Raw genomic sequence first — 57671 nt, forward strand, 5'->3', positions numbered from 1 at the left:
CGGCTGGCGCCAGCGGCGAGCCGCCAGGCGCCCGCCGGCAGCCGCCAGCCGCCCGCCGCCAGCCGCCAGCCGCCAGCCGCCAGCCGCCAGCCGCCAGCCGCCAGCCGCCAGCCGCCAGCCGTCAGTCGCCAGCCGCCCGTCGCCGTCAGCCGCCGCCCGTCGCCGCCCGCCGTCGCCCCCGTCGCCGCCAGCCGCCCCCCCCCGTCGCCGTCAGTCCCCCTCCGCCGCCAGCCGCCCCCCGCCGCCCGTCGCCGTCAGCCGCCCGCCGTCCGTCGCGTCTCATACCTCGGGTGGCGCGGCGGCTGCCCTGAACTCCCGTTCCACATGCCCCGTGTCCATCCGCAGCCGCCAGGCGTTGCGTCTGCGCGCGGTCGCCAGCGCGGCCTCCAGCGGGGACGGCGGCACCACGAGGACGGGGCAGACGGCGCGGGCGAGGCAGCGCCGGCCGACCGACGGCCACAGGACGCGGTTGAAGAAGCCGCGCCCGCCGGAGCCGACGACCAGGACGTCGTCCTCGCGGTCGGCCGTCCGCACCAGCACCCGCGCGGGAGTGCCCTCGGCGACGAGGGCCCGCAGCGGAACCCCCGCGCCGGTACCGCCGAACACCTCGCACAACGCGCTCAGCAGCCGCTTCCGCGCCAGCCGCGCCCAGTCCTCGACCAGGACGCCACCGGCCAGCGACCGCTGCGCGCCGGGACCGCCGCCGGGCGCCTCCCAGGCCAGCACCGGCCACAGCTCGGCCCCTCTGAGCCGGGCCTCACCGGCCGCCCGGCGCAGCGCCGCGAGGCTGCCCGGCGAGCCGCTGACCCCGACCACGACCCGAGCGGCCCGAGGCGCGTCGGAATCGGACATGACTCCCCACCGTCCCTCACCCGTCGGCGGGCACGCGCCCGCCGGACCTCTTCGGCTCTTCCGCAATCGGTTACCCCCGCCGCCGCACTTCACCGGCGGAAGGTGACGTCCTGGCGGGGCAGTCCGTGAAGGGGTCAGTCCGTACGGGGTTCCGGCGCGCGGGGCAGCAGGGCCACCGCCAGGGCCGGTACGGCGGCGAGGACGAGCCAGGGCACGGCCGGCGGCAGCCCCAGGTCGAGCAGGGAACCGGTGGCGGAACTGCCGGCGAGGACGATCAGCCCGGAGACCGAGGACAGCGCGCCGGTGTAGAGGCCGAGCCGCCCGTCCTCGGCGAGGTCGGGGACCCAGGCGCGGGCGGCCGGGGCGACGAGCATCTGCCCGAGGGTGAGCAGCACCACGTACCCCGCAGCGGGCAGCAGCCCCGTGACCCCCGTCAGGGCCGCGGGCCGGGCGGCGGCCACCACCGCGAACCCGGCGGCGATGAGCAGCAGTCCGGCGGCCATGGAGCGGCGCAGGTCGAACCGGTCGCCCGCCCGGCGGGTGACCGGCAGTTGGGCGAAGACCACGAGCAGCGAGGACAGGGCGAACAGCCAGGACAGCGGCGCCTGGGAGCCCGCCGCCCGCTCCACCTCGGCGGGCAGCGCGAGATAGAGCTGGTTGTAGGCGAGCAGGTAGCTGCCGTACGCGCAGCACAGGGCGAGGAAGGGGCGGTTGCGCAGCAGGGTGCGCAGACCGCCACGGCCGCGGGCGCGGACCCGCCCGGGGATGTGCTGCGGCATCAGCCACGCGTGCCCGGCCAGCACGAGCACGAAGACCCCGGCCCCGGCGAGGCAGGCGGTGCGGAAGTCCACCGCGAGCAGCAGCCCGCCGAGCAGCGGGCCGACGAAGGCACCGGCCTGGCCCGCCACGGTGAACAGGGCGAGCACCCGCGTACGGGGCCCGTGGCCCGCCTCCTCCCAGGTGACCGCCTGCCGGGCCACCTCGGATTCGACCGCAGGGGAGAACAGGGCGGCGGCGAACCCGATGACGAGCACCGCGCCGATCACCGACCAGGTGGCCGCCGCGTACCCCAGCCAGGCGAAACCGGCGACGCGCAGCGCGCACCCGGCCAGCACGACCGGGCGGACGCCGTACCGGTCGACCAGCCAGCCGCCCACCACGAACAGGCCCTGCTGGCTGAAGGTCCGCAGCCCGAGCACGAGCCCCACCAGCCAGCCCGCCAGACCGATCGCGGTGCCCAGGTGCTCGGCGAGGAACGGCAGCACCGCGTAGAAGCCGACGTTGAAGGCGAGCTGGGTGAGGACGAGGAGCCGCAGCAGTGGGGAGAGGTGCCGCCAGGTGCGCTCGCGCGACGGCCCGGCCGCCTCGCGCGCGGTGGCCCGGCCCGGCTGCCGCGTGCCGAGGTCCGTCCCGGAGGACGCGGGGTCGGTCACAGCCAGTCCCGCCGCTTGAACATCAGATACAGGCTCACGCAGACGACGCCCATCAGACCGATCGCGAACGGATACCCCATCACCCAGTGCAACTCCGGCATGTGCGAGAAGTTCATCCCGTAGATCGTGCCGACGAGGGTCGGGGCGAAGAGGATGGCTGCCCACGAGGAGATCTTCTTGAAGCCGTCCACCTGGGGCCGCCGATCTGCGACGATCGCGCGTTCGCCAGCGCTGAACTGCGGCGACGCCTCTTTCACGGTCTTTCGGACTCCTGTCGCATAGTGCAGCCGGTTCTCCCCACGGGCTCCCCAGCGGAACTCGAACTCCCCAGATTCCCCCACGGGGTGGGTTCTTCCAGAGCAAGGCAGGTGGGCGATGCTACCTGAGGAGGGGAGGAGCGTTGTGCACGCTCTGTCATGGTCAGGGGTGCGGTAGGGAGGAATCACTCCGGTAGATACGAGGCACGTGTCTGGTCGCTCCTTTGTACGCCACGAGTGACTTTCATCCGCCGCCTCATCCGCGTCGCTCAACGCACCTGGAGCGCCGCCGACCCTGGCTGGACCAGATCCTCCCAACTTCGCTGCTTGAAGGGAGTGAGTGACCTCTACGATGTCCTATAGATGCCAAATGGCGGAATCTGTACAAGTGCTGCAAAACCCGTCTGCCCGAACGTGAACCAACAGGTCACGCAGTGTGCTCCCCGCGCCCGCGGGGATGGTCCCGGTGATCCTGGTGCCCCGAGTGCAGGCGCCCTCGGTATGCGGCGCATGCGCCGTCACGGAGAGTGCTGTCCACATGTTCTACGACCCTCGGACCAGCCCCCGCCACCCTGGAATGCAGGTGGGACGCAAGTCTCCGTACCCGGAGGAGTTTCGGAAAGACGCCGTCGCGCTCTACCGCCCCGCGGCAGGCAAGCGGACGTATGCGGCGGTGGCCGCGGATCTCGGGAGCACCGCGGAGTCGCTGCGAACGTGGGTCCGCAAGGCCGAGGCCGAAACCGTGCCCGGACGCCGTGACGCAGGCGGAAGCGAGGCGGAGGAGCTGGCCCGGCTGCGGGCGGAGAACGCCCGGCTGCTCAAGGCCAGAAAGAGTGGCACCTGGAGCGCGGGATCCTGCGCCGGGCAGCCGCCTATCTCGCTCGGGAGGTGAAGTGAGCCCCCGCCGCTGGGACCTCATCTCCGACAGCCGGGCCGACTTCGGCGTCAAGCGGATCTGCCGTGTGCTCGGGACATCTCGCGCCGGCTACTACCGGCACCTGGCCACCGAGCCGGCCCGCACCGAGCGCCAGGCCGAGGAGAAGCGGACCCTGGCCGGGATCCGTGCCATCCACGCCGAGCAGCATGGCGCCTACGGCGCTCCGCGCGTCCATGCCGAGCTCCGTGCCCGCGGACACCGGATCAACCGCTGGGGGTACCCCCGCTCGCGGGGGAGTGTCACACGGCTGATGCGGATCAACCACATCGTCGGCCGGCACCTGCGGAAGAAGAAGCGCACGACGATCGTGGACAGGACCGCGCCGCCCGCGCCGGACCTGGTGATGCGCGACTTCACCGCGGACACGCTGAACACCAGGTGGTGCGGCGACATCACGTACATACCCGTCGGCACGGCGTGGCTCTACCCCGCCACGGTGATCGACGTCTGTTCGCGGCGGGTGGTGGGCCGGTCGATCGCCGATCACATGCGCACCTCGCTCGTCACCGACGCGATCGAGATGGCCGTGGCTGCCCGTGGCGGCCAGGTTCGCGGCGTCGTTTTCCACACCGACAGGGGCGCTCAATACCGTGCGGCCGCCTTCGCCGAGGTGTGCCGCCGGCACGGCATCCGCCTCAGCATGGGCCGAGTCGGCTCGAGCTACGACAACGCCCTGGCCGAGTCATTCTCCAGGGCCTCAAGCGCGAGTTGCTCCACGGGAGGCGCTGGACCTCGAAGGCGCAGACGCGGCTCGAGCTGTTCCGCTGGCTGTCGTACTACAACCGGCGTCGCCGGCACTCCGCCCTCGGCTACCTCACACCAATCGAGTTCGAACACCCACTGGTCACGACACGTACTCTGTCACTCGTCGCATGAAACCCGGTGTCCACTCCCGAGGTTGGATCTCAGAGCTGGCTTCCTCCACCGGGCTCGACGCCGCTGCCTGACCGCAGGGCTCGCTTCCTGGGCGCGACGAAGCCGCCGATGAGGAAGTCGGGTACCTCACCGGCGGTTCTCTCCCCGCTTCGTCAGCCGGGCAGTACGACGAACTCCACGAACGCAGGCTGGGCCACGCGGGCCTCGGTCAGCGGAGTCAGTGAACCGACCTCGGAATCAACCGTGTAGGCACGCACCAGGTCGGCGGGCCGGTCGGCCACGAGCAGGAACGTGCCTGACGGATCGAAGGCGAAGCTGCGTGCCGCGAGCCCGGGGTGGACGGAGGGTGCCAGGGAGACGTGTCCTACCCGAGTCAGCTCGCCGTCCCGCTCTGCGCGGAAGGCGACGACGGTGTCTTCGCCCCGGTTGTTCACGTACACAAACCTTCCGTTGGGGTGTACGCGGACCTCCGCCGGTTCGTTGGGGGCGGAGTACCCCTCCGGCAGAGTCGAGAGCCGGGAGAGCTCCTCCAACGCGCCCGTCTCCGGGTCGAAGGCGTACGACGCGACCTCCGAGGCCAGCTCGTAGGTCACGTAGCAGCGGTCGCCCTCGGGCCCGAAAGCGATGTGCCGCGGCGCGATCTCCGGCGGCGTCTGATGGGTGTGGACCAGCTCGAGGGTGTCCCCGAGCCGGTACACGAGGATCCGGTCGGTGCCCTTGTCTCCCACCAGCACGAAGTCACCGGACGGGTCGATGACCGCGCAGTGGGCGTGCCCGCTGGACTGCGCGTGCCCGCCCGCCTGGGGGCTGGAATTGGGGTCCTTGCCGTGGCCCTCCATGACCTTGACGTCACGGAGGGGGCCCACGGCGCCGTCCGCCTCCAGCCCGAAGAGCAGCACGGTCGAGTCGTCGTAGACGTACTCCACCTGCCAGGTCCCGTCCTCGGCCTGGCGCACCTTCTCCACGTGCTCGAAGTCGCCATGGTTGGCCGTCACCAGCAGGCCGCGGCGCTGGTCCACCGACACATAGGTGGGTCGGGGACCGGGTGCGACGCGGAAGTTGACCGGAGTGAGGTTCCCGTCGCTTCGAGAGACGGAGAGCGCGTGAACCGCGGCCGGGGGCTGTACCGGGCCGCGTCCGTCGGTCTTGCGCTCATCGACTGCGTAGAGGGTCCCGGTGGACTCGGCGTAAGCCAGGTGTCCGGCCTCCCGGGGCTCGGCGATCCGGTGTGCCGGGGTGATCTTGCGACCGTCCCAGGAGACGTCGAGCGCGGTGATACCGCCTGCAGTGGGGTCGGTGTCGCTGGGATAGCTCCCGACGTACGCCAGAAGCCGGCCCTCGGGCGCCGCGGGCGCGGCGGGTCCTTCGCTCATGCGGCCAGCAACCTTCCGAGCATCTCCTGGTGGCGGCGGACCTGGTCCACCTCGTCCATGAGATCCTCGAGGCCACGGTCCTGGAAGTACCGCTGGCCCTCGTACTCGGAGTTGATGTATCCGTCGAAGCCGCCGGCCTTGAGGGCGCCGATCGCGGTCTCGTAGTCGATGGCGATGTCCTGGTACTGGCCGGGCTTGCCAGGCACCTCGGACATGTTGTTGAACTTGCCGTGCACGTGGATGACGTGCGGCGCGATCTCCCGGAGCGTGTCACCGGAGGTGCGCGAGAGCAGGAGCGCCTCGGCGACCGTGCGGTAGTCGATGTCCTGAGGGTCGGTGACCCGGTCCTGCGTGTACTTCTTCAGGCCCTCGAACGCCTCGCGCAGCTCCGGCGCGCTCTCCCCGCTGGTCAGATAGCGGCTGAAACCGGAACGCACGTTGCCCGCCGTGTGGCGGTAGACGGCGGCCAGGTCGAAGGGGGCGCTGCCGGCACGGACGGCGAGCGCCAGTTCCACGGACGCATCGGAAGCGGTTGACTGCGCGCCGCGGCGCTCCAGCCAGGACAGCAGCACTTCCGAGGGGCGGAAGCCGAAGATGCCGAGGTCGGGCACGATGCCGAGGTGGCGGGTGCCGGTGCGCTGGACGACGTCGAGGATCTCGCCGACCTCGGGCCCTTCCAGGTTCATCGGCTGGTGGATCTCCTTGCCGAGCTTGATGTCGAGCTCCTCGGCCAGCGGCAGCGCCGAGACCAGGATCTCGACCGGAACCACGGACAGCACCCGGACGTTGCTGAAGCCCAGGGACTTCGCCAGACGGATGTCCTGGCGGAGCCGGTCGGCACACTCCTCGTACGTCATGACGTGGTCGCGGAACTGGAGCACGTCCATGCCGACGTCCATCGCCACGGGCTTGGTGCCGTAGGTCTCCATCCACCGGAACCACTGACGGCGGAAGTCTTCGCCCGGATCCGGGTATCGGAGGGACATCTCGTCGATGAGCTCGATGCCGTCGGCACCGCCGAGGTTCTGGCCGACCTCGCGGATCTGGTCCTCAAGGGTGAGTTCCTTGAAGAACTGGGACTGCTGGTAGCTGTAGAGCGACACGCCGCGCTGGATGGTCATCGGGTCTTCTCCGGCTCGGTCAGGGTGAGGGGGTAGGCGATGATCTCGGGGGTCTTGTCCGACCCCGCGCCGGATCCCGGCTGCGGCGGGTTCTTGACCCATTCCTCGTCGGTGGGGAGGTACCCGTAGGCGGCGAGGACGGACTGCTGGAAGCGCACGATGTGCTCGCCCGCAGCGAGGCCGCCGGGGGCCGCGATGTGCAGGATCGCCTCGTCGTCGTAGTTCCAGTGCTCGTGCACGGCGAGCTTGATTTCGGCGAAGGTCCGCGGCGGCTTGCCGTTGATCTCGAAGGTCTGGACGTCGGTGGGGTACTCGGTCCCGTCCACCTCGACGTAGTAGCCGTTGTGGAGGGAGAGGTAGCAGCCGCGGTAGTTGGCGTGGCGGACAGCCAGGGTGAAGCCCACGGTCTTGCCGTCGCGGACCTCGTTGCGCAGGCTGTCCGGGCGGATCAGGAAGTTCTCAAACATGTCTGGCACCAGGTGTGTTCGTCGGGGGGACGGAGCCGCGGGGCCGGTCCGCCGGTGGGGGACCGGCCCCTTCGGGCCCTAGCTGTTGCGGGCGGTTTCCTTGTGGAGCGAGCCGTCCGCGTGCTGCTGGGCGATGTACTCACACGCGCGCGCGGTCAGGGCCATGATCGTCAGGGTCGGGCCCACGCCGCCGTTCGACACGTAGGCGCTGGCGTCCGTGACGAACAGGTTGGGTACGTCCCACGCCTGGTTGTGCTCGTTGAGGATCGACTTCGCCGGGTCGTTGCCCATCCGGGCGCCGCCGCACTCGTGGATCGCCGCGCCCATGGCGAGGCTCCGCTTGATGCCGATGCGGAAGATCGCGCGGCTGATCGGGTCGGCGTCCGGCCAGATCTTCTTGGAGTCCAGGCCGAGCGCGGACGCCGCGAAGTTGACGCGGTAGCCGCTCGCCTCGGCCATCTCCCGCAGACCACGGACCTGGGCGCGCATCATGGCCCGCTCGTTGTCGGTGAGGGAGAGATGGATACGCGGGATCGGGATTCCCCACGCGTCGGTGCGGCGGGAGTGCACGGTGATGCGGTTGTTGTAGTACGGCAGCATCTCGCCGAAGCCCATGAGGCCGACGACACCCCCCGAGCCCGCGGGGACGGGCATCCGGCCGATGGTGCCCTGCACCGACCAGCCTCGCGCGAAGTCCTTCGTGGTGGTCCTGTCGACGTTCTCGAAGTGCGGGATGTACACACCGCCGATGGGCGGGTAATACGGGTCCGCGGGGGCAGGGTCTTCCGGCGACTCCGCGCCGGGGTGGTTCGGGTCGTCGCCGAACAGCAGGCTCGGGGTCTGGTCCATGAAGTAGTGGCCGAGCAGACCGGAGGAGTTGGCCAGGCCGTCGGGGTGCGCGTCGCTCGCGGAGTTGAACATCAGGCGCACCGACTCGATGGCGGAGGCGCACGAGACCACGACGTCCGCGTAGACGCGGTGCCGGGCCTTGGTGTTCTGGTCGATGAATATCGCGCCGTCGGCCAGACCGGTCTTGGAATTGACGGTGATCTTCTCCACGATCGCGTCGGTGCGGGTCGTCAGGCGGCCCGTCTCGCGCGCGGCCACGATCCCGAGCGGGACACGGTGCAGGTTGGGGGCGGCGTAACGCCACGGGGTGACGTGACGGTCGGGCCAGCGGCTCTCGACCGTGGACTTGAACTCCTTCTCCGCCTTGGTCATCACGGAGGGGCCGCGGTACTTGCCGTCGGGGAGGTTGTCGATGCCCTCGTCCGTACCGTACAGCCCGAGGAACTCCTCGACCTGGTCGTAGTACGGAGCGATGTCGGCGTAGGAGATCGGCCAGTCCTCGCCGTGTCCGTCCCGGGACGCGGCCTTGAACTCGTGGTCGGAAGACCGCAGCAGCACCCGGCCGTAGGCGTGCAGGCGTCCGCCGAGCTGGCGTCCGCGGATCCAGAGGAACTCGCTGTCGGACGCGTAGGGGTGCTTGAAGTCATTGACCAGGAACGGGCTGGTCTGGTCCTTGAACATAGCCCGTCGGGCCTGCACGTACTGGCCCTTGAGGCCGGAGCGCAGACGGCCGCCGAGACTGATGCTCATCGCCTTGGGAGCCGTCGCCGGCTGCGGCACGAAGTCCGCCTCGCTGATGTCACGGCCGGCCTCCAGGAGGAGGACCTCCAGGCCGCGCTCAGTGAGCTCCTTGACGGCGATGCTGCCGGCAGCGCCGGAGCCGATGACCAGGGCGTCGTAGCGCTTGTCGAGGGAGGCCATGGTCAGCACCCACCCTGGATCCGTGCGGACCCGCAGATGCGGTCCATGTTCTGCGTCTTCTTCACTTCTCTGACTCTTCTCTGCGCTGAGGTGGGGGAGGGCGCCTCAGTCAGCTGACCGTGGCGTCCGACGGATGAGGGGCATTCGGACCGTCGGACCGCGTACCTCGCGCAGGCCGAGTCGGCTGCTGCGTTCCCAGGCGCTGAAGACCAGGCCCTGGAGGGTGTGCGGTGTTCTGACTCCCGAGTGGGGAGTCAGAACGCTCGCTGTGCGGAGCAAGGCGTCACACGAGTCCCGCATGGTGACCGCCTTCCCTTCCGCGTTCTGTCACTGGCTCTGTCGTGCGCTGATTTGGCAGTTCACGCGTTGATGGGCGTGGCTTCCTCACGACGGGGCTGCCGGAAGAAGACGGCCCACACCAGGGCGGCGAGGGCCGCAGTGGCGATGGGGAACGCCCAGACGGCACTCCAGTCACCGGGCTCAGGGTTGCTCTGGCTGCCGACGGTGGCGGTGTAGATCTCGCCGGAGACGAGGGAGCCGATGAAGGCGCCGATGCCGGAGACGACGAGGATGAGCATGCTCTGGGCCTGGGCGGCGAGTTCGACGGGGGCGACCTGGCCGATGTACATGGCGGCGAGGATGAGGAAGAAGTCGTTGCAGATGCCCTGGAGCACGACTGCCGTGATGGCCAGCCAGTTGCCGCTGCCCGCAGCCTCGATGAAGAGGACGAAGCGCAGGGCCCACATGCACATACCCGTGAAGAGGGCCCACTTCATGCCGATGCGCTTGAGCATGAAGGGAATGGTCACGATGAACACGACCTCGGACGCCTGTCCCAGGGCGAGTACGCCGGCGACGTTGCCCACGTCGAGGGCGCCGAGGTAGGTGGAGGCGTAGGTGTTGTAGACGCCCAGCGAGATGGAGGTGAGTACGGCACAACCCATCAGTACGGCGAAGTTGCGGTGCCGCAGGAGCCGGAGAGCCTTCGCGCCGACGAGGTCGCCGATGGAGAACCGCACGCCCTTGGCGGGCGGCGGGGTGGCGGGAAGGGTGAAGGAGTAGAAGCCCAGTACGAAGCTGGCGACAGCCGCGACGTAGAAGATGCCGACGGAGGCCGACAGTCCGAGCCAACCCACACCGAAGCCGGCGACGACCCAGCCGACGGTGCCGAAGACCCGGATGAAGGGGAAGTGCCGGTTGTCCGCACCGAGATGGCGGAAGGCGATGGCGTTGGCCAGACCGAGGGTGGGCTGGAAGAACAGCATGTATACGAAGATGAGTGTGACGGTGAGAGTGCCGCTGCCGGCGCCCACGGCGGCGGGCAGTAGCAGCAGGACGGCTCCGCCTACCAGATGCGCAAGGCCGAGACCCTTCTGGGAAGCGAGAAATCGGTCGCCCAGGGCGCCCAGGAGCATCGGTGAGACGATGGCCGCGACAGCGGCCAGCGTGAAGGCAGTCCCGATGACGGGCGCCAGGCCGTTCGTCGCGAGGACGAGTCCGAGAGTGGCGAACCACGAGCCGAAGACGATGAACTCCAGCAGCATCATGACACTGAGCTGGATGAACATCCTGCTGACGCCGGTCGGGGAGTCGTCGGGCGTCGCGGTGGTCGTCGGCGGTGCTGCGTCAATGCTCGTCGGTTGACTCATCATTGAGATCCCTTATAACCGTTCGAGTTCTGAACAGTCTTCCCTGCACCGGTGGTGCTGACAGGGGTCAGCCAGGGGTGGCGCCAGTGAATCTGTTCTCACCAGGATTTATGTGCGCTACCGGGTTCCGAGACCCGTGCGCTGAGCGTTTCTCCGCTGGTGCGGCTCACGCAGACCGAGATACACGTTCCGTGCGGTGCGACAGCCTGCGCGGCTCAGCCGACCTCACTTCTGGTTATCGTACAATTTCAGACTTGTTTGTCAACGATTTCTTGCCTGACTGTTCACGTCTCGAACAGTCGCTGGTTGCCTGACCCATTCGGGCAGGGTGCTGACCCCTTGGCCGGCGTCCGCGAGCACCGCGGCGAGGCCACCGAGCAGGGCTGTGTCGTCGCCGAGTCGGGCAGGCACGAATCGAATGGACGGCGAGACGGCTCGCAGGCTGTGCACCTCGACCGAAGACTCAATACTCTCGAAGAGGAGGGGGCCGGCCTCGCTGAGGGCACCGCCTACCGCGATCACGCTCGGCGCCATGAGCTTGGCGGTGTTGGCGAAGGCGCGCCCCAGGTGGCGTCCCGCCTCGTAAAGGACCCGCCGGCAAGCCGGATCGCCCCGGCGAGCGGCGGCGACGATCTCTTTGAGGCTCTTGCGTGAACTTCCGGAGTCCTCCAGGGCGAGGAGGAGGAACTTCTCGGATACGAAGGTGGTGAGGCAGCCCCGGCTCCCGCAGAAGCAGACGGGGCCGTGGGATTCCAGCACCATGTGTCCGATCTCCCCCGCCAGCCCGTCGCCGCCGCGATAGATCTTGCCGTCGATGACAAACCCACCGCCGACGCCTGCGGCGCACATGACGTACAGGAAGTCTGCGGCGCCCCGGCCCGCACCCCATGTCCATTCGGCGAGGGCGGCGAGGTTGGCGTCGTTGTCGGCGATCACTGGGATGCCGAGGCGTTCGGCCAGGGTGTCGGCGATCGGGACGTCGGTCCACGCGGGAAGTTGGAGCTGGGCCCAGGAGGCGATGGTTCCGGTGGCGCGGGCGATGGGCGCCTGCATGGCGACGGCCACTCCTGCCAGTTCCTCCGGTCCCAGTCCGGCTCGGGCGGCCAGGGCCATCACTGTGTCGGAGACGAGAGCGATGCCGACATCCTCTGAGCCCTCGGCGTAGGGAATCTCCGTGTCCAGGCGAGTCATACGACCGAAGTCGAACACAGCCGCGCGCAGGGAACCTACGTTGACCTGTACGGCGACGACCGCGGCGTTGCTGGAGACGAGGGCGACGAGCGACTCCCGGCCGTTGACCGGACGGACCTCGGCCACGCCCTCGTCCCTCAGGCCTTTCACGATGGCGTTGACGGTCGCACGCGACAGCCCGGTCCGGCGCGCGAGGGCTGCCTGGGAAGACGGGCCGTCCAGGCGTAGAACCTCCAGCACGCGCTGCACACTGCCCCGTCGGGCCACTGAGGGCGGCCTTCTGTCGTGCGCGGACTTGCCGGCATCTTCGCCATGATTCACGGGACGACCATACGACCAACCGGCCGGCACGCGCAGACCCCCGTCTCCCGGCCGGCTCGTGTGCGGGCCGGCTACTGGTTGCTGAAGGCGGCATCGAAGGCCGCGTCGGGGAGCGGCCACAGCGCGGCGCGGATCCTGCCGACGGCCTCGGCGGCGCCGTGGAGCCGGTCCATGCCGGCGTCCTCCCACTCCACGGAGATCGGTCCGTCGTACCCGATGGCCGCCAGTGACCGGAAGGCGTCTTCCCAGGGGACGTCGCCGTGTCCGGTGGAGACGAAGTCCCAGCCGCGACGGGGGTCGCCCCAGGCCAGGTGGGAGCCGAGCACGCCGGCGCGACCGTTGGGTGTGCGCACCCGGGTGTCCTTGCAGTCGACGTGGTAGATGCGGTCGGCGAAGTCGGTGATGAAGGCGACCGGGTCGATGTTCTGCCACATCATGTGGGAGGGGTCCCAGTTCAGCCCGAAGGCGGGACGACGGTCCACGGCGTCCAGGGCCCGGACGGTGGTCCAGTAGTCGTAAGCGATCTCTGAGGGGTGCACCTCGTGCGCGAAGCGCACTCCCTCGGCGTCGAAGACATCGAGGACGGGGTTCCAGCGCCTTGCGAAGTCCTCGTAGCCGTCGTCGATGACGGCCTGGCTCACCGGCGGGAACATGGCCACGTATTTCCAGATCTTCGATCCGGTGAACCCCACGACGGTGTCCGCGCCCAGCTTGCGGGCCACTCGGGCCGCCCGCTTCATGTCCTCTGCCGCACGGCGACGCACACCTTCTTCGTCTCCGTCGCCCCAGATCTCGGACCGCAGGATGGCCTTGTGCCGGAAGTCGATCGGGTCGTCGCAGACCGCTTGACCGCCGAGGTGGTGCGAGATCGCCCAGACGCGCAGGCCGTGGCGGTCCAGGATGTCCAGCCGCTCTCGGAGATAGCGAGGGTCGGCCTCCGCGCGGGCAAGGTCGAGATGGTCGCCTGACGCGGCGATCTCCAGTCCGTCGTACCCCCACGCACTGGCCAGGCGGGCCACCTCTTCGAACGGCAGGTCCGCCCACTGGCCGGTGAACAGGGTGACCGGCTGGCGAGCCGGCTGCGGGTCCGCGGTCATGTTGCTACTCCTTGGCTCCGATCAGGCTTTCGCTTAATCTAAGCGAAAGCCTGCCTTGATGGACAACTATCAGGCGATTCTTTCGATCGTCCCAGGCTTTAATGGCCATGGGGCTGGAAGGTTAGGTGCGTCATGGGTCGACTGCGCGTGGCAGTTGTCGGCACGGGTTTCATGGGGTCCGTCCACTCTCGGTCCGCCACGGTCGCCGGCGGTGAGGTGGTGGGGGTCGTGGGGTCGACTCCCGCGAAAGGCCGGGAGGCTGCCCACAGGTGGGGCGCCGGTCAGGGATTCGACTCGATCGAGGATGCGCTCCGAGCGGGCGTAGATGTGGTGCACGTCTGCACGCCCAACGTTACGCACGCCGAGTTTTGCCGTACCGCCCTGACTGCAGGTGTCGCGGTGGTCTGCGAGAAGCCGCTGGCGACCGATCCGGCGACGGCCCGGGAGCTCACGGAGCTGGCTGCCGAGCGGGGTCTGGTCACCGCCGTTCCGTTCGTCTACAGGTACTACGCGTCCATCAGGGATGCCCGGGCTCGTCTCGCGCAACCGGGGCACCGCCCGCCGTGGCTTGTCCACGGGAGTTATCTCCAGGACTGGCTCGCCGACTCCGGCGCAAGCAACTGGCGGGTGGACCCGGCTGCGGGCGGTGCGACGCGAGCGTTCGGGGACATCGGCGTGCACTGGTGCGACCTGGCCGAGTTCGTCACTGGGCAGCGCATCACTCGCGTCAACGCCGGCTTCGGGCGCTCGACCGACACCCGGCCGTCCGTCGACGGGACGCAGGTGCCCGTCGCGACCGAGGACGGCGCGGTGGTGCTTCTGCAGACGGACGCCGGCGCGGTCGGGTCGGTAGTGGTCAGCCAGGCGTCGGCGGGCTACAAGAACGCCCTGTCCTTGTCGCTCGACGGTCCGGACGCGAGCTATTCCTTTCAGCAGGAGAGCCCGGAGTCGCTGTGGATCGGGGGCCGCGACAGCAACCAGGTGGTGATGCGGGATCCTTCTCGGCCGGGAGCGCCCGTGGGACGTGCGGCCGGCCTGCCCTCGGGGCATCCGCAGGGGTACTACGAGAGTTTCGCGGACTTCGTGGCGGACACGTACGCCGCGATCGGCGGCGAGGAGGTGCCTGGGCTGCCCACTTTCGCTGACGGTTTGCGTGCGGCTCAGCTCTCCGCAGCGGTCGTCGCGTCCGCGGGCAGTGGCGCCTGGGTGGATGTGCCGCAAGCGCTCCGAGCCGCTTAGCGGCCCCCCGTCCGGAAGGCGTTGCTCGCCGATCCATCTGCGCCGCCCTCGGCCGGATGCCCCGGGGTGAACTGGAACCTGGCAGCACCAAATGCCCTTCATGTGTCTGTACCGCAGAATGACTGACTGCTATACAGGACGGGTCGCACCAGATCACTCAAGGAGGAGTGCCCATGGCGTCCCGTCCAGGTCCGGGCAGAATCGCGCTGGCCAGCTACATCGGCAGCGTGATCGAGTGGTACGACTTCAACATCTACGGGCTGGCGGCGGCTCTGGTGTTCAGCCAGCAGTTCTTCCCGGAGTTCTCCGACACCGGCGGCACGCTCGCTTCACTGGCGGCCTTCGCCGTCGGCTTCGTTGCCCGCCCGCTGGGAGCCCTCGTCGCCGGTCACTTCGGTGACCGCTTCGGCCGTAAGTCGGTCCTGGTCTTCTCCCTGCTCACCATGGGAGTCGCGACCACCGCCATAGGACTGCTGCCCACCTACAACACCATCGGGGTGTGGGCCCCCGTCCTGCTGGTCGCGCTGCGGCTGGTGCAGGGGATAGGCGTCGGCGGCGAGTGGGGCGGAGCTGCCCTCATGGCCGTCGAGCACGCGCCCCCCAACCGCCGGGCTCTCTACGGATCGTTCCCTCAGATCGGCATCCCCACCGGCATCCTCGTCTCGCAGCTGGCTTTCCTGCTCATGACCCAAGTCTTCTCCACTCGGGCGATGGAGGACTGGGCTTGGCGCCTGCCGTTCCTGTTCAGTGCTGTGCTGATACTGGTCGGCTTGCTGGTGCGGATGTCGATCACGGAGACTGATGAGTTCGAAAAGGCCCGTGAGAAGAACGACATCGCCCAGATTCCGCTGGTGGAGGTCTTCCGCCGCTCACCTCTCCACGTTCTCTCCGGCAGCCTGCTGTCCCTGGCCGGCCCCACGCTCGGCACGTTCCTGTCCGTGTACATGGTGAGCTACGGAACTCATCAGCTGGATCTGGACAGCAGCACCATGCTGTGGATCAGTGTGGGCCTCAGCCTGCCGTGGATCGCGATGATGCTCGGCGCAGGACGAGCCGCCGACCGCGTAGGCCGCAAGCGGATGTTCATGGCCGGCACGGGTCTCGCGGTGCTCGCCGTGTATCCGATGTTCCTGTTGGTGAACACCGCAGTCGTGCCTCTGGTGTTCGCCGGCCTGCTGCTGATGACGATGGCGAACTCGATGATCAACGGAGCGCAGCCGGCCATGCTGACGCTCATGTTCCCCGCGTCCGTCCGGTACAGCGGAGCATCGCTCTGCTTCCAGATCGGCTCCATCGTGGGCGGCGGCATCGTGCCGCTGGTCGCCGAGTCCCTCTTCGCTCGCTTCGACACCTCGATAGCGGTTGCCGCCCTCATCAGCGGAGTCTGCGCAGTGAGTCTGCTGGCCGTGATCCCGCTCAAACGGGCTCTGCTCGACGTTGGCTCTGTGCCGACCGTGACACACGAATCCACCCGGACGGACCCGGACGAGGCCGTCGCGCTGCAACAGTCGACGTAGCTGGAAGGGCGGCTCCGCAGACCACGTCAGAGGCATCAGGCACGTTCTGTCATGCCGTCACATGATGCTCGCGGAGGAGCCGTTGAAGAGTCTGTGCCGGACTCCGGATCCCGGAGCTCCCTGAGGCAGCCACTGGCCGAGGAGTTCCGGGTGCAGGAGTTCGTCCACGGCGAGCGTGGCTGCGCCCATGACGCCTTCGCGGCCGGCCAGGCCCACTTCCGTAATAACCAGTTCGTCCGTGGCCAGGGGGAGGGAGCGCCGTTGCACCACCTCGGTGAGCGGGCCGCGCAGGGTCTCGCCCGCCCGGGCCAGGAGACCAGAGACGAAGACCGTGGTGGGGTTCAGGACACTCACCAAGGTGGCGAGTTGCGCGCCGATGAGTTCGCCTGCCCTGGAGACGAGTTCGACGCAGACCGCGTCCCCCTCCGAGCAGCCGTCCAGCACATCCTCGACCGACAGGGCAGTCCCTGGACGGGCCAGACGGTCGGCGAGGAAAGGACTGCGTCCCGCCAGGCCCGCGGCGCGGGCGTCACGGGTCAGAGCCCAGCCGCCGGCCAGGGCCTCCAGACACCCGTACTTGCCGCACCGGCACCGGTGCCGCGACTCCTCGGCCACGATCGTGTGGCCCAGGTCTCCCGCCGCGCCGCGGGCCCCACGGTGCAGTCGGCCCCCGGAGATCAGCCCCAGGCCGATGCCGGTGCTCGCTTTGACCAGCAATACATGCTCGCCGGAAGTCGCATGTTCTTCACTCCAAGCCCCCAGGGCCATCAGGTTCGCGTCGTTGTCGACCCACGCCGGTACCCGGAAGTGGTCCTCCAGCCGGTCTCGAAGGGGGAAACCATCCCATCCCGACATGATCGGTGGCTGGACGGCGACACCGCGGGCGAAATCCACCGGCCCCGGCACCCCGACGCACACTGCCCACAGCCGGTCCTCGTATTCCGGCACGAGGAGCTGTGCACTGGCCTCGTAGAGGGCGGTGAGGGAGGCGTCGGGGCCGGCGTCGATGTCCCAGGCCGACCGGTATTCGCCGAGGAGGGTTCCGTCGAGGTCGGCCAATGCAGCGCGCACCTGCGTCGCTCCGAACACCGCAGCCAGAACCACGGCCCGGCCGGGGACGATCCGCAGGACCCTGGAGGGCCTTCCGCCGGTGGACGGCGCAGGCTGCCCCTCCACGACCAGACCAGCCTGGAGCGCCTGGTTCACCCGCTGGGTGATCACTGTGCGGCCCAGCCCCGTGGCACGACTGAGCTCGGGCCGTGTCACGGCCGTACCGCTCCTGATCATTCTCAAGATCCATGAAAGGGTCTGAGTGTGGTCACTCATGCGTGATTCTTTCCGTCGGCCCGTCCAGGGCACCGCCGTGCCCCCTCTTCCACCAACGCGGAGTCCACAGACCTCCGGGACCGGAGGACCCCGCGCACAAGGAGCTTATGGTGCCGTCACCCGCCCAACGGGCCGTCCGTGGGCAGGCCACACCCTCGGTACCACCCCGCCCCGCATGGGAAGCTGAGTGCATGGAAACCCCACCCCAACGTCTCGGCGAGATGCCGCCGCTGGACGACCGCGCGACTCCTGCCTATCCGATCGCGTCGGTGGAGAACACCCTGCGCATCCTGCTGCTCATCAGCGAGCGCGATCACCTCAGTCTCGCGGACGTCGCTGCGGAACTGGGTGTCGCCCGTTCTAGCGCGCACCGCCTCATGGCGATGCTCGCCTACTACGACTTCGTCCGGCAGGACGCTGTCTCCCGGGTGTTCAAGCCTGGCGCTGCCCTGGTGGACGTGGGCCTGTCCGCAGTACGCGCCCTCGACATCCGCGCCCTCGCCAGGCCCGTGCTGACGGAGCTGGCGGCGGCCACGGAGATGACCGCACATCTCGCGCTTCCCCGGGGCCGGGACATCCTCTACATCGACGGCGTCGAGAGCCGCCGGACGATCCGGGCCGCGCTGCGCACGGGGGACACCTTGCCGGCTCATGTCACCGGGGTAGGGAAGGCATTGCTGGCAACACTGAGTGATGAGCAGTTGCTCCAGCTGTACCGGGACGCCCCGCCGCAAGCTGTGACGGACAAGTCGATCGCCACCGTCGAGGGTCTGATGGCGGCTGTGGGCATCGCCCGCGACGCCGGATATGCGGTCAACCGCGGTGAGAGCGAACCAGGTGTGCTGTCGCTGGGAGTCGCCGTGCGTCTGCCTGAGCCGGGGATGTACGCCGCGCTCGGTCTGGTCTGCCCTGAATGGTCTGCCGAACCTGGGTGGGAGTCTCAAATGGCTGCGCGGCTCAAGTCGGCAGCCGAGGAATTGGCCAAGGGGATGAGCACGTACCACCCCTGACAGGGGTGTGCCCCACAGAGCGTCAGCCGCGGCGGGCAGGGGAGTGCCAAGCCCTCGCGACGCGTACTGCATCGCGGTTGGCCGGCACGTCATGGACCCGTATTCCCCAGGCGCCGGCCGAGGCCGCCAGCGCGGAGACCGCCGTGGTGGCGGCGTCCCGGCCGGCCGGTACGCCGCCATGAGGTGTCGCGCAGACAGTGGCGAGGAAAGACTTGCGTGAAGCGCCCACGAGCACGGGCAGCCCCAGACCGGTGAACACATCGAGGTGCGAGAGCAGAGCCCAGTCGTGCTCGGGGCGCTTGGCGAAGCCCAGCCCCGGATCCAGCACGAGCTGTTCCCGGGCCACGCCCTGAGCCGAGAGCTCGTCCAGACGCCGGCACAGTTCGTCGCGGACCTCCGCGACGACGTCTCCGTAGCCCGCGTGGCGATGCATCGACCGGCTGGGGGCGCGCCAGTGCATGACGACGAAGGGAGCGCCGGACTCCGCGACCACACGAGCCATCTGAGAATCGGCGAGGCCGCCACTGACGTCGTTGACCATGCAGGCCCCGGCTCGCAGAGCAGCGCGCGCCACGTCGGCGTGCATGGTGTCGATGCTCACCCGCACGCTGCCGGCGCTGAGTTCGCGGACGACCGGCAGGACCCTGGAGAGCTCTTCTTCTTCTGGTACCGGCACAGCTCCAGGTCGAGTGGACTCGCCGCCCACATCGACGATGTCGGCGCCTTGGGCGGCCAGAGTGAAGCCGTGGGCAACGGCCCGCTCGGTTCCCTCGTGCAAGCCACCGTCGGAGAACGAGTCCGGGGTCACGTTGAGGATCCCCATGACGACGCATCCGTTGCCGTGAAGGTCCTCCCGCAGGCCTTCCGGCCGCAAGACGGTCCCGGAAGTGGCTCTCGCTCCGGGTGTCAGCTGCACGTTCGCTCCTGCTCGAATGCCAGCAGGGTGTTTGTCAGCAGAACGGCAATGGTCATGGGCCCCACGCCGCCCGGCACCGGGGTGATCAGGCGTGCGATACCCCGCAGTTCATGGGCTCGAACATCGCCTTCCAGGCCCTCGGGAGTGCGGTGGATGCCTACATCGATGACGACAGCGCCTTGCTTGACGTGTTCGGCGCCGACAAGACCGTGCACGCCGGCGGCGACGATGAGGATGTCGGCCTGCCGGGTCAGGGAGGCAAGGTCGACGGTGTGCTGGTGGGCGACGGTGACGGTGGCATCGCGTTGCAGGAGCATCCTGGCCATGGGGCGTCCGACCAGGGCGGAGTGCCCGACCACGACGGCATGCGCACCCCGCAGTCCGACGTGTGCCCCGTCCAGGAGATGGAGCACCCCGACCGGGGTGCATGGGCGCAGTCCGTGTGCTCCGCGGGCCAGCAGGCCGGTGCTGGCGGTGGTCAGCCCGTCGACGTCCTTGCTGACCGGGATGCGGTCGATGAGCGTCGCCGCATCAAGGCCCTCGGGCAGGGGCAGCTGGAGGAGGATGCCGGAGACCTCGGAATCCTGGGCGAGTTCGTCTATGACGGCCGCGACTTCCGCCTGGGCGGCGTTACCGGGCAGGTAGCAGTGCATGTCCCGCATGCCCGCCTCCCTGATTGCCCGCCGTTTGGCAGTTACATACGCGACGCTCGCGGGATCGTTGCCGACCAGGACGGTGGCGAGGCCGGGTACCGCTCCGTAGCGCTGGGCTGCTGCGGCGACGTCCTGCGCCACCTTCGTCCGCAGCGCCCGGGCTTCAGCTGTCCCGTCGAGAAGCAAGGTCGTGGCAGTCTTTCCGGTGACCGTTGTTGTCATGAGAAGACGATCGTGTGGTTGCCGTGGCGGATGACCCGGTCCTCGGCGTGCCACAGCACAGCGCGCGAGAGCACGGCGCGCTCGACATCGGCGCCCCGGCGCATGAGGTCGGCGGTGGTGTCCGCGTGGGTAGCGCGGGCGACGTCCTGCTCGATGATGGGGCCCTCGTCGAGGTCCTCGGTCACGTAGTGGGCGGTGGCGCCGATGAGCTTCACTCCGCGTTCTCTGGCCTTGGCGTAGGGCCCGGCGCCGATGAAGGCCGGCAGAAAGGAGTGGTGGATGTTGATGATGGGCACGCCGACCTGCTGGATGAAGTCGCCGGAGAGGATCTGCATGTAGCGGGCCAGGACGACGAAGTCGACGTTGTCCTTCAGCAGCCGTATGTGCTCGGCCTCGGCTGCGGACTTGTCCGGGCCCATGGACGGGACGTGGAAGAAGGGGATGCCGAAGGTGCGGACCTCTTCTGCCGTGTCGGGGTGGTTGGAGATCACCATGGCGATACTGACCGGGAGTTCGCCGCGCCGATGGCGCCAGAGCAAGTCGAGCAGGCAGTGGTCCGACTTGGAGGCGAAGATCGCTACCCGTTTGGGAACGGAGAGGTCTCGCAGTGTGAAGGAGAGCTCGAAGTCTGTGGCCAGTTCGTGCCTCAGCTCGTGGCTGATCTCCGGCAGTGCGGCTTGGAGTCCGTCGAGCGAGAAGATGGTGCGCTGGAAGAACGCCCCGGATTCAGGCACGGAATGCTGGTCGAGGCAGATGATGTTGGCACCCCGACGGCTGAGCAGGGTCCCGACGGCGCCGACGATGCCGACCCGGTCCGTGCCCTGGACGATCAGCGAGGCCTGGTGAGCGGGGGTGCGCAGCGAAGAGGCCCGTGCAGGGCTCGTTTGGATGACGGTCACTTCAGACCCTCCGTGGTGCGGAATTCATCGATCCAGGTGGAAGTCGCGCTCAGCCCACCGAAGGTGTAGAAGTGCAGCTTCATCTCGCCGTGAGTGGCAGCGTCGTATCCTGCGGCCAGTGCGCGGATGAACCGGTCAGGGCCGGCCGTACCCATGAGGTTGGTCAGGGACAGTCCGTACTTGCGGGCGATGGAGGTACTTGTCCCGACTCCGAAGCGGGCAGCGTACGACAGCAACCTGCGTACACCTGCGGGGCCGGGAACCCCCACCCGCACGGGCCAGTGGATCTCACGTTCACGCAGCTGGGCTGTCCATTGCAGGACGGGTTCGGCGTCGAACCCGAACTGGGTGATGATGTCGCCTTCCAGCCCCTCTGCGGCCAGGAGCGCTGACTTCTCCTCCAACGCGGCCCACAGCGCCTCGTCCGGGATGTTCGGGTGGCCTTCGGGGTAGCCGCTCATACCTACGTGAGTGACGCCGTACTGCTTGAGCAGTCCCGTACGGATGACGGCCATTGAGTCGGTGTAGGGGCCGTGCGGGTGGGTGGGGTCGCCTCCGACGACGAAGACGCTCTGTTGCGTCCCGTCCTCCCGCAGGGCGGCAAGGAATTCCTCCAGCCGCTCCTGCGACTCGAGCCGGCGAGCGGAGATGTGCGGAACCGGGTTCAGACCGAGGCTGCGGACAGACCGTGCCGCTTCGCGCCTCAGAGGCAGGTCCTCGTTGCCCAGATAGGTCACGTTGATCCGAGTGCCCACGGGCAGGGATTCCGCCGTGACCTGGAGCTTCGGTGTGTCTTTGCCCGTCATCTCCAGAGAGAAGTCCCGCAGCAGTAGCTCCGCTCCGGTGATTGAGGGGGTGGAAACGGTGGTCATCGTGCTCCTTGCTCGCTCGTGGGCGGCGCGATGTGCGGGGTGTTGCTGTCCGGCCGGCCGGTGTTGCGGGGCAGGAAGCGGATACCGGCCGGCCGGAGTCGTAGGGCCTACCGGTCGCGGTAAGTGCTGCGGGCGAACTGCACGTACGGGGCGGGGGCGACGGTGGCACGGATGCGCACCTGCCGGTGCTTCTCGACGCCAGGCTTGCCGGAGTTGGGGCTTTCGCCCCAGACGACAGTGACCTCGGTCCCGGGCTCGCTGTGGGCGCGGTCGACAGTGGCCAGTGAGACCATGGCGCGCTCGTTGGCGATGTAGCCGACGTCCATGGAGAGGCCGGCGAGCTCGCCGTCGACGAGCACCTTGTCGCTCTGGTGCAGGGCGTACCGGGCCTTGGGGAACTCGATGAACTTCGCGGGGAGCTCGTCGGACTGATAGAGCGAGCCGATCGCCTCCGCGACGTCCTGGGCGTTCCAGACCAGAGTGACCTTGGTGCGGGGCGGGTTCTTCGCGATCTCCTCAAGTGCCTCGCGGCCGACGAAGTCGTGGTCGAAGGCGACGATGCTGCCGTAGCCGATGTCGTAAGGGGTGACTTCGTAGTCGCGGACGTCCTCGGAGTCCATCGATCCGCCGAGCGAACCCATGGACGCGGTGGGCAGCCACTCGCGGTAGCCCTTGAGCTTCTCGCCGGAGAAGACGGCCGGGAACGGTGCCGGCACCCAGGCGGACTCCAGATTGGCGGTGGAGTAGGCCTTGGCTCCGGCGCGGACGAGCCCGAACTCGTCACCGACGGCGAGGATCGCCTCGCGCACGGCGTCGCCCTCTTCCCAGGGGCCGAACAGCTCGAAGCCGGGCTGGCCCGCCATGCCGTGGCGCAGTCCGCGCACCTCGTGTCCGGCGATGGTGAAGGTGGTCATGTGGAAGAACTTGACCGAGGGCACCGGAGCGCCGGTGACCTTCTCCAGCAGGGCGACCGCGTTGGGGCCCTGGACCTCGAAGCGGTAGACCTTCGGCGGACCGGCCTGGCGGTCGTACGAGTTGTCGTCGCGCTCGGTGGTGGCGTCGTAGTCGCCGGTTTCCAGGTTGTACTGGACCCAGTCGAGCACCATCGGATGGCCGACCAGGTCGAAGTGGTCCTGCTCCAGGTGGAACAGGACGGCGTCGCCGATGAGGCCACCGTCGTGGTTGACGGCGACGTACTGCTTGGCACGGCCGGGACCGAAGTTCTTGAAGCTGTTGACGCCGAGGTCGGACAGCAGGCGCAGAGCGTCAGGGCCCTGGATGTAGAGGTCCGTCATGTGGTGCGACTGGTCCAGCAGCGCGACCGAATCACGCCAGGCACGCTGCTCGGTGCGCCAGTTGGTGAACTCGGCCGCTACCGGGAACGTGTGCGGCCTGATCGGCGAGTTGCGCAGCAGCGCCACCGCTCCGCCGGCCCGCTGAATCGCCTGCTCGACGCTCTCCTGGCTCATGTTCCGCCCTTCCGTGCTGAGTCCGGCTAGGGGGTGTCCTCGGACGTCGGGAAAGTCACCGTCGCCGAGAGTTCACCCACTCCGTCTATCAAGTAGAATGATTGTCTGCTGTGCAGGACACTAGGGCGTGCGTAACGCAGACGCAATACGGGAGTCGGAATTGTCAGCAAACGGGGATCCGGAGACCCCCCTCCGCTCACGAATGTGGGGTGCTCTGCGTGGCCGCGGCATTGGCGTGGATCAAGGCGCGGCAGCCCGCGCCGGTCTTGCGACAGCGCTGGCGCTCGCGGGCGGCACTGCCGCCGGACACCCGGACTGGGGCGCGCTCGCGGCGATGGGCGCGATCAACGGCATCACCACGGACACCGCCACCGGCTACCGCAGGCGGATGACCGGCATCGTGATCCCTCAGCTCGCCTGTGTCGTGGGCCTGACACTGGGACCTGCCATCTACGCGCATGGATGGCTGACGGTTGCGGTGGTCACCAGCACCGCCCTGGTGTCGGGAATCATCTCCGCCATCGGCCCGATCGCTTCCGCCTTTGGGCTGCTGCTCCTGCTCAACACCGTGGTGGGTGCGGGGCTGCCCATGCCAGGGGCCTGGTGGCTGCCGCCAGTTCTGTCGACCGCAGGTGCCGTGCTGTTCCTGGCGGTTCTTCTGGTGGCTTGGCCGCTGAGACCTCTTGCACCCGAACGGGCCGCAGTGGCCTCCGCGTACGGGGCGCTGACCCAGCTTCTGGCGTCCTGCGACCCAGGCACACCGTTGTCCTACGAGGAGGCACGACGCTCGATGACCCTGGCCCTCAACCGGGCCCACGAACTTGTGACGCCCGGCGGGCGCGGCGGGCCGCGCCGGGGCGAGCGCGCTCACCTGGACGCCCAGCTGCGCGCCCTCGCGCCTCTGGTCGAAGCCGCCCCACTGGTACGACTCAGCGACCGGGCACTGCCTCCTGCCTATCTCACCGGTCTGCAGACGCTGACCGCAGATGTGGCGAGTGGCAGCCCGACCGACCCCGAGCCGCCGCTGCCGGCCCCGAGCACCGCCGCTGACTGTGCCGTACGCGAGGGGCTGCTGGAGGCGGCAGCGGTCGTCGCAGCGGCCCACAGAGATCGACGGGAGACCCCTCAGTACGTTGTCGCGCAGCGATCTGCTGCCCTCGGCTCGGGCGCGGCCCGCTCACTGGCGATGCCCGCGACGGCCTGGCGCTACGGCATGCGGCTGGCTCTGTGTATCGGTCTGGCTCAGGCGTTCATCAACGTGATTCCGGTGCCCCGTTCCTACTGGGTCCCGCTCACCGTGACCTTCGTTCTCAAGCCGGACTTCGGGTCGGTGTTCTCCCGGGCCGTTCTGCGGGTGCTCGGGACCGTTCCGGGCCTTGTTGTCGCGGCAGCGGTCTTGGCCATGGTGTCGCGGGGCTGGTGGGACGTGCCCCTTGTGCTGGTGCTCGCTGCCCTGGTCCCGGTTCTGGCTCCGCGCGGCTACGCCCATCAGACGGCCGCTGTCACGCCACTGATCCTTCTGTTGTCGGACCTGCTGAATCGCCAGGGCACCGCGGTACTGCTCCCTCGTCTGATCGACTCCGCGATCGGTTGCGCGATCACGCTGATCGCCGGGTACGCACTGTGGCCGGAGAGCTGGCACACGCGCGTGGGGGCACGGCTCGCCGATGCGGTGGAGGACTGCGCGCTCTACCTCGAAGGCTCGTTCAACCCGTCCGTCCCCGCTGCCGAGTGCGGACACAGGCGGCGCTCGGTCTACCGTGACCTCTCGGCCGTACGGATCGAGATGCAGCGCGCGCTGAGTGAGCCACCGCCCGCAGGACTACGGGCGGCGGCATGGTCGCCGTTGGTCGATGCGGCGGAGCGGATTGTGGACGGGACCACCGCGGCACGCACCGAGGTGCTCCACGGCGCGGCGCCGCCGACTGCGCTGGAGGTGTCCGCGCTGGTCCACAGGGTCCGAATGCTGGCAGTACACCTGAGAGAGCGCGGCCATGCGTCCCCCCTGCCCCTGCCATCGCAGACGTCGGCAGTGGCGGAGCGGCTTCCGCGGTCATCTGCAGATGTTCTGGAGCCGGTCGAACGGGACGTCGCCGCCATGGAGGCGACGACGCTCCGAATGAGGCCGCTTGCGGCTGTGTCCGGATAACCGCCGTGCCTGGGACTCGGCAGAGTCAGCTGGAGACAGGCGGGGTGCCGTGGGTGTGGAAGGACTCAATGGTCTTCAACCCCCATGCCTGCCCCTTCTTCCGCTCCTGTTCGGTCCAGGTGACCAGCGGCCAGTCCGGTGCCAGCACCAACCTGGTGAGCGGGTTGCACAGTTCGATCCTGTTACCGCCAGGCTCGTAGACGTAGAGGAAGAACGTTTGCTGAATGGCGTGCTTGTGTGGGCCTGTCTCGATGAACACGCCAGTGTCGATGGCCAGGTCAGCGGCTCTCAGGATGTCCTCGCGGGTGTCGGTGGCGAAGGCGATGTGATGCAGCCGGCCTTTCGAGCCCGTCCAGTCCTCGGTGTAGACGAGGTCGTAGGACTTCTGAGTGAACGTCAGCCACTGACCGGCGATGCGGCCGGAATCCAGCTGGATCTGCTCGGTCGGGCGGGCGCCAAGCACGTCACGCAGAAAGTCACCGTTGGCTGACACGCTGGAGGCCAGGAAGTTGACGTGGTCGAGACGACGCACACCTACCCCCCGGTTGGGCTTGGCCTGCGGTTGGTTCTTCAGTGCCGGACGCAGCTCCTCGGGCGCCTGGTAATGCTCGCTCTCCCAGTACAAGGCCAGCTCGTGGCCGTCGGGATCGGAGGTGACGAAGAGCTTTCCGAGACCGGGTTCGTCTTCGGCCCACCGGCCTGGCCGGCCACTGTTCTCGATCTCGGTGACCCGTCGGTCGAGTGCCTCCGCACTGGAGACCCGCAGTGCGGTGCGGCGCACCCCGGAAGTGGCGTGCGCGGTCAGCACCAGGCTGTGGTGCTCGTAGTCGTCGAAGGTGCGCATGTAGACGGAGCGCCCCGACTGGCCGCTGACGGTCAAGCCGAGGTAGTCGGTGAAGAAGCTGACACTAGCGTCGAGGTCAGGGGTGAGTAGTTCGACGTGGCCGAGGTGTGCGATGTCACCGAGGGGCGGAGTGGTCATACGGATATCTCTCCTGAACAGGGTGCGGGTAAGGAGTCGGTGCGGCGTCGGCGGAAAGCCGGCGCAGGGCCTGGGCGACGCTCAGCAGATGGGCCCGGGCAGCTGCCTCGGCTGCCTGCGGATTTCCGGCTCGGACCGCTGCAATCACCGCGAGATGTTCATCGAGCGACTGTTGCGGCCGCCCAGGCAGGAGCGCCAGCCGGTAATGGTGCCGTGCGAGTTGTGAGTTGAGCCGGTCGAGCATCTCGGCAGCGGACCGCTGTCGGGAGACATCGATCAGCCGGTTGTGCAGCTGCCGATTCAGTCCGGCGTAGCGTTCGAAGGACTGGGCGGCGGCTGCGGCGGCCATCTCTTCACCCAGATCGACAAGTTCGGCGACTTGTGTATCTGTGGCGAGAGAGGCGGCTCTGGCAGCGCACAGACCTTCGAGCGCCATCCGGCACTCGGTTATCGCCACAGCCTCGTCGAGTGAATACATGCGTACTCGGGTCCCGCGATTGTGGACGCGCTCCACGAGTCCGTCGGCGGCGAGGTCGATCATGGCCGCACGCACACTGCCCCGAGTGACCCCCAGGCGCTCGCTGAAGTCCGGTTCGTGCATGCGCTGGCCCGGTGCGAGGTCGCCGCGCAAGATGGCCAGCCTGAGCTGTTCGAAGGCGAATCTTCTGGCTGGCTCTCCTGAGCCTTCTGGGGTTCGCTGGTGCATGTGTCCCTGCCCGTCAGAAGACGATGACTGCGTGGTTGAGGGTGCGCACCAGGCGTTACAGGCCGGCACTGTCCGCAACGCCCTGTGGGGCACGGCGCTCGATGTCGGGACGCGAAGCTATGGCCAGCAGTCGGCGGGCCTTCAGCTCCGTCTCCTCCCACTCGCGCAGCGGGTCGGAGCCCCAGGTGATGCCGGCGCCGGTGCCGAAGCGCAACAGTCCTTCGGGCCGATTGATGAAGAACGTGCGTATGCCCACGGCGAGTTCGCCGTGCCGGCGGTCTGCGTCGACCCAGCCGATCGCGCCGCAGTAGAGGCCGCGCGGACCTCGTTCCAGTTCCTCGATCAGCTCCAGGGACTTCTTCTTGGGCGTGCCGGTCACCGAGCCTGGGGGAAACGTGGCCCGGAGCAGCTGGGGCCAGCCGGCATCCGGTGCGAGTTCTCCGTCGACCGAGGAAACGAGGTGTACCAAGCCCGGGTGCTGTTGCACCGTGCAGAGGTCGGGCACCTGGATGCTTCCGGGTGTACACACCTGGCCGAGGTCATTGCGCACCAAGTCTACGATCATGACGTTCTCGGCCTGATCCTTCTCCAGGAGGTCGGCCTCGGTCTGACCGGTGCCCTTGATGGGCATGGACGTCACCGTACGACCGCGGCGGCGCACGAACAGCTCCGGTGACGCCGTCGTCACCTCCACGCCATGAGCGGGCAGTCGGATCGTGCCGGCGAAGGGTGCCGGGTTGTGGCGCCGCAACAAATCCGCCAGGGCCATGATGTCGCTGTCAGGGGCGATGGGTGCCGACAGGAGACGGCACAGATTCGCCTGGTAGATGTCCCCGGCTGCTATGCGCTCGCGGATACGGGCCACGGCCGCGACGTATTCGTCCTTTCTGAGCGAGGTGGACCAGTCCTCGGGACGTGGGCCGTGCCAGGGGCGTCGGCTGCACTTCACTGCGGGAACGCGCCGAACGTCACGGAATCTGGCGCAGATGACCTCACCCTCGAAGGAGACTGCTGTCACCCAGTAACCCGTTGAGTCGAGGGCCGATGGGTCACGAGTGACGTCGAGGAGACGAGTCGCCAGTGTGCCGCTCCAGTACGCCATCGGCTCGTCGCCGCCCATCCGACTCCCTCCGTCCACTCGCAGTAGCCAGGGCAATCTATTCAGCAGAATCGTGTTCTGTCTAGTAGATGAGGGGTCTCCGGCTCGCTGAACCCGCCGATCGCCAGCCCGGCTGCCTGCTGCACAGGGGTGCCGATGAGAACGAAGTGTGTGTCGGGTGCGGCGCACACCGCCTCCTGAAGCTCCCCCGCAACGCCGACTACGACCTCGACCACCCGCCCGCCCATCAGGCGCGGTGGTCTGTGGGAGGAGCGGCTGGTGACGTCTTGCCGATGAACGAGGGGGCGCGGGCACACCCGCGGTGCCAGGCGGCCAGCCGAGGAAGGCGTCAACGGCGGCCCCGTCCCACCGGCCGCCGTCTAGCGCCGCGAGCCTGTGGGGCCTTACCTCATCGGCGGCAGCAGGTCGATTCCGTGGCCTTGATACTCCTCGGCGCGCGACGCACCCAGTACCCGGTCTTGCGGTGACGCCGTTGGCGCTCGGGACGCCCGGGTGCAGCGCCCGATCGCATCGTCGCCGCTTACTCTCCGTGTGGATCGAGCATCTTGCCGGCATCGTTGTGAAGGCGGCGTCCGGGGTGGGCGACCGTAGGTTCGGGGAGAACCGGGTGGCGCGGCGCGCGGCTCGTTCTCCCCAGATTCTCCCCAGTGGCTCGAACGGGGTGTGCGAGGGTCGCGTCCGGCTCTCCGAGGGCATGGCGCAGGCCCTCGGGGGGCCGGTTACTCAGAGCCAGTCCCGCCGCTTGAAGATGAGGTACAAACTGGTGCAGACGACCGCCATGAGGACGATCGCGAAGGGGTATCCCATCACCCAGTGCAACTCCGGCATGTGCGAGAAGTTCATGCCGTAGATCGTGCCGACGAGGGTGGGGGCGAAGAGGATGGCCGCCCACGAGGAGATCTTCTTGATCTCCTCGTTCTGTTCGAAGCCCGCCTCCGCCAGGGCCCGCATCTCCGCGTTCTGCTGCTGGGTGACCAGCGTCGCGTTCACGGTGAGGATGTCGGTGAGCGCCTGCCGGAAGCCGTCGACGCGCTCGCTGGTGTGGGTGACGTGGTCGGCGACGTCGCGCAGATAGCGCTGGAGCTCCTCGTCGGTGCCGTACTTGGCGAAGCCCGCCATCAGGCCGTGCAGCATGCCGACCAGCGGGCGGGTGGCACGCTGGAACTCGACCATCTCGCGGGAGAGTTCGTAGATGCGCCGGGAGACCGCCGGGTCGCCGCGGAACACCTCGGTCTCGATCTCGTCGATGTCGTTCTGCACCCCGCTGACGACCGGCACGTACCCGTCGACCACCGAGTCGAGGATCGCGTACAGGACGGCCTCCGGGCCCAGCTTCAGCAGCTCCGGGGCGTCCTCCATGCGCCGCCGCACCGCCGACAGGTCCGGCGCCGCCCCGTGCCGCACGGTGATCACGAAATCGGGGCCCACGAACACGTGCAGCTCGCCGAAGTCGACCTCCTCGGGCGCGTCGAGATAGCGGGCGGCGCGCAGGACGACGAAGAGCGTGTCGCCGTACCGCTCCAGCTTCGGGCGCTGGTGCGCCTCCATCGCGTCCTCGACGGAGAGCGGGTGCAGGTCGAACTCGGCGGCCAGGGAGAGCAGTTCGTGCTCCGTGGGCCGGGCGAGACCGATCCACGCCATACCGGCGGGCTCGTCACGGAGCTGCCGGAAGGTCTCGGTGAGCGTCTCGGGGTTCGAGACGCGCACGCCGTCCCGGTAGACGGCCGCCTGGACGACGGTGCCGGCGTCCGCCTGTTCGGCGTCCGGCGGGGCGGGCCCGTCCGCGGGCTCCGGCTCGGGCGGTGCGGGCGGCGGGGTCAGGGCCCGCCGCCAGACGGACCTCTTGCCGTTCTTCGAGGCCGGCCGGGCCCGACGCTCGGACATGGCGGCTGCCTCCCGTCCTCGCACGTACGTCTGTTCCGATCACCGAGCAGGATATACGGGTCGAATGACGCAAGCCCTCGGGGCGGGGGCCCGGTGCCGGACACCTGGCGCACCTTGCGGACAGAAGGTGTCCGCGAGGCCGACTGCCGTACGCGTGACGAGGGCTCGTACGACATCAGGTCCGGGACCGTCGTGGGGGTACGGGGGTGATGCCGGCGGACGGGGGGAGACGCGGGGAAGCCGGCCGCCGACAAGCGGGGGAGGGTGCGGTGGTAAGGGAGCGCTGCGGGCCGCTCGTGGAGGCCCGCAGCGCCCCCCGGCTATCACCTGAGGGGTACTCAGGAGTCCGTAGTGCCCTGGCGGACTAGGAGTTGACCTGTGCGGTCACCAGGCTGGAGAAGGTCGTCAGCCGGGTGTAGACACCCGGGTAGCCGGCCTCCGCGCAGCCCTCGCCCCAGGAGGTGATGCCTGCCAGGACGCCGCCGATGAGCAGCGGGCCGCCGCTGTCGCCCTGGCAGGTGTCGACGCCGCCGGAGGTGTATCCGGCGCAGACCATGTCGGTGGCCACGTAGTCGGAGCCGTAGGAGCTGCGGCAACTGGTGTCCGAGACCGTCGGCACGGTGGCCGTGCGGAGCTGGTTGGAGGAGCTGCCGTTCTCCGAGGTGGTGCCCCAGCCCAGGACACGGGCCGTGGTGCCGGCCGCGTACACACCGGTGTCCGAGGCGGAGACGTACGACGCCGGGGTGTACGACATCGAGGTGGCGAGGGTCAGCACGGCCACGTCGTCGCCGTTGGTGGCGTCCGTGTAGCTCGGGTTGATCCAGATCTTGCTGACCCGGCTGACGGTGCCGTTCGTGCCGTTCAGGTACGTTCTGCCGCCGACCACGCGGACGCTGCTGGTGGTCTCGCCGACCATGCAGTGCGCGGCGGTGACGACCTTGTTGGCGGCGACCAGCGTGCCGCCGCAGAACTGGTTCTGCGAGGCGTCGGTGATCTGCATCATGAACGGGTACGCGGTGGTCGTGGTCGTCGTACCGCCGACGATCGGCTGGGGCGCCGCGACGGCGCCGGGCGCGCCGAGCAGCGCGGTCGCGGCGGCGGCAGCGGTGGCCGCACAGACGGCGGCGGTCTTCTTGGCACGGTTGAGCCCGAACATGGGTCTCCTCGGTGGTCGCCGGTGGGGGTCGCGCGGGTGGGGGTTGCACGGGGCCGGCGGACCGGCGCCCTGTGCCCGGGCGAGCGGCACGCCCTCACGCTAGAAGCAGCCCCGCCGCCTCCCCAATGAGGGAACCCCCTAGCCGGACCGGGAAGGGAAAACCCTCGGTCGCGCCCCGCAAACCTCCCCGCGGATGAACATCCTCCGTAGGTTTCCCCGCGCTGGCCCGTCGGCCCGTCGGCCCGTCAGCCCGTCCGGCCGCCCGCCGCCAGGCGCACGATGTCGACCCGGGAGCGGATCCCCAGCTTCCGGTAGACCCGGGTGAGCGTGGCCTCCACCGTCTTGACGCTGATGAACAGGCGGGCGGCGATCTCCCGGTTGGTGGCGCCCTCCATGACGAGGGCGGCCACCTGCCGTTCCGTGGCGGCCAGCGCGTCGAGCGCGGCCGCGGCGGCGACCGGCGCGGGGGTCACGGCCGAGGACGCCTCGGCCTGCCGCAGCCACGGCAGGGCGCGGCAGCGCCGGAACAGCCGTGACGCCTCGTCGTACGAGGTGGGTCCGGGCCGGTGGGTGCGCAGCCCGGCCAGGGCGTACGCGGCCCGTGCCTCCTCAAGGCCGTAGCCGAGCTTGCCGAGGCGGTCCTGCGCGGACGTCAACTGGCGTGCGGCGGCGCCGAGTTCGCCGCGCGCCGCCCGTACGAGCGCCTCGGCGCGGTCGAGGACGGCGAGCACGCTCTCCCGGCCGAGCCGCAGCGCGCGGGTGCGGGTGGCGTCGATGACGTCCTGCGCCTCGGCCGGTTCGCCGATCCGGACCAGCGCCTCCGCGAGGTCCCCGTGCCAGCGCCCGCGCGCCGGATCGGTGACGCCGAGCCCCTCTTCCAGCTCCCGCACCCGGCGCAGCGCCTGGACGGCGGCCGGGGCGTCCCCGGCGACCAGGCGGGCGTGCCCGAGGGCACCGAGGGCGCGCGAGAGGTACATCAGGTCGCCGTCCTCCTCGGCGCGTTCCACCGCCTCGCGGGCCAGCGCGAGCGCCCGGTCGGTGTCGCCGCCCGCGGCCTCCGCGAGGGAGGTGAACATGGCGGTGGCCGCCTCCCCGATGCCGGTGTCACGCGCGAGGCGCAGGCTCTCCCGGGCCAGGTCGAGCGCCCGGCCGCAGTGCCCGGCGCGCAGTTCGGTCTCGGCGAGGCCGCGCAGGAAGTGCACCTCGCTCTCGACCATCCCGCGCCTGCGCGCCTCGCGCAGCAGGGCGGTGATGGTGGTCCGCGCCTCGGCGAGCTGGTCGCTCATGATCAGCCAGCGGAAGCGGGCCGCGCCCGCGCCGTTGTGGTCGCACGCGACCCGCGGGTCCTGTGGTTCGCGCAGTGCCCGTTTGATGGTGGCGGGCGCGTCCGCGTGCCCCATCAGGGTCTCCATCTGGGCCTGGAAGGCCAGCGCGAGGAGTTCGGTGCGCCGGTCCCCGGCGCGGGCGGCCAGCTCCGCCGCGCGCGCCGCCTCCTCCCGGCCCTTGGCCATCTCGCCCTCCACCAGCAGTGCCCGCCAGGCCAGTTGGTAGCGCACGAGGGCGAGAAGCCGGGGGTCGTTGCCGGCGTCCTCCAGCGCCACCGGGAAGACGGCGTCGACCTCGGCCATCGCCTGCCCCGCCGCGTCGATCACCACCATCCAGGCCCGTACCCGGTCCGCCGGTTCGGTGGCGCGGCCCAGCACGTCGCGGGCGATGTCCCGGGCGAGGTCGGTCTCGCCGGCGGTCAGCGCGTCCTCGGCCGCCTGGAGCCGCCGCTCGTCGGGGCCGGGCACGGTGTCCGCCGGGGTGTGCCGGGCGGCAAGGAGGCCGAGGCCCGCGGCGACCGACGGGGCGCCGCGGTCCCGGGCGACGGCGGCGGCCTCCTCCAGGCGGTCGGCCACGCCCGGATCGGGTCCGGTACTGGCCAGCGCGAGGTGCCGGGCCCGCTCGATGGGGTCGGAGGCGGCCGTGGACAGCGCGGCATGGGCCGCCCGCCGCTCCTGCGGTGCCGCCTCGGCGTACACGGCGGCCGAGATCAGCGGATGCGCGAACCGTACGCCGGGACCCTCGCGTTCCGGGGCGAGCAGCCCGAGTTCGGCGGCCGAGGCGGTCTCCGCCTCGGCGTCCTCGCGGCCCGCCGCGCGCAGCAGCGCCTGGGTGGGGCGGGCGCCCGCGCTCACCACGAGCAGGGTGCGGCGGGCCTCCGCCGAGAGCATCCCGATCCGGTTCAGGACCAGGGCGCGCAGCGAGGTCGGCACGGGCAGCGGCTCGCCGGGCCGGGGCGGCGTGGGGCTCTCGGCGAGCGCGCGGCCCAGTTCGAGGGCGAACAGCGGGTTGCCGCCGCTGGTGCGGTGGATGTCCCGGACGGTCGAGCGCGACAGGTCCGCGTGCCCGCGGTGCGCGAGCAGATCGGCGACCTGGGCGCGGGCGAGCGGATTGACGCGCACGGCGAGGGACTCCGGGGGCAACGCGCGTAGATAACGGTCGTGCCGCTGCGCACCGGGTTCCGACTCGGTCCGTACGGCACACAGCATCTGTACAGGCATCTCGCCGAGCCGCCGGGCGGCGAAGCCGAGCAGTTCGGTGCTGGCCGAGTCCAGCCACTGGAGGTCGTCGGCCACGATCAGCACGGGACCCCGGGCGGCCAGCGCGCGGAGCACGGAGAGCACCGCGAGCCGCAGCGCGAGTCCGTCGCGCTGGAGGGTGGACTCGCCGCGGCCGGTGAGCGCCGACTCCAGGGCGGTGCGCTGCGGGGCGGGCAGCGCGCCCGACACCTCGTCGGCGACGAGACCGAGAAGATCCGCCAGCGCGAGGAAGGGGAGATGGCTTTCGGACTCGGTGGCCGAACACCGCAGAACGGTCCGTGCCGCGTCGGCGTATTCCGCGGCCAGCGTCCGCAGCACGGTCGACTTTCCTATTCCCGCCGGGCCGTGCACCAGCACGCTGCCGCCGCGGGACAGTTGTTCCCGCGCGCCCGTGAACAGCTCGTCCCGGCCGATGACCAGGTCGGGGCGCGGTCTCACGGGTTCCTTGAAGTCCCCTGTCACGGTCACCGCTCCCTCGTGTGTCGTGTCCTGGCCAATATTAGGCAACGGATCTTTGAATCAGGGCCTGTCCTCTTAGGCCGGTCCGTGGGATGAGGGAGGCGGCGGAATGCGCGAACGGGTGATTACGCCGTCCCGGCCGGTCCGTTGGTGAGGTAACGGGTGATCATGGCGACGACCTCGTCCTCCAGCGCGGTGGTGTCGACGGGGTCGGGCTCGGCGACGAGGTGGTGGATGGCCAGCTCCACGGTGGACACGACGAGCCGGGCGGCGACGTAGGTGTTCTCGACGTCGATGTCCGGGTGCCGCTCGATCAGTTCCCGCACGTGGCCGACGACCTCCCGGTGGTGCTCCGCGACCTTCTCCAGCAACTGGGGGGACCGCGGCGTCTCCTCGAACATGACGCGGAGCAGCAACGGGTCGTCGCGGTGGTTCTCGATCACCTGCCGCACCTGGACGCGGACGCTGTCCTCGATGGACCCGGGAAGCTCCTCGTTCGCGCGGCGCCAGGCGTCGGCCCTCCCGGTGTCGAGGTGCCGGGCGGCCAGCTCGACCAGGATCGAATCCTTGTTCGGGTAGTACTGGTACAGCGAGCCGATCGAGACCCGGGCCCGTTCGGCGATCCGGTTCGTGGTCCCCGCGGCGTACCCGTACTCGGCGAAAACGTGAGCAGCGGCGGTGAGGATGCGCTGCCTGGTGAGCTCGGCCCGCGCCTGGCGCGGCTGTTTACGTGGCTGAAGTCCCCGGTCCTCCGACCGCACGGCACCTCCTGGACGGCGCTTCGAATGCGAGTAGCGCATGAGCTGAACAATTGCTCACAATAGTGCCATGACCTGCGGCGCAGAGGTATGTGGCGGTCGCAGGAAGGTGAGCGGGACATGCCCGTGACGTGGCCGCGGGCGCCCGTCGCCCCCGCCCGTGTCCCATCCGTGTCCCAGCCGTGTTCCGTCCCGGAAGGAGTCCCTGTGACGCACGTCAGCACGCGCCCCCGGCCCGTGTCGCCGGCCGAGGTGCGCGCCCGGCTCGGCGAACCCGAGGCCATGGTCAAGGCGAAGATCATGGACCGTATCGACGACCACCTGCGCCGCTTCATCGCGCACTCGCCCTTCCTGACCATGGCCACGGCGGACGCCGCGGGCCGCGCGGACTGCTCGCCCCGCGGCGACTACCCGGGCTTCGTGAAGGTCCTCGACGAGCGCACCCTCGCGATCCCCGACCGCCCCGGCAACAAGCTCGCCGACTCCTTCCGCAACCTCGCCGAGAACGACGGCATCGGCCTGCTCTTCCTCGTCCCCGGCCTCCGCGAGACGCTGCGGGTCAACGGCCGCGCCTACGTCACCGACGAACCCGACGTCCTGGCTCGGATGCGGACCGAGGGCAGGACGCCGGAGCTGGCGATCGTCGTGGAGGTCGCGGAGGCGTACGGCCACTGCGGCCGCGCGCTGATCCGGTCCCGGCTGTGGGACCCCGCGAGCCGGGCACTGGCCGAAGAGGTGCCGTCGGCGGGCGAGATGGCCGTCGCGCAGCTCGGGCTCGACATCGACCCGGCGCTGCTCGACCGCGGACTCGAAGACAGCTACCGGAAGCTCTACTGATGCAGCGGACCGTCATCGACCGCATCGACCGGGTCGCCGAGGACGTCGTCTCCCTCGTCCTGCGCGGCGCCGCGGGCCCGCTGGCCCCCTGGGAGCCGGGCGCCCACATCGACCTGGCCCTGCCCAACTGGCTGACCCGGCAGTACTCGCTGTGCGGCGACCCGGCGGACCGCGACACCTACCGCGTCGCCGTCCGGTACGAGCCGCTCAGCCGGGGCGGCTCCGAGTACGTCCACCGGTTCCTGCGCACGGGCCGCACCCTCGAAGTGTCGCGCCCCCGCAACCACTTCCCGCTCGTCCCCGCGCCGGAATACCTCTTCCTCGCGGGCGGCATCGGCATCACCCCCGTGCTGCCGATGCTGCGCGCGGCGGCCGGCGCGGGCGTCCCCGCCACCCTCGTGTACGCGGGCCGGTCCGTCGCCGCCATGCCCTTCGTCGACGAGCTGCGCGCCCGCCACGGCGACCGGGTACGCGTCGTCGCCACCGGGCGGCAGCCCCGTCCCGACCTCGCCGCCCTGGCGTCCGCGTTCGGGCCCGGTGCCCTGGTCTACTGCTGCGGCCCCGCGCCGATGGTCGCCGCGGCCGAGGCCGCGTTCCCCGCCGGCCGGCTCCACACGGAGCGCTTCCAGCCGGTGACCAGGACGTTCGGCCCCGACACCGCCTTCGAGGCGGTGTGCGCGCGGTCCGGGCGCACGGTCCCGGTACCGGCCGACGAGTCCCTGCTCGACGCCCTGAACCACGCCGGGTACCCCGTGCCGTCCGGCTGCCGCGAAGGCGTCTGCGGGAGCTGCGAACTCACCGTCCTCGACGGCGAACCCGAGCACCGGGACGACATCGGCGCCCCCGCGGGCCGCATGTACGCCTGCGTCTCCCGCGCGCTGACCCCACGCCTCGTCGTGGACCTCTGACCCGAGGTCATGGACCTTCGACCCGAAGTCGTGGACCTCTGACCCGACCGCAAGCTGTCGCAACTCCCGGAACGAAAGGCGGAACACGACGTGCTGCCCAAGGTGCGCCTGCCGCAGACGCGACGGATGATCACGCTGGAGGTGCGCGGGACCACGAAGCCGACCCCCGCCTTCATGGTCGTCACGCTCGGCGGCCCGCAACTGGACCACCTGACACCCACGGGCTTCGACCAGACCGTACGGCTCTTCTTCCCCCGCGAAGGGCAACAGGAGCTGTGGATGCCGACCGCCTCCAGCGAGGCGTGGATGGCGCAGGTGCTGCTCCAGCCGAAGTCCCGCAGGCCCTGGGTGCGCAACTACACCGTCCGCCGGGTACGGCCCGAACTCGGCGAGGTGGACATCGAGTTCGCCCTGCACGGCGACACCCCGGCGTCCGCGTGGGCCCGCCGCGCCCGGCCCGGCGACCGGGCGGGGATCTTCGACATGGGCGTGACCTATCTGCCGCCGGACCACGCCGAGTGGCAGCTCCTCGTGGGGGAGGAGAGCGCCCTACCGGCGATCCTCGCCATCCTGGAGCACGCCCCCGACTCACTGGCCGCCGAAGTGTTCCTGGAGGTGCCGGAAGAGGCCGACTTCCGTACGGACTTCACCGCGCCCGAAGGCGTACGCGTGCACTGGCTGGCCCGCGGCGGCACGGACATGCCGCCGGGCGCGGCAGCCCTGGAAGCGGTCAGGTCGGCGCCCCTGCGGCCGGGCCCGTTCTACACCTGGGCCGCCGGGGAATCCGGTCTGGCCACGGGGGTGCGCCGCCATCTCGTACGGGACCGGGGCGTGCCGAAGCGGGACATAGCCTTCTTCGGCTACTGGAGGAACGGCCGTTCCGCCCCCGGGTGACCGCCGCTCACCTCAGGGCGTCCTCCAGGACGCCCCGGTGCTCGGCGACCCAGCGGAAGGCCCGCCGCACCTCGCCGGGCACCCCGGCGTCGCGGAGCCGGCCCATCGCCCGGTCACCCGCCTCCGCCTCCCGCTCGATGCCCCGCCAGCAGCGGTCCTGCCACCACAGGACCGTGGACACGAGGTCGCCGCGGTCCACCAGCCCGTAGCCGTCGGCGACCAGCCGCATCCGCCGGGCCGCCTCGCCGGGGTCCGCCGCGGGGCCCAGCGGCAGGTACTGCCAGCAGACGTGGGCGACGTCGTGGATGCGCGCGCCCGGCGCCGCGATGTCCCAGTCGATGAAGGCGACCGGACGCAGCGCGCCGCCGGCCGGCCGGTAGACCGTGTTCCTGGGCGACAGGTCGTTGTGGCAGACGACCTCGCAGGACCCGGCAAGTGCGGTACCGGCCGTCAGGTCGTGGAACTCGCGCACCAGCCGGGCGAGGGCCACCAGGCTCTCGTCCGAGGACACGGCGGCGGGCTGCCGCGGCTCCCAGGCCACGTGCCCGTCGAGATAGGACAGGACCTCGCGGCCCTCCCCGTCCACCCCGAGGAACCGCGGCGCCCCGCGCCAGCCACCGGCTTCGAGCAGCCGCAGCAGCCCGGCCACGAACTCCGTACGCGCGGAGGCGGGCCGCCGCACGGTGTCCCCGGCCCGCACGACGGCGTTGACGAAGCCGCCGGGCAGCGGGGACTCAGGCGGTACCGGCATCGGCTCCGGGACGCTCACGGCAGCAGCCCCGCGCGGCGGGCCGCGACGACCGCTTCGAGGCGGGTGTGAGCGCCCAGCTTGCGCATCGCCGAGCGCAGATACCCCTTGACCGTCTCGGGGCGCAGCCCCAGCCGCTCGGCGGCCACCGCGTTGGTCGAGCCCGCCGCGACACAGGCCAGCACGTCCACCTCGCGCGGCGCGAGCCCGACGTCGCGCGTGCCCCGCTGCCGCGAGGTCGCGCCCGCCAGCCGTCCGCAGGCCGCCAGGAGTTCGGCCCGCAGCGCCTCGTCCGCGACCCGCGGGGCCAGCGCCCGCAACGCGCTGTGCGCCTCCCGCACCTCCTCCCACGCCGCCGCGGACCCGGGATCGGGGGTGCGGGCGACGTCCAGCAGCACCCGGGCCTCGTCCTGTACGACCAGCGCCTGTTCCACGTCCCGGGCCGCCTCCACGGCCGCGTGCAGGGTGCGGTCGCCGAGCGGCTGGGCCGTGCGCAGCGCCCCGTACAGCACGCCGCGCACCCGGCGCCGTACGACGACGGGCACCGCGAGGACCGAGCACAGGCCCTCCGTGGCCACCGCGACGTCGTACTCGTGGCTGATCTGCCGGGAGGACGAGTAGTCCGTCACGGCGCAGGGCCGGGAGAGCGCGACCGCCTTGCCGCCCAGGCCGTTGCCCGAGGTGACCGCGAGCGCGCTGAGCGCGGCCGTCGCGGTGCCGACGAGTTCACTGATGCGGACCTGCCGGCCGCCGGGCTCGACCAGGCCGCCGAAGGCGACCGGCAACCCCGTGGTACGCCGCAGCCGCAACAGCGCACCACGCATCTCGACCGCCTCGGCTCCGTCAGCTGCCACGCACTCGCCCCTTCATCGCGGCGCACCCCCGTTCGGGGGTGGTGAGACCCACGTCACGAATTACACGATGTTAATTGGCTGTGCGGCAATGAGGAGGACACATGACGGCGACGAGCAGCGCGACGGAGGCGTTCCGGGGTGCGCGGGACTTCCTGCTGGCCCACCGGGAGGACTACGCGGCGGCCTACGCGGGCTTCGGCTGGCCCCGGCCCGAGTACTTCAACTGGGCGCTCGACTGGTTCGACGTCATAGCGCGGGACAACGACCGCACAGCCCTGCACATCGTCGAGGAGGACGGCACGCAGGCACGGTTCGGCTTCGCCGAGCTGTCCGAGCGGTCCAACCGCGCCGCCAACTGGCTGCGCGCCCGCGGCGTCCGCCCCGAGGACCGCGTCCTGGTGATGCTCGGCAACCAGGCCGAGCTGTGGGAGACGGCCCTCGCCGCGATGAAGCTGCGCGCCGTCGTCATCCCGGCCACCCCGCTGCTCGGCCCCGCCGACCTGCGCGACCGGGTGGCCCGCGGCCGGGTCCGGCAGGTGATCGTGCGCGCCGAGGACACCGGCAAGTTCGACGACGTGCCCGGCCGCTACACCCGCATCGTGGTCGGCGCCCCGCCCGGGGAGCGCGCCGCGTACGCCGGCCGGGGCTGGCTGCCGTACGAGGAGGCGTACGACGCGCCCGCCGCGTTCGCCCCGGACGGGCCGACCGGGGCGGACGACCCGCTGATGCTGTACTTCACCTCCGGCACCACCGCCAGCCCCAAGCTGGTCGAGCACACCCACGCCTCGTACCCGATCGGCCATCTGGCGACCATGTACTGGATCGGGGTGCGGCCGGGCGACGTGCACCTGAACATCTCCTCGCCCGGCTGGGCCAAGCACGCCTGGTCCAACCTCTTCGCGCCGTGGAACGCGGAGGCGACCGTCTTCATCCACAACTACACGCGCTTCGACGCGAACCGGCTGATGACGGAGATGGACCGGGCCGGAGTGACGACCTTCTGCGCGCCGCCCACCGTCTGGCGCATGCTCATCCAGGCCGACCTGACCCGGCTGCGCACCCCGCCGCGCGAGGCGCTCGCCGCGGGGGAGCCGCTCAACCCCGAGGTCATCGAGCAGGTACGGCGCGCCTGGGGCGTCACCATCCGGGACGGCTTCGGGCAGACCGAGACGGCCGTGCAGGTCTCCAACAGCCCCGGCCAGACCCTGAAGACGGGCTCGATGGGCCGGCCCAGCCCCGGCTACCGCGTCGAACTCCTCGACCCCGTCTCCGGTGCGCCCGGCGCCCGCGAGGGCGAGATCGCGCTCGACCTCTCCGCCCGCCCCGTGGGCCTGATGACCGGCTACCACGGCGACCCCGACCGCACCGCCGAGGCCATGGCGGGCGGCTACTACCGCACCGGTGACATCGGCTCCCGCGACGCGGACGGCTACATCACGTACGTGGGGCGCGCCGACGACGTCTTCAAGGCCAGCGATTACAAGATCTCCCCCTTCGAGCTGGAGAGCGCGCTCCTCGAGCACGAGGCGGTGGCGGAGGCCGCCGTCGTCCCCGCGCCCGACGCGGTGCGGCTGGCCGTACCGAAGGCGTACATCGTCCTGGCCGGGGGCTGGGAGCCGGGCCCGGACACCGCGAAGGTGCTCTTCGAGCACGCCCGTACGGTGCTCGCCCCCTACAAGCGGATCCGCCGCATCGAGTTCGGCGCACTGCCCAAGACCGTGTCCGGCAAGATCCGCCGGATCGAACTGCGTGAGGCCACGGCGGCGGGGTCCGCCGACGAATACCGCGAGGAGGACTTCCGGTGAGCCCATCCGCCCCGGCCGCGGCGAGCTACGCCCACGGCACGAGCACCACCCAACTGCTCGGCGACACCATCGGCGCCAACCTGGACCGGGCGATCGCCGCCCACCCCGGGCGCGAGGCGCTGGTGGACGTGGTGTCCGGGCGCCGCTGGACGTACGCGGAGTTCGGCGCCGCCGTGGACGAGGTGGCGCGCGGGCTGCTCGCCAAGGGCGTACTGAAGGGCGACCGCGTCGGCATCTGGGCGGTCAACTGCCCGGAGTGGGTGCTCGTCCAGTACGCGACCGCCCGCATCGGCGCGATCATGGTGAACATCAACCCGGCCTACCGCGCCCACGAGCTGGAGTACGTCCTCAAGCAGGCCGGGGTCTCCGTCCTGATCGCGTCGCTGGAGCACAAGGGCAGCGACTACCGGGCGCTGGTCAACCAGGTCCGCGAGAAGTGTCCCGCGCTGCGCGAGACGGTCTACATCGGCACCCCGTCCTGGGACGGGCTGACGGCCGGCGCGGCCTCCGTCCCCGAGGGCGAACCGGCGCGCCTCCAGGCCGAATCGAGCTGCGACGACCCGGTCAACATCCAGTACACCTCGGGCACCACCGGCTTCCCCAAGGGCGCCACCCTCTCCCACCACAACATTCTCAACAACGGCTACTGGGTGGGCCGTACGGTCGGCTACACGGAACAGGACAGAGTGTGCCTGCCCGTGCCCTTCTACCACTGCTTCGGCATGGTCATGGGAAACCTGGGCGCCACCTCCCACGCCGCCTGCATCGTCATCCCGGCCCCGTCCTTCGACCCGGCCGCGACGCTCCGGGCCGTGCAGCAGGAGCGCTGCACCTCGCTGTACGGCGTGCCGACCATGTTCATCGCCGAGCTGAACCTGCCGGACTTCGCGGAGTACGACCTCTCCTCGCTGCGCACCGGGATCATGGCCGGGTCGCCCTGCCCGGTCGAGGTGATGAAGCGGGTGGTCGCCGAGATGCACATGGCGGAGGTGTCCATCTGCTACGGCATGACGGAGACCTCGCCGGTGTCGCTCCAGACCCGCCGCGACGACGACCTGGAGCACCGCACGGGCACGGTGGGCCGGGTGCTGCCGCACATCGAGGTGAAGGTCGTCGACCCGGTCAGCGGGGTGACGCTGCCCCGCGACACCGCCGGTGAGCTGTGCACCCGCGGCTACAGCGTGATGCTCGGCTACTGGGAGGAGCCCGAGCGGACCGCGGAGGTGATCGACCACGGCCGCTGGATGCACACGGGGGACCTCGCGGTCATGCGGGAGGACGGGTACGTCGAAATCGTCGGCCGGATCAAGGACATGATCATCCGGGGCGGCGAGAACATCTACCCGCGCGAGATCGAGGAGTTCCTGTACGCCCACCCGAAGATCGCCGACGTCCAGGTGGTGGGCGTGCCGGACGAGCGCTACGGCGAGGAGGTGCTCGCCTGCGTCATCCCGCGCGATCCGGAGAACCCGCTCACCCTGGACGAGCTGCGCGCCTTCTGCGACGGCCAGTTGGCCCACTACAAGATCCCCAGCCGGGTACGGATCCTGAGGTCCTTCCCGATGACGGTGTCGGGCAAGGTACGCAAGGTGGAACTGCGGGAGGCGTACGGGAGGTAGGCGGCGGCGCGGGCGGCGGCGTCGGCTTAGGTGACGGTGACGGTGACGGTGCGGGCGTGGGTCTGGGCCGCGGGCCGGTCAGCCGCCCGAGGCGGCGAGGTCGTCGGCGGAACCGTTGACCGGGCGCGGGGTGCCGGTGAGGTCGAGCACGAAGAGCGGGACGCCCAGCCGGTCGGCGCAGTCCCGGGCGTCGTCCGCGTACCCCGCGAGCGAGAAGTAGACGCAGCCCGCGGACTCGGTCATCGCCGTCAGCCACAGGCACTCGACGTCGCGCGGCGTCGCGGGGCGCACGGTCGGGTCGACCTGCGCCACGATGCCCCGGGCCGCCAGCCCGATCCCGGCCGGCGGCCGCTGATCCGCCCGCCGCACGTCCCGGTAACCGAGCCAGCGCAGGTAGAGCGCGGCAGTGGTGACGGCATCCCGAGCGGTCCTGATGGTGACGGGCCGGAAGCGGGGGCGAGGGGGCGGGGGGAGGACTTCGCCGGACGGACCGGCACCGTCGCCGGACGGACCGGCACCGTCGCGGGGTGAGCCGGCTCCCTCGCCGGGTGGCTGGGCTTCCTCGCGGGGCGGCTCGGCTTGCCTGCCGGGCGGCCCGGCTTCCCCTCCGGGCGGATCAACTTCCGCACCGGGCCGTACGGTTGCTTCGCCGGGCGGGCGGGGCGGTGCGCCGCGTGCGGCGGATTCGTGTGGAGGGGCGTCCGGCGCGCGCCGGGCGTCCGTGGTGCGACCGGCGTCGCGAGCCGGGTCGGTGTCCGGCGCGCGAAGGGCGTCCGCGGTGCGACCGGTGTCCCTGGCCGGGTCGGTGTCCGGCACGGCGCGGGCGTCCTGCGTGCTATGGGCGTCCGGGGCGCGACCGGTGTCCGGCGCGCGACGGGGGTCCGTGGTGCGACCGGCGTCGCGAGCCGGGTCGGTGTCCGGCGCGCGACGGGGGTCCGTGGTGCGACCGGTGTCGCTGGCCGGGTCGGTGTCCGGCACGGCGTGGGCGTCCTGCGTGCCACGGGCGTCCGCGGTGCGACCGGTGTCCCTGGCCGGGTCGGTGTCCGGCACGGCGCGGGCGTCCTGCGTGCCACGGGCGTCCGGGGCGCGCGCGGTGTCCGGCGCGCGACGGGCGTCCGAGGCCCGGCCGGTGTCCGGCCCGGGTGGGCAGCCCGGCGGTGAATAGGCCGTGGCGTCCGTCGTGGTGTCGCCCAGCGGCCACGTCGCCGCAGCTGCCCCCTCGTCCGCAACCGTCGCCTCGCTCGCCGACGTCCCCTCGCCCCGGCCCCCGTCGTCAGGCGACCCCTCGGAGTGGGTGTGGCCGTGTGGTGACCGTCGTCCCGGCTCGGCCACCGCGATGCGGAGGATCGTGCCGCAGGGGCAGCCCAGTTCCGGTTGGGGCCACTCGTGTGCGCGGCCGCAGGCGTCGCAGCGCACCGGTACCCAGTCGTCGTCCCAGGTGCGGTGCCTGACGGCGACCGGCGCGGCGTGCCGGTCGAGCGACGGCGCCACCGTCGCGCCGCACACGCAGGGGTAGGTCGGCGCGGCGTAGACGTGCTCGCGGCGGCAGGCCGGGCACCGCACCGGCACGCTCTCGGCCATGGCGCCTCCGTGACGGACGTCGGTCGGACAGCGTCCCCATCGTCCTCCAGCCGCGCCCCTCGCGGCAGCCGGACGCCGGAAACACCCTCCGGCCGCACCCGGAACGTCAGTGCTGCCGCGCGTATGAGACGAAGTGCCGCCAGGCCGCAGAGGCGACGGCGAGCTGCGGGCTCTGCCGCAGCTTGGAGTTCCCCCCGGCAAACCCCGTCCGACGGGCTGTGGTCAGCACGTCCGCGGATGTCCTACGCGACCCTGACCACGTACTTGCCCCGGACGCCGCCCGCCTCCAGCGCCCGGTGTGCCGCTGCTGTCTCCTCCAGGGGGAAGACCGTGTCCACCGCAGGGCTCAGCTTCCCCTCGACCGCATGGCGGGCGAGGTCGTCGAAGTCCGCCCGCGTGGGATTGCCGCTGAAGAAGCGCACCCGGCCGTGTCCGTGGACCGTGCTGGCCGCGAGGTAGCCGAGCGACGCGGCGGGCCGTTCCAGGTCGAAGGCGATGGTGACCATGCGTCCGCCGGGGTTCAGCAGGCGCCGGAAGGCCCTCAGGCCGGTCCCCGCGGTGTCCAGGACCACGTCGAAGCGGCCCAGTTCCGCCGGCCGCACGGTCCGGTGGTCGACGGCCTTGTGCGCGCCGAGCTCGCGGACGAAGTCGAGGTTGGCCGCGCGGGCCAGGGCCGTGACCTCGGCGCCGTATGCCCGTCCGAGCTGGACGGCGGCGTTGCCGACACCGCCCGCCGCGCCCCGGACGAGGAGTCGTTCGCCGGGGCGCAGCCCGGCTTTGTCCCGCAGCGCGGTGATGGCCGTGGTGGCCACCGGCAGCGCGGCGGCGTCCACCAGGTCAAGGCCGTCGGGGAGCCGGCCGACCCGCTCGGCGGGCACGGCCACGTACTCGGCGGCGCTGCCGAACCCGGAAGTGCGGCCCAAGATCCCCCATACGCGGTCTCCGGCCGCGAACCGTGTGACTCCGGCACCCAGTGCGGCGATCTCGCCGGTGAAGTCCAAGCCGACGCGCTTGGGGAATTTCCGCCCGCTGAGGAGGCGGAGGCGGCCGGCACGGGCTGCGAGTTCGCCACCGTTGACGCTGAACGCGCGCACTTTCACAAGGACCTCGCCGGGGGCCGGCTCGGGGCGTGGCACGCGGCCCGTGTAGAGCACATCGGGGCCGCCGTAGCGGTCGTAGAGCACTGCTTTCATCATGCGGTCGTTCATCGTTCTGCCTTTGCCGCCGGGGGGCCGTACAGGGGTCTGGATCGACCGTAAGCTCTTAAGTGGACGCAATCGTCCGCTTGGACCGGAAGCGAGAGACAGTGATGGCGGAATCCTCTCGGATCACAGCCCGGGACGGGGTGCGGGCGGACGCTCGGCGCAACCGGGAGCGCGTCCTGGTCGCGGCTCGTGCGGTCTTCGCGGAGCGCGGGATCGACGCCCCGATGGCGACCGTGGCCCGACGGGCCGGGGTCGGCGTGGCGACGCTGTACCGGCATTACCCGACCCGGGACGCTCTGGTGCGGGGCGCGTTCGCGCAGCAGATGGAGACCTGCGCGCGGGCGCTCACCGAGGCTCTGGCCGCCGCTGACCCGTGGCAGGGCTTCCAGCAGCTGGTCGAGACGATCTGCGCCCTGCAACGGGAGGAAGGCGGGTTCCCGGCCGCGTTCGTCGCGGCCTTCCCGGACGGCATGTCGGAACACGCGCAGTCCCGGCAACGAGCCGAGCGGGACTTCACGACCCTGGTGCGCAGGGCCCAGGCGTCGGGCGCACTGCGGGCCGATTTCCACCCTTCCGACCTCGCCGTGCTCCTGTTGGCTCACTGCGGTCTGGTGACCGCCCTACCGGATGACGGTGCGGCGTCCCGGCGTCTGGTGGCCTATCTGCTCCAGTCGTTCCGCGCCGACACGGCCAGCGAACCGCTGCCCTCTCCGGCTGCGCTGACACTGCGCAGCCTCCCGATGGCAGCTGACAGTCCCCAGGGGCAGCGGCCCCCCAGAACCTGACACGGAACGGCACCTGCCCCGGGCGCCGCCGCGTTCGTCGTCCCACCCTTGACGGTCATTCAGCCGCGTCCTACATTGCTTCCAGAATGTAGAAGTGAGATTCCACGATACGGAACCTACAGCTTCCCGCGGGGCGCGACGGGAGTGCGTACCGACAGCCGAAGCAGGAGTACTCCATGGCTCGTATGACCGCTGCCCGCGCGGCAGTCGAGATCCTCAAGCGCGAGGGCGTCAGTGACGCGTTCGGCGTGCCGGGCGCGGCGATCAACCCCTTCTACGCCGCTCTCAAGGCCGCCGGCGGGATCAGCCACACGCTCGCCCGCCATGTCGAGGGCGCCTCGCACATGGCGGAGGGCTACACCCGTACCCACCCGGGCAACATCGGTGTCTGCATCGGCACGTCCGGCCCGGCCGGCACCGACATGATCACCGGTCTCTACTCCGCCACCGGCGACTCCGTCCCGATCCTGTGCATCACGGGCCAGGCCCCGACCGCCGTGATCCACAAGGAGGACTTCCAGGCCGTCGACATCGCCTCGATCGCCAAGCCGGTGACCAAGATGGCCGTCACGGTGCTGGAAGCGGCCCAGGTGCCCGGTGTCTTTCAGCAGGCATTCCACCTCATGCGCTCCGGGCGCCCCGGACCGGTCCTCATCGACCTGCCGATCGACGTCCAGCTCACCGAGATCGAGTTCGACCCGGAGACGTACCAGCCGCTGGACGTCTACAAGCCCGCCGCCACCCGCGCCCAGATCGAGAAGGCGCTCACGCTCCTGAACGGGTCCGAGCGGCCACTGATCGTGGCCGGTGGCGGTGTCATCAACGCGGACGCCGCGGAACTGCTCGTGGAGTTCGCCGAGTTGACCGGTACCCCGGTCGTCCCGACGCTGATGGGCTGGGGCGTCCTGCCCGACGACCACGAGCTGAACGCCGGCATGGTCGGCCTCCAGACCTCGCACCGCTACGGCAACGCCACGTTCCTGGAGTCCGACTTCGTCCTCGGCATCGGCAACCGCTGGGCCAACCGCCACACCGGCAGGCTGGACGTCTACACGGCGGGCCGCACCTTCGTCCACGTCGACATCGAACCGACCCAGCTCGGCAGGATCTTCGCCCCGGACTACGGGATCGCCTCCGATGCCAGGGCCGCGCTCGAACTGTTCGTCGCGGTCGCCCGCGAGTGGCGGGCCGAGGGGCGGCTCCCGGACCGCTCCGCCTGGGCCGCCGCCGCCCAGGAACGCCGGGCGACCCTCCAGCGCCGTACACACTTCGACGACGTCCCGATGAAGCCGCAGCGGGTGTACGAGGAGATGAACAAGGCGTTCGGTCCCGAGACCCGGTACGTCTCCACCATCGGCCTCTCGCAGATCGCCGGTGCGCAGCTGCTGCACGTGTACCGGCCGCGGCACTGGATCAACTGCGGCCAGGCGGGCCCGCTGGGCTGGACCGTCCCGGCCGCGCTCGGCGTCGCCAAGGCCGACCCCGCGGCCCAGGTCGTCGCCCTCTCCGGCGACTACGACTTCCAGTTCATGATCGAGGAACTGGCGGTCGGCGCCCAGCACCGGATCCCGTACGTCCATGTCCTGGTGAACAACGCCTACCTGGGCCTGATCCGGCAGGCGCAGCTCGGCCTCGGCATCGACTTCCAGGTCAACCTGGAGTTCGAGAACGTCAACTCGCCCGAGCTGGGCGGCTACGGCGTCGACCACGTCAAGGTCGTCGAAGGGCTCGGCTGCAAGGCGATCCGCGTCACCGACCCCGGTGAGCTGGGCGCCGCCTTCGAGCAGGCCAGGAAGCTCGCCGCGGAGTACCGGGTCCCGGTGGTCGTCGAAGCCGTCCTGGAGCGGGTCACCAACATCGCGATGAGCCGGACCAACGACATCGGGGACGTCACCGAGTTCGAGGAGGTGGCGACCGAACCCGGGCACGCGCCCACCTCGGTCAGGCCCCTGAGGGCGACGGAGGCGGCGGAGGCGGCGAAGGTCTGACGGCCGGCGCCTCGCGGCACCGTGTCACCGCACAGATGAAGGGCGGCTCATCCGGTTCGGATGGGCCGCCCCTTTTTTCCTTCCCCCGTGTTCCCCCGTACCTTTCCCCCGTTGTCCGCCGTGCTGTGCGCGCGACGGCGCTTTCCCCCGTCATGAGGCCCGCCGCCCCCGTGCCGGCGGGCCTCATACGTCGAGAATGTGCCCGGAAGCGGGGTCAGTTGAAGCCTTCATCGCGGGTTCAGAGCTTGATTTGAGCATTCCGTAGACGGCGTACGCACCCTGGAGTACAGAGCACGGCCGTACTGGGACGAGTGCCTCTGGACTATGCACCAGGCACGCCGAAGGGCCGTTCCCCGTGCGGGGAACGGCCCGGACCGCGGCGGCCGCGAAGGCGCCGGAGGCCGTCTTCCCTCAGGTCGGGAAGGCGGGCCCGGCGCTTTCACCACCGCACTGGCTCGCACGCCGCCGCGGTCTCGTGCGGCGCCGGCCGGGAGGGCCGGCGCGGTCCACCCGGGCGGGCACCGGAACCACCCCTCATCCGGGTTCCGGGCCCCTCGGGCGGTCGGTTCCGGGCCGCGGCGGCGCCTGGGCGCGACAGGACAGGTGTCAGCGCCGCCACGGCCCGGAAGTCGGAGGGGAGTTACGCGACCGGGGCGCCGGACAGGCGCTCGACCGCGCGCAGCAGCGCCGAGTGGTCGAGGCCGCCGTCGCCCTGGGCGCGCAGCGAGGCCACGAGCTGGGCGACCACGGCGCCCACGGGCAGCGCGGCGCCCACGGAACGGGCGGCGTCGGTGACGATGCCCATGTCCTTGTGGTGCAGGTCGATGCGGAAGCCCGGCCGGAAGTCACGGGCGAGGAAGTTGTCCTTCTTGCGGGTCAGCACGGTGGAGCCGGCGAGGCCGCCGTTCAGGACGTCGAGCGCCGCCTTCAGGTCCACGCCCGACTTCTCCAGGAAGACCACGGCCTCGGCGCACGCCTGGATGTTCACGGCGACGATGAGCTGGTTGGCGGCCTTCACGGTCTGGCCCGAGCCGTGCGGGCCGCACAGCACGATGGTCCTGCCGAGCGCTTCGAGCACGGGCCTCGCCGCGTCGAAGTCGGCCTGCTCGCCGCCGACCATGATGGACAGCACGGCCTCGACCGCGCCCGCCTCGCCGCCCGACACCGGGGCGTCCAGGACCCGGATGCCCCTCGCCGCCGCGGCCTCGGCCAGGTCCACGGAGGTCTGCGGGGTGATGGAGGACATGTCGATCAGCAGCGTGCCGGACCCGGCGTTCTCCAGGATGCCGTCGGGTCCGTACGCGACCGCCTCCACCTGCGGGGACGCCGGGACCATGGTGATCACCACGTCGGCGTCGCGGACCGCCTCGGCGATCGAGCCCGCCGCCGTGCCGCCGGCCGCGGCCAGCCGGTCCAGCTTGTCCCGCTCCAGCGTGAAGCCGGTGACGTCGTACCCGGCCTTGATCAGGTTCTCCGACATGGGGGAGCCCATGATGCCGAGACCGATCCAGGCGATCTTGGGAAGGGTGCTCATGGTGGACTGCCTTTCTGGGTGTCTTCCGGCGGGGGCGTCAGCGGGGCAGCCAGTCGAAGGACTCGGCGCTCGGGCGGTCGCCCGGCTTGTACTCCAGGCCCGCCCAGCCGTCGTAACCCGCCTCGCGGAGCCGGTCGAGGAGGTCTTCGAGGGGCAGGGAACCGGTGCCGGGAGCGCCGCGGCCCGGGTTGTCGGCGATCTGCACGTGACCGGTCTTCGCGGCGTACCGCTCGATCACCGACGGCAGGTCCTCGCCGTTCATGGACAGGTGGTAGAGGTCCATGAGGAACCTGGCGTTGCCCAGCCCCGTGGCCTCGTTCACCTTGTCCACGACGGCGACCCCGGCCGGGGCGCTGACCAGCGGATAGCGCGGTGACTCCGGCGCGTTGAGCGTCTCGATCAGCAGGATCGCGCCGATCCGGTCGGCGGCGCGGGCCGCGAGCACCAGGTTCTCCAGCGCCAGCGCGTCCTGCTCGGCCGGGTCGACACCGTCGACGCGGTTGCCGTACAGGGCGTTCAGGGCCCGGCAGCCGAGCGACCCGGCGAAGCCGGTGGCGGCCTCGACGTTGGCGCGGAACCGCGCCGACTCCTCGCCGGGGACGGACAGCGCGCCCCGGTCGGGTCCCGGCAGTCGTCCGGCGTAGAAGTTGAGCCCTGTCAGCCGGACGCCCGCGTCCTCGATCGCCCGCTTCAGGGCGTCGAGTTCGGACCGCGCGGGGGCGGGGGAGTCGACCCAGGGCCACCACAGCTCGACCGCGGTGAAGCCCGCCTCGGCGGCGGCCGCGGGGCGTTCGAGGAGCGGGAGTTCCGTGAAGAGGATCGACAGGTTGACGGTGAAGCGCTGCTCTGCGAATCCCATGGGATCGACGCTCCTTTCCGTATTGCGGAAGTATCATTCTGCTTAATGGAAGACTGCCGTCGGGTCTTCCGGCTTGTCAAGAGGGTGCGGGGCAAACCCAGTAGGTTGAGCGCGTGCGATTGAAAGTGGAGTTCACGACCGAGCCCTTCGATCTCGACGAGGCGCCGCGGCACGCGCTCGTGGCCCGCGAGGTCATCGAGGCCGCCGACCTGGACGCCGTGGACGTCGGCCCGTTCGGCAACACCGCCGAGGGTGGCGCCGACGCGGTGCTCACCGCCGTCGACGCGCTGCTGCGCAAGGCCCTGGGCGCGGGCGCCACCCGGGTCTCGCTCCAGGTGAACGTGGTCGGCGCCGTGGGGGAGGCCGATCAGTGACCGGTGCCGGGGACGACCCCTTCGTGGCGGCGGTCAAGCCGCTCGTCGACGCCATGGGCGGCGAGCTGCTGCCGCCCGGCCAGGCGGGCCCGGACGACGTGGTGCTCTCCTGGGAGGGCGCCGAGGTGGTCGCCGTACGCCTGCCGCAGCTCGCCGATTCGCTGGACCGCATCCTGGCCGCCCTGGAGCGCAAGCGGGGCATGCCGCTGGCGGATCTCGACCGCAAGAGCAAGCAGGAGGTGGTCCGCACGCTCGAGGCCCGTGGCGCCTTCTCGGTGCGGCACGGCGTGGAGACCGTGGCCGGCGCCCTCGGCGTCTCCCGCTTCACGATCTACAACTACCTCAACCGCGAGAAGCAGTCCTGACGAGCGGCAGTCCCGCCGAGAAGCGGTTCTGACCTGCAAATACGTCAGTGTGTACGGCCGAGTTCGGGCCGCTTGGGGCCAGCCGCCGTCCGGTGTTCCGGGCGGCGGTCTTTGTTACCCGGAATTTTCAACAGACTGTTGACGCGGTGTTTTCGAGGGCGTTAGCTATGCGCAGCCCGTCCAGCACAAGGCCACGGAGGCTGACCCGTGACTTCGAGTACGACACCCGACGGCCTCACCCGGTTCAACACCCGCCACGAACAGGCGGCCCGCGCCGCCCTGAACGAGGTGTGCGCCTCGACGGCGTGGGTGAACGCCCTGCTCGCCCGGCGCCCCTACGCCACCGCCGACGCACTCTTCGCCGCCAGTGACACCGCCACGGCGCGACTGACCGCGGCCGGGCTGGCGGAGGCGATGGCCGGGCACCCGCCGATCGGACGGCCGAAGCCGGGGGATCCGACCTCCTCGCGGGAGCAGCGCGGCATGGCCGGCGCCTCCGCCGCACTCAAGGCGGACATGCTCGAACTCAACCTGGCCTACCAGGAGAAGTTCGGTCACGTCTTCCTCATCTGCGCCACCGGGCGGACCGGCGAGCAGCTGCGCGACGCGGTCAGGGAACGGATCGGCAACCCGCCCGAGCGGGAACGCGAGATCGTCCGCACCGAGCTGGGGAAGATCAACCGCATCCGGCTCGCCCGACTCGTCGAAGAGGACGCCCCAGAGATGAGCACCCCCGCCACCGCCTCCGTGTCCACGCACATCCTGGACACCAGCGCCGGCCGCCCCGCCGCGGGCGTCGCCGTCCACCTCGCGGCCCGCACCGGCCGGGACGCGGACTGGCAGGCACTCGGCGGCTCCGCGACCGACGCCGACGGCCGGTGCAAGGACCTCCCGGTCCCGCCGGCGGGCACGACCCACGTACGGCTCGACTTCGCCGTCGAGCCCTACTTCGAGAAGAAGCAGGCCGCCGAAGAGTCACCAGCCGAGGCGCAGCAGGACGCCCCCGCGAACCGGGACAGCGGTACGACCGGAGCGTTCTTCCCGGAGGTGACGGTCACGTTCGCCGTCGTACCGGGCGAGCACTACCACGTACCGCTGCTGCTCAACCCGTTCGGCTACTCCGTTTACCGAGGGAGCTAGCAGACATGACCGACCGTTTCCACCCTGCCCGCCCCGCCGTCCTGGGCCAGAACCAGTACGGCAAGGCCGAGAACCGCGTCGTCCGCATTACCCGCGACGGCGCCACCCACCACATCAAGGACCTGAACGTCTCGGTCGCGCTGAGCGGCGACATGGCGGAGGTGCACTACTCGGGCTCCAACGCGAACGTCCTGCCGACGGACACCACCAAGAACACGGTGTTCGCCTTCGCCAAGGAGCACGGCATCGAGTCCGCCGAGCAGTTCGGCATCCACCTCGCCCGGCACTTCGTCACCAGCCAGGAGCCGATCCGGCGGGCGCGGATCCGGATCGAGGAGTACGCCTGGGACCGCATCGCCGCCCCGGGCGGTGACGGGGCCGCGCACTCGTTCGTCCGCCAGGGCCGGGAGACCCGGGTCGCCCAGGTCACCTACGACGGCACGCGCTGGGAGGTCGTCTCGGGGCTGACGGACCTCACCGTGCTGAACTCGACGAACTCCGAATTCTGGGGCTACGTCAAGGACAAGTACACGACGCTCCAGGAGGCGTACGACCGCATCCTGGCCACCGACGTCTCCGGGCGCTGGCGGTTCAACTGGACCGGCGACGACCAGCCGATGCCCGACTGGGACGAGTCCTACGAGAAGGTGAGGAAGCACCTGCTCGAAGCGTTCGCCGAGACCTACTCGCTCTCGCTCCAGCAGTCCCTGTACCAGATGGGCGCGCGCATCATCGGCCACCGCGACGAGATAGACGAGGTGCGCTTCTCCCTGCCGAACAAGCACCACTTCCTCGTCGACCTGGAGCCCTTCGGCCTCAAGAACGACACCGCCGACGGAGCCGTCTACCTCGCCGCCGACCGCCCGTACGGCCTGATCGAGGCCACCGTGCTGCGCGACGGCTGCGAGCCGCTCATACCGGTGGACACCACCAACCTCTGACCCCGCCGGTGCCCCCGGCCCGCCGGGGGCATCCCCGGCATCGGCACCCGCGGCCGTCCGGCCGCGGCACTCAAAACCCCCGGGTCCTGCCGTGCCCGCAGAACGACACGCAAAGGACGCACCATGGCAGCAGCCGAGCGCATCGTCATCGAGAACTGCGCGATCGCGACCGTCGACGCCGACGGCACCGAGTACGCGTCGGGCCACCTGGTCGTGGCCGGCAGCCGCATCGAATCGCTCGGCGCGGGCCAGGCCCCCGAGGGTCTGGCGAACGTCGTGCGCCGCGTCGACGCGACCGGTCACCTGGTCACACCGGGCCTGGTCAACACGCACCACCACTTCTACCAGTGGCTCACCCGCGGCCTCGCCACGGACCACAACCTCTTCGACTGGCTCGTCGCCCTCTACCCGACCTGGGCGCGCATCGACGAGCCGATGGTGTACGCCGCCGCACAGGGCTCCCTCGCCATGATGGCCCGCGGCGGTGTCACCACCGCCATGGACCACCACTACGTCTACCCCGAGGGCACCGGCGACCTGTCGGGCGCCGTCATCCGCGCCGCCCGCGAGACCGGCGTCCGCTTCACCCTCGCCCGCGGCTCCATGGACCGCGGTGAGAAGGACGGCGGGCTGCCCCCGGACTTCGCCGTCGAGTCCCTCGACGACGCGCTCGCCGCCACCGAGGCGACCATCGACGCGCACCACGACACCGCCTTCGGCGCGATGACGCAGATCGCCGTCGCGCCCTGCTCCCCGTTCTCCGTGTCGACCGAACTCATGCGGCAGGGCGCCGAACTGGCCCGACGCAAGGGCGTCCGGCTGCACACCCACGGCTCGGAGACCGTGGAGGAGGAGAAGTTCTGCCACGAGCTGTTCGGCATGGGCCCCACCGACTACTTCGAGTCCACCGGCTGGCTCGGCGACGACGTGTGGATGGCGCACTGCGTCCACATGAACGACTCCGACATCGCCGCTTTCGCCCGCACGGGCACCGGCGTCGCCCACTGCCCGTCCTCCAACGCCCGCCTCGCCGCCGGGATCGCCCGCGTCCCCGACCTGCTCGCGGCCGGTGTCCCGGTCGGCCTCGGCGTCGACGGCACCGCGTCCAACGAATCCGGCGAACTCCACACCGAACTGCGCAACGCCCTGCTCGTCAACCGGCTCGGCGCCCATCGCGAGGCCGCCCTGACCGCCCGTCAGGCGCTGCGCCTCGGCACCCACGGCGGTGCTCAAGTCCTCGGCCGGGCCGCCGAGATCGGCTCCCTGGAGGCGGGCAAGCTCGCCGACCTGGTGCTGTGGAAGCTCGACACCCTGGCCCACGCCTCGATCGCCGACCCGGTGGCCGCGCTGGTCCTCGGCGCGGCGGCACCGGTCACGCTCTCCCTCGTGAACGGCCGCCCGGTCGTGGAGAACGGCCGGCTGCTGAACGTCGACGAGGACGCCATCGCCCGCTCCACCCGGGACGAGGCCCGGCGCCTCGCCCGTATCGCCGCGGAAGCCTGACGCGCCGCCGCGAGCGCACCCGGATCACCCAGATCTCCGGTCGAGGGGGACGGCCCTCGACCGGTGGCCGTGGACCCGAGCGGGGTGCACGGCGGCCGTCTCCGGAGGCGAGCACGGACGTGCGCGCCTCCGGAACGGTCTCTCGTCCCGGAGCGCCGGCCCGCCGGTCCCGGAGACGGACATCGTCCCGGTCCCTCCCCCCTCGCCCGGCCGCGCCCGCGCGGGGGACCCCTCAAGACCGCGCATCACCTCCCTGACACCCGCGTCGACGAGGACGCGTAACCGACCGGAGGAGCCGCCGTGGCCGCCCAGCCCGCGCCCAGCACCGATGCAGTCCCCACCGACCGGGGCACCCACCCGGTCGACGAGAAACTACCGCCCCTGAAGATGGCGACCAGCGGTCTCCAGCACGTGGCCGCCATGTACGCCGGAGTGGTCGCCCCGCCCCTGATCGTCGGAGCCGCCGTCGGCCTGTCCGGCACCGAACTGACCTTCCTCACCGGCGCCTGTCTCTTCACCGCGGGCCTCGCCACCTTCCTTCAGACCCTCGGCATCTGGAAGATCGGCGCCCGGCTCCCGTTCGTCAACGGCGTCACCTTCGCCGGGGTCGCCCCCATGACCGCCGTCGTCGCCTCCACCGACGACAAGCGCGACGCCCTGCCGGTCATCTTCGGCGCGGTGATCGTGGCCGGGGTGCTCGGCTTCCTCGCCGCGCCCGTCTTCTGCAAGGCGGTGCGCTACTTCCCGCCGGTCGTCACCGGCTCCGTCATCACGCTCATCGGCGTCTCGCTGCTGCCGGTCGCCTTCGGCTGGGCCCAGGGCCCCGACCCGACGGCGCACGACTACGGTTCGACGACCTGTCTGGGGCTGGCGGGTGTGACGCTCGCCCTGGTGCTGCTGCTGCGCCGCTTCACCCGCGGCTTCGTCAAGCAGATCGCCGTCCTGCTCGGCCTGGTCGCGGGCACGCTCATCGCGATCCCGTTCGGCGTCACGGACTTCGCCCCGGTCGCCGACGCTCACCTCGTCGGCTTCCCGACCCCGTTCCACTTCGGCGCACCCCGGTTCCACATAGCGGCGATCCTCTCGCTCTGCGTGGTGATGGTGGTGTCGATGACCGAGTCCACCGCCGACATGCTGGCGCTCGGCGAGATCGTGGAACGGCCCGCCGACGAGCGGACCATCGCGGCGGGCCTGCGCGCCGACACCCTCGGCTCGGCGCTCAGCCCGTTCTTCAACGGCTTCATGTGCAGCGCCTTCGCGCAGAACATCGGCCTGGTCGCCATGACACGGATCCGCAGCCGGTACGTGGTCGCCACCGGCGGCGGCTTCCTGGTGCTGCTCGGCCTGTGCCCGATGGCGGCCTCGCTCATCGCGGTCGTACCGCGCCCGGTGCTCGGCGGCGCGGGCGTCGTGCTGTTCGGCTCGGTCGCCGCGAGCGGTATCCAGACGCTGGTCAGGGCCGGTCTGGAGAAGGACAACAACGTCGTGGTCGTCGCGGTCTCGCTGGCCGTCGGCATCATCCCGATCACCGCGCCGGAGTTCTACCACGCGTTCCCGGAGACGGCGCGCATCGTGCTCGACTCGGGCATTTCGACGGGCTGCGTGACCGCGGTCGTGCTGAACCTGGTCTTCAACCACTTGGGCAGGGGCAAGGACGCGCACGACGTCACCCACCCCATGGAGGCAGGCGAGGACCTGAAAGCCGTCCCGGCGCACTGACCCGCCGGCGGCACGCGGACGTACGAAGGGCGCGGCACCACGCGTGCCGCGCCCGGCGGCCGACCGGACCCGACGGTGCCTCAGCCGATGCGGTAGCTGTCCCCGTACACCTTCCAGGCCAGCGGCGGGTCCAGGTTCAGGTTCCGCTCCTGGAGGAAGACGCGCTGCGCGGTGTCGACGCGGGTGGTGTCCGAGTGGGCCTCCTCCTGCTTCATCGCCCACACCCGCGCGTCGAGGAACGCGTTCAGGTACGTCACCTCGTCGCCGCCCTGCGCGGGCGTCCTCGCCTGGGCGAGGGCCCGCCGCCGGATGGTGCCGAAGCCGGTCGCGTCGTCGCCGTCGCCGTGCATCACGATGGCGTCGTAGTACGCGAACTGGCCCAGGACGCCGAGGGAGTCGGCCTTGGCCCGCTCGACCGCGGGACCAAAGTACACCCGGTCGCGCTCGTCGTCCTGCGCCTGCCGGAAGGCCGGATCCCCGGCCGCCTCGCGCCAGGCGGCGGGGAAGCCGGGGTCCAGGCCCTCGTGCGAGTCGCCGCCGTTCACCCGGCGCAGGGCGGGCAGGTATCCGGCGAGGACGTTGCCGGGCTCGCGGTCGGTGTACAGCTCGACGAGGGCCAGCATGTCGCTGGTGCCGGAGCAGAAGCCGATGATGCCGGCGGTGTAGCCGCGGCCGTCGCCTATGTCCTCGATGTAGCCGTACTGCGCCTGCCAGTCCAGCGAGGAGTTCTCGGCGCTGGAGACCAG

General features: G+C 70.6%; 45 protein-coding genes and 3 pseudogenes (1 of these 48 running past the window's edge). 18 read left to right on the forward strand and 30 right to left on the reverse strand.

Going from position 1 to position 57671, the window contains the following annotated elements; all coding sequences use genetic code 11:
• Window positions 1-279: 279 nt before the first annotated feature.
• The 3 genes and pseudogenes from ACFV6E_RS16780 to ACFV6E_RS16790 all read right to left on the reverse strand — a co-directional run.
• Window positions 280-852 (reverse strand): universal stress protein, encoded by a 573-nt coding sequence (locus tag ACFV6E_RS16780; RefSeq protein WP_385462275.1) that lies wholly within the window; start codon window positions 850-852, stop codon window positions 280-282.
• A 134-nt stretch (window positions 853-986) separates the two neighbouring features.
• A complete protein-coding gene (locus ACFV6E_RS16785) occupies window positions 987-2171 on the reverse strand; it encodes an MDR family MFS transporter (RefSeq protein ID WP_385164870.1) in 1185 nt (394 codons plus the stop codon).
• 110 nt (window positions 2172-2281) lie between these two features.
• Window positions 2282-2524 (reverse strand): annotated as a pseudogene (locus tag ACFV6E_RS16790) (CorA family divalent cation transporter); the annotation flags it as partial.
• Window positions 2525-3125: 601 nt separating this feature from the next.
• On the opposite strand from ACFV6E_RS16790, the pseudogene ACFV6E_RS16795 reads away from it, so the two are divergent.
• Window positions 3126-4355: pseudogene (locus ACFV6E_RS16795) on the forward strand (IS3 family transposase).
• Window positions 4356-4507: 152 nt separating this feature from the next.
• On the opposite strand, the gene ACFV6E_RS16800 reads toward ACFV6E_RS16795, so the two are convergent.
• The 7 genes from ACFV6E_RS16800 to ACFV6E_RS16830 all read right to left on the reverse strand — a co-directional run bounded on the left by ACFV6E_RS16800 (window position 4508) and on the right by ACFV6E_RS16830 (window position 13344).
• Complete coding sequence (locus ACFV6E_RS16800; protein ID WP_385462278.1) at window positions 4508-5728, reverse strand: lactonase family protein; 1221 nt, start codon at window positions 5726-5728, stop codon at window positions 4508-4510.
• Window positions 5725-6849, reverse strand: a complete 1125-nt coding sequence (locus tag ACFV6E_RS16805; RefSeq protein WP_385164852.1) for a sugar phosphate isomerase/epimerase family protein — start codon at window positions 6847-6849, stop codon at window positions 5725-5727. Before ACFV6E_RS16805 ends, ACFV6E_RS16800 begins: the two co-directional genes overlap by 4 nt.
• Window positions 6846-7316, reverse strand: coding sequence for a DUF6379 domain-containing protein (locus ACFV6E_RS16810; RefSeq protein WP_385164850.1), 471 nt, complete (start codon window positions 7314-7316; stop codon window positions 6846-6848). Before ACFV6E_RS16810 ends, ACFV6E_RS16805 begins: the two co-directional genes overlap by 4 nt.
• A gap of 78 nt (window positions 7317-7394) precedes the next feature.
• A complete protein-coding gene (locus tag ACFV6E_RS16815) occupies window positions 7395-9086 on the reverse strand; it encodes a GMC oxidoreductase (RefSeq protein ID WP_385462281.1) in 1692 nt (563 codons plus the stop codon).
• A gap of 359 nt (window positions 9087-9445) precedes the next feature.
• Complete coding sequence (locus tag ACFV6E_RS16820; RefSeq protein ID WP_385462284.1) at window positions 9446-10735, reverse strand: MFS transporter; 1290 nt, start codon at window positions 10733-10735, stop codon at window positions 9446-9448.
• A 261-nt stretch (window positions 10736-10996) separates the two neighbouring features.
• Window positions 10997-12247: an ROK family transcriptional regulator gene (locus tag ACFV6E_RS16825; RefSeq protein WP_385462287.1), complete on the reverse strand. Its 1251-nt coding sequence runs from the start codon at window positions 12245-12247 to the stop codon at window positions 10997-10999.
• Window positions 12248-12318: 71 nt separating this feature from the next.
• Window positions 12319-13344, reverse strand: coding sequence for a sugar phosphate isomerase/epimerase family protein (locus tag ACFV6E_RS16830; RefSeq protein ID WP_385462290.1), 1026 nt, complete (start codon window positions 13342-13344; stop codon window positions 12319-12321).
• 132 nt (window positions 13345-13476) lie between these two features.
• Between ACFV6E_RS16830 and ACFV6E_RS16835 the strand changes: the two genes are divergently transcribed.
• Both ACFV6E_RS16835 and ACFV6E_RS16840 read left to right on the forward strand, forming a co-directional pair.
• The gene (locus ACFV6E_RS16835; RefSeq protein WP_385462293.1) at window positions 13477-14583 is read left to right on the forward strand and encodes a Gfo/Idh/MocA family protein; all 1107 of its coding nucleotides are present in this window, start codon (window positions 13477-13479) and stop codon (window positions 14581-14583) included.
• A 173-nt stretch (window positions 14584-14756) separates the two neighbouring features.
• Window positions 14757-16100 (forward strand): MFS transporter, encoded by a 1344-nt coding sequence (locus ACFV6E_RS16840; RefSeq protein ID WP_385462296.1) that lies wholly within the window; start codon window positions 14757-14759, stop codon window positions 16098-16100.
• A 57-nt stretch (window positions 16101-16157) separates the two neighbouring features.
• Here the strand turns inward: ACFV6E_RS16840 and ACFV6E_RS16845 are convergent, their stop codons facing one another.
• Window positions 16158-17306, reverse strand: coding sequence for an ROK family protein (locus ACFV6E_RS16845; protein ID WP_385462299.1), 1149 nt, complete (start codon window positions 17304-17306; stop codon window positions 16158-16160).
• A 311-nt stretch (window positions 17307-17617) separates the two neighbouring features.
• Between ACFV6E_RS16845 and ACFV6E_RS16850 the strand changes: the two genes are divergently transcribed.
• Window positions 17618-18436 carry an IclR family transcriptional regulator gene (locus tag ACFV6E_RS16850; RefSeq protein ID WP_385164828.1) on the forward strand — a complete coding sequence of 273 codons (819 nt, stop codon included), beginning with the start codon at window positions 17618-17620 and terminating at the stop codon, window positions 18434-18436.
• Between the two features lie 22 nt (window positions 18437-18458).
• On the opposite strand, the gene folP is transcribed toward ACFV6E_RS16850, so the two are convergent.
• The 5 genes from folP to ACFV6E_RS16875 all read right to left on the reverse strand — a co-directional run bounded on the left by folP (window position 18459) and on the right by ACFV6E_RS16875 (window position 23467).
• Window positions 18459-19259 (reverse strand): dihydropteroate synthase, encoded by an 801-nt coding sequence (folP, locus tag ACFV6E_RS16855; RefSeq protein ID WP_385462453.1) that lies wholly within the window; start codon window positions 19257-19259, stop codon window positions 18459-18461.
• Window positions 19260-19342: 83 nt separating this feature from the next.
• A complete protein-coding gene (locus ACFV6E_RS16860; protein ID WP_385462302.1) occupies window positions 19343-20227 on the reverse strand; it encodes a bifunctional 5,10-methylenetetrahydrofolate dehydrogenase/5,10-methenyltetrahydrofolate cyclohydrolase in 885 nt (294 codons plus the stop codon).
• On the reverse strand, window positions 20224-21126 hold the full coding sequence (purU, locus tag ACFV6E_RS16865; RefSeq protein WP_385462305.1) for a formyltetrahydrofolate deformylase: 903 nt from the start codon (window positions 21124-21126) through the stop codon (window positions 20224-20226). The genes ACFV6E_RS16860 and purU overlap by 4 nt, the downstream gene beginning before the upstream one ends.
• Window positions 21123-21998 (reverse strand): methylenetetrahydrofolate reductase, encoded by an 876-nt coding sequence (locus tag ACFV6E_RS16870; RefSeq protein ID WP_385462308.1) that lies wholly within the window; start codon window positions 21996-21998, stop codon window positions 21123-21125. The genes purU and ACFV6E_RS16870 overlap by 4 nt, the downstream gene beginning before the upstream one ends.
• 107 nt (window positions 21999-22105) lie before the next feature.
• The gene (locus ACFV6E_RS16875) at window positions 22106-23467 is read right to left on the reverse strand and encodes an aminomethyl transferase family protein (protein WP_385164816.1); all 1362 of its coding nucleotides are present in this window, start codon (window positions 23465-23467) and stop codon (window positions 22106-22108) included.
• 235 nt (window positions 23468-23702) lie between these two features.
• On the opposite strand from ACFV6E_RS16875, the gene ACFV6E_RS16880 reads away from it, so the two are divergent.
• Window positions 23703-25616, forward strand: coding sequence for an FUSC family protein (locus tag ACFV6E_RS16880; protein WP_385462311.1), 1914 nt, complete (start codon window positions 23703-23705; stop codon window positions 25614-25616).
• A 25-nt stretch (window positions 25617-25641) separates the two neighbouring features.
• Here ACFV6E_RS16880 and ACFV6E_RS16885 read toward each other — a convergent pair whose 3' ends face one another.
• From ACFV6E_RS16885 to ACFV6E_RS16915, 7 genes are all read right to left on the reverse strand, one after another.
• A complete protein-coding gene (locus ACFV6E_RS16885; protein WP_385164811.1) occupies window positions 25642-26598 on the reverse strand; it encodes a catechol 2,3-dioxygenase in 957 nt (318 codons plus the stop codon).
• The gene (locus ACFV6E_RS16890) at window positions 26576-27304 is read right to left on the reverse strand and encodes a GntR family transcriptional regulator (protein WP_385462314.1); all 729 of its coding nucleotides are present in this window, start codon (window positions 27302-27304) and stop codon (window positions 26576-26578) included. Before ACFV6E_RS16890 ends, ACFV6E_RS16885 begins: the two co-directional genes overlap by 23 nt.
• A gap of 55 nt (window positions 27305-27359) precedes the next feature.
• Window positions 27360-28424 (reverse strand): chorismate-binding protein, encoded by a 1065-nt coding sequence (locus ACFV6E_RS16895; RefSeq protein ID WP_385462317.1) that lies wholly within the window; start codon window positions 28422-28424, stop codon window positions 27360-27362.
• A gap of 723 nt (window positions 28425-29147) precedes the next feature.
• Window positions 29148-30308 carry a magnesium and cobalt transport protein CorA gene (locus tag ACFV6E_RS16900; protein WP_385164803.1) on the reverse strand — a complete coding sequence of 387 codons (1161 nt, stop codon included), beginning with the start codon at window positions 30306-30308 and terminating at the stop codon, window positions 29148-29150.
• A gap of 364 nt (window positions 30309-30672) precedes the next feature.
• Window positions 30673-31464: a S1 family peptidase gene (locus ACFV6E_RS16905; RefSeq protein WP_385164801.1), complete on the reverse strand. Its 792-nt coding sequence runs from the start codon at window positions 31462-31464 to the stop codon at window positions 30673-30675.
• A gap of 245 nt (window positions 31465-31709) precedes the next feature.
• Complete coding sequence (locus ACFV6E_RS16910) at window positions 31710-34517, reverse strand: AAA family ATPase (RefSeq protein WP_385462320.1); 2808 nt, start codon at window positions 34515-34517, stop codon at window positions 31710-31712.
• A gap of 116 nt (window positions 34518-34633) precedes the next feature.
• Window positions 34634-35269 (reverse strand): TetR/AcrR family transcriptional regulator, encoded by a 636-nt coding sequence (locus ACFV6E_RS16915; protein ID WP_385164795.1) that lies wholly within the window; start codon window positions 35267-35269, stop codon window positions 34634-34636.
• Window positions 35270-35473: 204 nt separating this feature from the next.
• Here ACFV6E_RS16915 and ACFV6E_RS16920 point away from each other — a divergent pair, with 204 nt between their 5' ends.
• The 3 genes from ACFV6E_RS16920 to ACFV6E_RS16930 all read left to right on the forward strand — a co-directional run bounded on the left by ACFV6E_RS16920 (window position 35474) and on the right by ACFV6E_RS16930 (window position 37905).
• Entirely contained in the window at window positions 35474-36103 is a 630-nt protein-coding gene (locus ACFV6E_RS16920) for an MSMEG_1061 family FMN-dependent PPOX-type flavoprotein (protein ID WP_385462323.1), read from the forward strand.
• Complete coding sequence (locus ACFV6E_RS16925) at window positions 36103-37011, forward strand: PDR/VanB family oxidoreductase (RefSeq protein ID WP_385462326.1); 909 nt, start codon at window positions 36103-36105, stop codon at window positions 37009-37011. Before ACFV6E_RS16920 ends, ACFV6E_RS16925 begins: the two co-directional genes overlap by 1 nt.
• Window positions 37012-37137: 126 nt before the next feature.
• Window positions 37138-37905, forward strand: coding sequence for a siderophore-interacting protein (locus tag ACFV6E_RS16930; RefSeq protein WP_385462456.1), 768 nt, complete (start codon window positions 37138-37140; stop codon window positions 37903-37905).
• A gap of 7 nt (window positions 37906-37912) precedes the next feature.
• On the opposite strand, the gene ACFV6E_RS16935 is transcribed toward ACFV6E_RS16930, so the two are convergent.
• Together ACFV6E_RS16935 and ACFV6E_RS16940 are read right to left on the reverse strand one after the other, a co-directional pair.
• Window positions 37913-38656, reverse strand: a complete 744-nt coding sequence (locus ACFV6E_RS16935) for a phosphotransferase (protein ID WP_385462329.1) — start codon at window positions 38654-38656, stop codon at window positions 37913-37915.
• 14 nt (window positions 38657-38670) lie between these two features.
• Entirely contained in the window at window positions 38671-39507 is an 837-nt protein-coding gene (locus ACFV6E_RS16940) for a response regulator transcription factor (RefSeq protein ID WP_385164784.1), read from the reverse strand.
• A gap of 101 nt (window positions 39508-39608) precedes the next feature.
• On the opposite strand from ACFV6E_RS16940, the gene ACFV6E_RS16945 reads away from it, so the two are divergent.
• Together ACFV6E_RS16945 and ACFV6E_RS16950 are read left to right on the forward strand one after the other, a co-directional pair.
• Window positions 39609-41312 carry an AMP-binding protein gene (locus ACFV6E_RS16945; protein WP_385164782.1) on the forward strand — a complete coding sequence of 568 codons (1704 nt, stop codon included), beginning with the start codon at window positions 39609-39611 and terminating at the stop codon, window positions 41310-41312.
• Window positions 41309-42931 (forward strand): AMP-binding protein, encoded by a 1623-nt coding sequence (locus ACFV6E_RS16950; protein ID WP_385462331.1) that lies wholly within the window; start codon window positions 41309-41311, stop codon window positions 42929-42931. The genes ACFV6E_RS16945 and ACFV6E_RS16950 overlap by 4 nt, the downstream gene beginning before the upstream one ends.
• Before the next feature lie 78 nt (window positions 42932-43009).
• On the opposite strand, the pseudogene ACFV6E_RS16955 reads toward ACFV6E_RS16950, so the two are convergent.
• Window positions 43010-43393 (reverse strand): annotated as a pseudogene (locus ACFV6E_RS16955) (hypothetical protein); the annotation flags it as partial.
• Window positions 43394-44754: 1361 nt separating this feature from the next.
• Window positions 44755-45720 carry an NAD(P)-dependent alcohol dehydrogenase gene (locus ACFV6E_RS16960; RefSeq protein ID WP_385462334.1) on the reverse strand — a complete coding sequence of 322 codons (966 nt, stop codon included), beginning with the start codon at window positions 45718-45720 and terminating at the stop codon, window positions 44755-44757.
• A gap of 101 nt (window positions 45721-45821) precedes the next feature.
• Between ACFV6E_RS16960 and ACFV6E_RS16965 the strand changes: the two genes are divergently transcribed.
• Window positions 45822-46502 (forward strand): TetR/AcrR family transcriptional regulator, encoded by a 681-nt coding sequence (locus ACFV6E_RS16965; protein WP_385164775.1) that lies wholly within the window; start codon window positions 45822-45824, stop codon window positions 46500-46502.
• A 176-nt stretch (window positions 46503-46678) separates the two neighbouring features.
• Window positions 46679-48490 (forward strand): glyoxylate carboligase, encoded by a 1812-nt coding sequence (gene gcl, locus ACFV6E_RS16970; RefSeq protein WP_385164772.1) that lies wholly within the window; start codon window positions 46679-46681, stop codon window positions 48488-48490.
• 640 nt (window positions 48491-49130) lie between these two features.
• On the opposite strand, the gene ACFV6E_RS16975 is transcribed toward gcl, so the two are convergent.
• Both ACFV6E_RS16975 and ACFV6E_RS16980 read right to left on the reverse strand, forming a co-directional pair.
• Window positions 49131-50024 carry a 2-hydroxy-3-oxopropionate reductase gene (locus tag ACFV6E_RS16975; protein ID WP_385462337.1) on the reverse strand — a complete coding sequence of 298 codons (894 nt, stop codon included), beginning with the start codon at window positions 50022-50024 and terminating at the stop codon, window positions 49131-49133.
• A 37-nt stretch (window positions 50025-50061) separates the two neighbouring features.
• Window positions 50062-50883, reverse strand: coding sequence for a TIM barrel protein (locus ACFV6E_RS16980; protein ID WP_385462340.1), 822 nt, complete (start codon window positions 50881-50883; stop codon window positions 50062-50064).
• A 113-nt stretch (window positions 50884-50996) separates the two neighbouring features.
• On the opposite strand from ACFV6E_RS16980, the gene ACFV6E_RS16985 reads away from it, so the two are divergent.
• The 6 genes from ACFV6E_RS16985 to ACFV6E_RS17010 all read left to right on the forward strand — a co-directional run bounded on the left by ACFV6E_RS16985 (window position 50997) and on the right by ACFV6E_RS17010 (window position 56925).
• Complete coding sequence (locus tag ACFV6E_RS16985; protein WP_385462342.1) at window positions 50997-51257, forward strand: hypothetical protein; 261 nt, start codon at window positions 50997-50999, stop codon at window positions 51255-51257.
• Window positions 51254-51622 carry a helix-turn-helix domain-containing protein gene (locus ACFV6E_RS16990; protein WP_385164762.1) on the forward strand — a complete coding sequence of 123 codons (369 nt, stop codon included), beginning with the start codon at window positions 51254-51256 and terminating at the stop codon, window positions 51620-51622. Before ACFV6E_RS16985 ends, ACFV6E_RS16990 begins: the two co-directional genes overlap by 4 nt.
• Before the next feature lie 207 nt (window positions 51623-51829).
• Entirely contained in the window at window positions 51830-52762 is a 933-nt protein-coding gene (gene uraD / locus ACFV6E_RS16995; protein ID WP_385462345.1) for a 2-oxo-4-hydroxy-4-carboxy-5-ureidoimidazoline decarboxylase, read from the forward strand.
• A 5-nt stretch (window positions 52763-52767) separates the two neighbouring features.
• Entirely contained in the window at window positions 52768-53703 is a 936-nt protein-coding gene (gene pucL, locus ACFV6E_RS17000) for a factor-independent urate hydroxylase (RefSeq protein WP_385462348.1), read from the forward strand.
• Between the two features lie 123 nt (window positions 53704-53826).
• On the forward strand, window positions 53827-55206 hold the full coding sequence (locus ACFV6E_RS17005; RefSeq protein ID WP_385164753.1) for an 8-oxoguanine deaminase: 1380 nt from the start codon (window positions 53827-53829) through the stop codon (window positions 55204-55206).
• A gap of 387 nt (window positions 55207-55593) precedes the next feature.
• The gene (locus ACFV6E_RS17010) at window positions 55594-56925 is read left to right on the forward strand and encodes a nucleobase:cation symporter-2 family protein (RefSeq protein WP_385164861.1); all 1332 of its coding nucleotides are present in this window, start codon (window positions 55594-55596) and stop codon (window positions 56923-56925) included.
• Between the two features lie 80 nt (window positions 56926-57005).
• Here the strand turns inward: ACFV6E_RS17010 and ACFV6E_RS17015 are convergent, their stop codons facing one another.
• Window positions 57006-57671, reverse strand: the 3' portion of a protein-coding gene (locus ACFV6E_RS17015) for a chitosanase (protein WP_385462351.1). It continues 171 nt past the right edge of the window; only the last 666 of its 837 coding nucleotides appear in the window; its start codon lies off the right edge, out of view; it ends in the stop codon at window positions 57006-57008.

Origin of the sequence: Streptomyces sp. NPDC059785, from assembly GCF_042732375.1 — a bacterium.
In the GTDB taxonomy this organism is placed as follows: Bacteria; Actinomycetota; Actinomycetes; order Streptomycetales; family Streptomycetaceae; genus Streptomyces.

What these genes read in the sequence shown, in the direction of transcription:
- ACFV6E_RS16780 (WP_385462275.1), bottom strand. Translation starts at nt 852, where the DNA reads ATGTCCGATTCCGACGCGCCTCGGGCCGCTCGGGTCGTGGTCGGGGTC.
- ACFV6E_RS16800 (WP_385462278.1), bottom strand. Translation starts at nt 5,728, where the DNA reads ATGAGCGAAGGACCCGCCGCGCCCGCGGCGCCCGAGGGCCGGCTTCTG.
- ACFV6E_RS16805 (WP_385164852.1), bottom strand. Translation starts at nt 6,849, where the DNA reads ATGACCATCCAGCGCGGCGTGTCGCTCTACAGCTACCAGCAGTCCCAG.
- ACFV6E_RS16810 (WP_385164850.1), bottom strand. Translation starts at nt 7,316, where the DNA reads ATGTTTGAGAACTTCCTGATCCGCCCGGACAGCCTGCGCAACGAGGTC.
- ACFV6E_RS16815 (WP_385462281.1), bottom strand. Translation starts at nt 9,086, where the DNA reads ATGGCCTCCCTCGACAAGCGCTACGACGCCCTGGTCATCGGCTCCGGC.
- ACFV6E_RS16820 (WP_385462284.1), bottom strand. Translation starts at nt 10,735, where the DNA reads ATGAGTCAACCGACGAGCATTGACGCAGCACCGCCGACGACCACCGCG.
- ACFV6E_RS16830 (WP_385462290.1), bottom strand. Translation starts at nt 13,344, where the DNA reads ATGACCGCGGACCCGCAGCCGGCTCGCCAGCCGGTCACCCTGTTCACC.
- ACFV6E_RS16835 (WP_385462293.1), top strand. Translation starts at nt 13,477, where the DNA reads ATGGGTCGACTGCGCGTGGCAGTTGTCGGCACGGGTTTCATGGGGTCC.
- ACFV6E_RS16840 (WP_385462296.1), top strand. Translation starts at nt 14,757, where the DNA reads ATGGCGTCCCGTCCAGGTCCGGGCAGAATCGCGCTGGCCAGCTACATC.
- ACFV6E_RS16850 (WP_385164828.1), top strand. Translation starts at nt 17,618, where the DNA reads ATGGAAACCCCACCCCAACGTCTCGGCGAGATGCCGCCGCTGGACGAC.
- folP (WP_385462453.1), bottom strand. Translation starts at nt 19,259, where the DNA reads ATGGGGATCCTCAACGTGACCCCGGACTCGTTCTCCGACGGTGGCTTG.
- ACFV6E_RS16860 (WP_385462302.1), bottom strand. Translation starts at nt 20,227, where the DNA reads ATGACAACAACGGTCACCGGAAAGACTGCCACGACCTTGCTTCTCGAC.
- ACFV6E_RS16870 (WP_385462308.1), bottom strand. Translation starts at nt 21,998, where the DNA reads ATGACCACCGTTTCCACCCCCTCAATCACCGGAGCGGAGCTACTGCTG.
- ACFV6E_RS16875 (WP_385164816.1), bottom strand. Translation starts at nt 23,467, where the DNA reads ATGAGCCAGGAGAGCGTCGAGCAGGCGATTCAGCGGGCCGGCGGAGCG.
- ACFV6E_RS16885 (WP_385164811.1), bottom strand. Translation starts at nt 26,598, where the DNA reads ATGACCACTCCGCCCCTCGGTGACATCGCACACCTCGGCCACGTCGAA.
- ACFV6E_RS16890 (WP_385462314.1), bottom strand. Translation starts at nt 27,304, where the DNA reads ATGCACCAGCGAACCCCAGAAGGCTCAGGAGAGCCAGCCAGAAGATTC.
- ACFV6E_RS16895 (WP_385462317.1), bottom strand. Translation starts at nt 28,424, where the DNA reads ATGGGCGGCGACGAGCCGATGGCGTACTGGAGCGGCACACTGGCGACT.
- ACFV6E_RS16900 (WP_385164803.1), bottom strand. Translation starts at nt 30,308, where the DNA reads ATGTCCGAGCGTCGGGCCCGGCCGGCCTCGAAGAACGGCAAGAGGTCC.
- ACFV6E_RS16905 (WP_385164801.1), bottom strand. Translation starts at nt 31,464, where the DNA reads ATGTTCGGGCTCAACCGTGCCAAGAAGACCGCCGCCGTCTGTGCGGCC.
- ACFV6E_RS16925 (WP_385462326.1), top strand. Translation starts at nt 36,103, where the DNA reads ATGCAGCGGACCGTCATCGACCGCATCGACCGGGTCGCCGAGGACGTC.
- ACFV6E_RS16930 (WP_385462456.1), top strand. Translation starts at nt 37,138, where the DNA reads ATGATCACGCTGGAGGTGCGCGGGACCACGAAGCCGACCCCCGCCTTC.
- ACFV6E_RS16935 (WP_385462329.1), bottom strand. Translation starts at nt 38,656, where the DNA reads ATGCCGGTACCGCCTGAGTCCCCGCTGCCCGGCGGCTTCGTCAACGCC.
- ACFV6E_RS16945 (WP_385164782.1), top strand. Translation starts at nt 39,609, where the DNA reads ATGACGGCGACGAGCAGCGCGACGGAGGCGTTCCGGGGTGCGCGGGAC.
- ACFV6E_RS16960 (WP_385462334.1), bottom strand. Translation starts at nt 45,720, where the DNA reads ATGAACGACCGCATGATGAAAGCAGTGCTCTACGACCGCTACGGCGGC.
- ACFV6E_RS16965 (WP_385164775.1), top strand. Translation starts at nt 45,822, where the DNA reads ATGGCGGAATCCTCTCGGATCACAGCCCGGGACGGGGTGCGGGCGGAC.
- gcl (WP_385164772.1), top strand. Translation starts at nt 46,679, where the DNA reads ATGGCTCGTATGACCGCTGCCCGCGCGGCAGTCGAGATCCTCAAGCGC.
- ACFV6E_RS16975 (WP_385462337.1), bottom strand. Translation starts at nt 50,024, where the DNA reads ATGAGCACCCTTCCCAAGATCGCCTGGATCGGTCTCGGCATCATGGGC.
- ACFV6E_RS16980 (WP_385462340.1), bottom strand. Translation starts at nt 50,883, where the DNA reads ATGGGATTCGCAGAGCAGCGCTTCACCGTCAACCTGTCGATCCTCTTC.
- pucL (WP_385462348.1), top strand. Translation starts at nt 52,768, where the DNA reads ATGACCGACCGTTTCCACCCTGCCCGCCCCGCCGTCCTGGGCCAGAAC.
- ACFV6E_RS17005 (WP_385164753.1), top strand. Translation starts at nt 53,827, where the DNA reads ATGGCAGCAGCCGAGCGCATCGTCATCGAGAACTGCGCGATCGCGACC.
- ACFV6E_RS17010 (WP_385164861.1), top strand. Translation starts at nt 55,594, where the DNA reads ATGGCGACCAGCGGTCTCCAGCACGTGGCCGCCATGTACGCCGGAGTG.